This window comes from Shewanella sp. Isolate7 (assembly GCF_022398425.1).
Classification (GTDB): domain Bacteria; phylum Pseudomonadota; class Gammaproteobacteria; order Enterobacterales; family Shewanellaceae; genus Shewanella.
Genome location: NZ_JAKEVJ010000033.1, coordinates 1 through 57,671, shown reverse-complemented (window position 1 = coordinate 57,671; position 57,671 = coordinate 1). Strand labels below are relative to the sequence as shown.

The following is a 57,671-nucleotide window of genomic DNA, read 5'->3' as shown; positions in this document are numbered from 1 at the left end:
GCGAATACCAAACTCGGGCGCCAGCCACTCTGGACGCGCAGCATCATCACCGGCCTTCTCCAGCATGCCTTGTACATTGCCAAGGGCCCAACCTTGCGCAACCAGCTTAGTTTTCGCTTCGGCTGGCGTTGGTGATGCCTTAATCAGCTCGATGATAGGATCGATATTGGCCAGCGCTATCGCCAATGCTTCGAGGATATGCGCACGTTCGCGCGCCTTACGCAGTTCGAATACGGTACGGCGAGTCACCACTTCACGACGGTGAAGGATGAAGCACTCGAGCATCTCTTTAAGGTTAAACAACTTAGGCTGACCATTGGTCAAGGCCACCATGTTGATACCGAAAGAGGTCTGTAGCTGTGTCTGAGCGTATAGGTTGTTGAGGATCACCTCACCCACTTCGCCACGCTTCACCTCGATAACGATACGCATACCGTCTTTATCAGACTCGTCACGCAGGCCACTGATGCCTTCGATCTTCTTATCTTTTACCAGTTCGGCGATCTTCTCGATCAGGCGCGCCTTGTTTACCTGATAAGGGATCTCGGTAACGATAATGCGTTCACGACCGTTGTCTTCAGTCTCAACGGTAGCACGGGCGCGCATGACCGCCTTACCACGACCCGTCTTATAGGCATCTTCGATACCCTTACGGCCGTTGACGATCGCCGCCGTTGGGAAGTCCGGACCTGGAATATGTTCCATCAACTGCTCGATAGAGAGACTTGGCTCATCGATCAGCGCAAGACAGCCGGAGATCACTTCTGACAGGTTATGAGGTGGAATGTTGGTCGCCATACCCACGGCGATACCCGACGAACCGTTGACCAGCAAAGCAGGAATACGGGTCGGCAGCACTGCCGGGATCTGTTCGGTACCGTCGTAGTTAGGGACGTAATCGACGGTTTCTTTCTCTAGGTCGGCCAGCAGTTGGTGCGCCAGCTTGTCCATACGAATTTCGGTATAACGCATGGCCGCCGCGGCGTCACCATCGACTGAACCAAAGTTACCCTGACCATCGACCAAGGTGTAGCGCATAGAAAACGGCTGCGCCATACGAACGATAGTATCGTAAACGGCCGAGTCACCGTGCGGGTGATATTTACCGATCACATCACCGACGACACGCGCCGACTTTTTATAAGGTTTGTTCCAATCGTTCTTCAACTCGTTCATCGCGAATAATACGCGGCGATGAACCGGCTTTAGACCGTCACGCACATCGGGTAACGCACGGCCAACGATCACGCTCATGGCGTAATCCAAATATGAATTCTTTAATTCGTCTTCAATATTAATTGGTGTTATAGATGAAGCCAGATCAGTCATAAACTGCTCGATCCCTTGAAATTTAGCCAACAAAATACTGCTTAAAAACCAGGCAATATTTTATCAAGCCTGAAAACGTGATTTGGCATTCTAACACAGATATTTAAAGGCGCTAGACCCTATTGAAATTTCACCTCAAATATCTGTTTACGGCGTAAAACCTAAGTCGGTTTTAGGCTGAATGAACGCTTTAACAGCAATCTGATGACTAAGCAGACATTTTCGCTGGCTTCTCCTTTGTTTATCTAAGGCGATGGGTATAATAGCAACATCATTTATCCCCTTGTGAGGACTGTCCGTGTCTAACCTTTCTGCGACTAACAATGCCAATGTCGATCCGCAAGAAATTGCCAAGTTTGAGAAGATGGCTGCCACTTGGTGGGATCCCGAAGGGGAATTTAAACCTATTCATAAGCTCAATCCCCTGAGACTCAACTATATCGATCAAGCCGTCGGTGGCCTGTTTGGCAAGCGTGTGCTGGATGTCGGCTGCGGCGGCGGTATTCTCTCAGAGAGCATGGCGCGTCTGGGAGCTAAGGTAGATGGATTGGATATGGGCGCCGAGCCTCTCGATGTCGCTAAACTTCACGCCTTAGAGATGGGCGTTGAGATTAACTACATCCAGGACACGGCAGAGCACCACAGAGATAGCCATAAGGGTCAGTATGATGTAGTCACCTGCATGGAGATGCTCGAACACGTGCCCGACCCAGCCTCTGTGATCATGGCCTGTAGCGACATGGTCAAGCCTGGCGGCTATGTGTTCTTTTCGACCATCAACCGCAACCTGAGGGCCTATGTTGAGACAGTGCTTGGCGCCGAGTATCTACTTAAGATGTTGCCTGTGGGCACCCACGATCATAAGAAGTACATCAAGCCGTCCGAACTCATTGGTATGGCCGATGCAGTGGAGCTAGAGTGCGTCGACGCCACTGGCATCACCTATAACCCGCTGACCGATATCTTCCGTTACACCAAGTCATTAGACGTCAACTATATGATCGCCACGGTTAAGCAGGATGACTAAAGGGTTGGCGACAGATTCGATGTCTATCGATGCAATGCCTATCGATACAGTGGCTATAGATACAGTGCAGATAAAAGGCGTGCTGTTCGACCTCGATGGCACCTTAGTCGACACGGCGCCAGATCTCGTGCTGGCGCTAAACCTTGCGCTAAACGACTTCGGACTGCCCAGCCAACTGCTGGAAGATATTCGCTTTGCAGCGTCTCATGGCAGCCTGGCCTTGGTCGAAGCCGCTCAGCCCCATCTTAATGATGAAGAGAAAGCGGCCATCCAGCAGGCGCTACTTACTCATTATCACAGGGTCAATGGTCAGGCGGCCAAGCTGTTTGATGGCATGCAGCCCCTGCTGCAACACCTTAGTGACCAGCGCATCCCCTATGGGGTCGTCACCAATAAGGCGGCGCGTTTTGCCAGGCCCCTGCTACACAGGCTTGAATTAGCCAATAAAATGCCAGCCATCATCAGCGGCGATTCCACCACCCAGAGTAAACCCCATCCCGCACCGATGCGGCTGGCCGCATCGCAACTGGGTTTGCGCTGTGCGCATATTCTCTATCTTGGCGATGCCAAACGGGACCTCGAGGCGGCCCGCAATAGTGACATGCTCGGCGGCATCGCGCATTGGGGTTATATTGGAAACAATGACCACGCACACCTATGGCCGCACGACTTTGGCTTCGAGGCGCCATCTAAGGTACTTGAGCTGCTAAAACAGGGATAAGTGTCTGTTAAGGGATATGAATCACATGCTCTCGTGTGCGGGCGTGTGACGCATAAGTAAAAAGTTGTCATAACTGGGAGCGCGATCCTTTTTTAGCACAAAAAGATCCATAGGATCTGGCCAATATTTTAGCTTTCGTGATAGGCGTGATCGGTAGTCTAAAACTTGACCCGACTTTGCTATCGTAATTGAAAACAAGGGTTAAAGGTAAGCCATTACTAACCCTTTGGTTTACCCCCAAGATATCCACAACTTGTCCCCTAAAAACCCGCTTGCAATATCCCACCAACCTCACTATCTTGTATCCTACAAAAGAAAAAACACCATATCTTGTGTATGGGCGGCGGTCGAAGCCACTAGAACTGCAGTAATGCTCAGGTACTTTTTTAACATCTTCGATTGTTTTTACATGGAAACGTAGGGTGGAGCTTTTCACCCCTAGCGATATTTAATTCAAGGCTTATCTTCAATGAACAGCAATATGCAAGTCACGAAGCGCAGTGGCGAACGTGAAACTATCGATCTCGATAAGATCCACCGAGTGATCACTTGGGCGGCCAAAGGACTGAATAATGTCTCAGTATCGGAAGTCGAGTTACGTTCACACCTTCAGTTTTATGATGGAATTCCAACTGAAGCGATCCACGAAACCATTATTAAGGCCGCAGCCGACCTTATCTCGCCAGAATCACCAGACTATCAGTTCCTCTCTGCACGTCTGGCCATTTTCCACCTGCGCAAGAAAGCCTTCGGTCAGTTTGAGCCGCCTTCGCTATACGAGCATGTGGTGAAGCTGGTTGAGCTAGGCAAATATGACACGCATATTCTTAACGACTATAGCCGCGAGGAGTTAGACACACTCGACAGCTATATCGACCACTGGCGCGACATGAACTTCTCTTATGCCGCGGTTAAGCAGCTGGAAGGTAAGTACCTGGTTCAAAACCGTGTCACCCACGAAGTGTACGAGAGCGCGCAGTTCCTCTATATTCTGGTGGCGGCCTGTCTGTTTGCCAACTACCCGAAAGAGACGCGTCTTCAGTACGTTAAAGATTTCTATGATGCGACCTCGACCTTTAAGATCTCGCTACCGACACCTATCATGTCAGGCGTGCGTACGCCGACACGTCAGTTCAGCTCTTGCGTACTGATCGAGTGTGGCGACAGCCTGGACTCTATCAATGCGACCGCCTCTTCTATCGTGAAATATGTGTCGCAACGTGCTGGCATCGGGGTCAACGCTGGCCGTATCCGCGCGCTGGGCAGCCCAATCCGCGGCGGTGAGGCGTTCCACACAGGCTGCCTGCCTTTCTATAAGTATTTCCAGACGGCGGTTAAGTCTTGTTCGCAAGGCGGCGTTCGCGGCGGCGCGGCAACCCTGTTCTACCCGATGTGGCACCTTGAGGTTGAGTCTCTGCTGGTGCTGAAGAACAACCGCGGCGTAGAAGATAACCGTATTCGTCACCTGGACTACGGCGTGCAACTCAACAAGCTGATGTACCAGCGTCTTATTCAGGGCGGCATGATCACCCTGTTTAGCCCATCAGATGTACCAGGTCTATATGATGCCTTCTTCGAAGATCAGGCCGAGTTCGAGCGTCTGTATGTGAAATATGAGCAAGATGAGAGCATCCGTAAGAAGCAGATCAAGGCGGTAGAACTCTTCTCCTTGATGATGCAAGAGCGTGCCTCAACGGGTCGTATCTATATCCAGAACGTGGATCACTGTAATACTCACAGTCCGTTCGATGCTAAGGTTGCGCCGGTGCGTCAATCTAACCTGTGTCTTGAAATCGCATTGCCGACCAAGCCGCTAAACAACATCGACGATCCCGATGGTGAAATAGCCCTGTGTACCCTATCTGCATTGAACCTGGGTGCCATCAAGAAGTTGGACGAGCTCGAAAGCCTGGCAGATCTTGCCGTGCGTGCACTCGATAGCCTACTTGATTATCAAGACTACCCGATCGTTTCGGCGCACAAAGGCTCAATCAATCGTCGTACGCTCGGTATTGGTGTGATCAACTTTGCCAACTATCTGGCCAAAGAAGGTGTACGCTACTCAGACGGCAGCGCCAACGGCATCACGCACAAGACCTTCGAAGCGATCCAGTTCTATCTGCTGAAGGCCTCGATGAAGCTGGCAAAAGAGCAAGGCGCCTGCCCTGCCTTCCACGAGACCAACTACGCCAAGGGTATTCTGCCTATCGATACCTACAAGCGCGATCTCGATAAGATTTGTGACGAGCCACTGCACCTGGATTGGGAAACGCTACGTGAGGAGATCAAGACCCACGGCCTGCGTAACTCGACCCTGTCGGCCCTGATGCCATCTGAGACCTCATCGCAGATCTCAAACGCGACTAACGGTATCGAGCCTCCACGCGGTCTTATCAGCGTTAAAGCCAGCAAGGACGGTCAGCTCAAGCAAGTGGTACCGGACTTCGAGAAGTACCAGTACAGCTACGAGCTACTTTGGAACATGCCAGGCAACGAAGGTTACCTGCAGCTGGTAGGCTTGATGCAGAAGTTTGTTGACCAATCTATCTCGGCCAACACCAACTATGACCCAAGCCGCTTCCCAGGCGCCAAGGTGCCTATGCGGGTGCTGCTGAAAGACCTACTAACGGCATACAAATATGGTGTGAAGACACTTTACTATCACAACACACGTGACGGTGCGTCAGATAAATATGACGATATCACCTCCATTGAGAAAGAAGACGATAGCTGTGCAGGCGGCGCCTGTAAGATCTAACTCTACGTGTTTTAACCTTTTATCAGGGGGCCTAGCCCCCTTTATCGGAAGATAGAAAAATGGCCTATTCAACATTTTGTCAAACACCTAATAATGCCCTGCTGGAACCCATGTTTCTCGGTCAATCGGTTAACGTTGCCCGTTACGATCTGCAAAAATATGAAGTGTTCGAAAAGCTGATCGAGAAGCAACTCTCTTTCTTCTGGCGTCCTGAAGAAGTGGATGTCAGCAAAGATAAGATTGATTACGCGGCGCTGCCGGATCATGAGAAGCATATCTTTATCTCTAACCTCAAGTACCAGACCCTACTGGATTCTATTCAGGGACGCTCGCCAAACGTCGCCTTCCTGCCATTAGTGTCGCTGCCAGAGCTTGAGACCTGGATCGAGACCTGGTCTTTCTCCGAGACGATTCACTCTCGCTCATACACCCACATCATTCGTAACATCGTGAACGATCCTTCGGTAGTATTCGACGACATCGTCCAGAACGAAGAGATCCTCAAGCGTGCCAGCGATATTGCCGATTACTACGATAACCTGATTGAACTCAGCCAGATCTATCATCTGATGGGCGAAGGCACTCACGAGATCAACGGCAAGACCCTAGTGGTCACCACCCGTGAGATCAAGAAAGCCCTCTACCTGTGCATGATGTCGGTTAACGTACTTGAGGCGATCCGCTTCTACGTCAGCTTCGCCTGCTCATTCGCCTTCGCCGAGCGTAAGGTGATGGAAGGTAACGCCAAGATCATCCGCCTCATCGCCCGTGATGAAGCCCTTCACCTTAACAGCACTCAGCATATCCTTAAGCTGATGCAAGGCGGCAAGGACGATCCTGAGATGGCCGAGATCGCCAAAGAGTGCGAACAGCAGGCGATCGATATCTTCGTTAAGGCTGCCGAGCAAGAGAAAGAGTGGGCCAAGTACCTGTTTAAGGATGGCTCTATGATCGGCCTGAACGAGCAGATCCTCTGCCAGTACGTTGAGTACATCACCAACGAGCGTATGAAGTCTGTCAACCTGGCAAGCCCATATGCCGATCAGAGCAACCCTCTGCCGTGGATGAAGAACTGGTTGGAGAGTGATTCGGTACAGGTCGCGCCACAGGAAGTTGAGGTCTCCTCTTACCTAGTGGGTCAGATCGACGCCTCTGTCGACGAAAGTGAGTTTGCCGACTTTGATCTATAAGAAAGAGGCCTTTAACAAGGCGATCTTTAAGAAGGCTCCTATCGTGAGCCTTCAAGGGCAACCTGTCCTACTTTATACCAGCAACCACCAGAGCCTGTTGGCGGCGCTCGAGCAGAAGAAAGTCCGTATCTTCTCTGAGTGTCGCAACGGCTTTTGTGGTGCCTGTAAGACCAAGGTCAATCGCGGCAGTGTCGTCTACCATACCGAGCCGCTGGTAGAGCTGGAAGAGGATGAGTGCCTGCCCTGCTGCTGTCATCCCGATGGCGATCTGGATCTGGCGCTCTCGGCCCAGGGGGCAGAGGTCGTTACCGCACAAGTCTCTATCGAGTTAGCCTGCACCGCCGACTGACTCGCAGATACTCACTCAGCGCCCCTCTCTGCGCTCAAGTTAGCTTCCTACTTCGCGCCCAACTTAGCTCCCTACTTAGCTCCCCGCTAAGGCATAGCCTTATACAGAGCCTAAGCCAAAGCCTAATACAAAACCTTGTACAGAAATTTAGGCAAAGCCTTAAACAAAAACTTAGCCAAAGCCCACCTAGACAAACCATCAGAAAAGCATCAGATAAACCGAGAATAATGCTTTGGCAGTCTTCAGCTGTCTTACTTCACTGTCTGTTAGATCGCTTTTTTCGCTAGCTTATCGTGCAGCCGATTAACCTCCATCAGAGCGGCGCTGCCATACCAGGGATGCAGCTCCATCACCAGGCGACCGGCCTTAATGGCGGGGTCGGATTCGGTTAGTGCCTTAGCCTCCTCGACGCTAGTGACGTTGAAGATATAGATCCCCCTAAGCGAACCCTCTTCCAGGAAAGGGCCTGCAAGCACCAGTTTGCCTGCCTCGGCCAATCGAGTGATATTATCCAAGTGCGCCCGCTGCAGCCGCTCTGCCTCTTCTTCGGTTTGGTCGCGATTAGGGCCGCTCATGAGCATGGCCATCACGTAACGCTTCATGCCATATTCATCCTTGGCGGCCAACTCGGCGTCATAGGTCTCGGCCCTTAAGGGCCCGGCAAGCATCAGGGCCGTTACCAAGCACAACAGGCTGAGCAGTAATCCATGTGTTCTCGTCATACTGTTAGTTTTGATTTTAGATTGGGTATTGTTCCTGGTCACGATGTTGGCTTTCTTTGTTTTCATTGTTTTCATTATTTCATCCCCATATCTAAGGGTTATCTTAGCTGTTTTTACTGAGCACTCGCCGTACTCTCACCCTACTGTCACCGCATTCTTACTCAGCTCACATAAAGCATTCACTTAAGGTATGCCAAGGGTATAAAAAAAGCTAACCCATAAGGTTAGCTTTTACTTAATAAAACGTCGAAGTAGCAACGAACGTGCTGAATTCAGCTCCGCTCTTTGTACTCGATACTAGTTTAAGCCGGCCAGTTTAGATGCTTGCGGCCAGTTCGGCGCCTTGGCGAATCGCCCGTTTCGCGTCAAGTTCTGCCGCGACGTCCACTCCACCAATCAGATGCACCGGCAGTCCGCTGTTTTTCATCTCATCGACCAGACTGCGGTTGGACTCTTGCCCCGCGCACAAGACCACATTATCGACCTCGAGTACCTTGGCCTCTTCACCCACCTTGATATGCAGGCCTTGTTCGTCAAACTTCTCGTAGCTGACGCCGTTTAGCATCTCGACATCGTGATGTTTAGCCACGGCACGGTGGATCCAACCAGTAGTCTTGCCAAGTCCCTTACCCATCTTGCTGGTTTTACGTTGCAGCAAATAGATCTTACGGCTCGGATGTTCAGACTCAGGTGTAGTCAAACCGCCTCGCTCGCCATAGGACTTATCGATACCCCACTGCTTCAGCCAGGTATCGGGTTTAAGCGTGGTCGACTCCTGCTCTCCAAGATAGTGGGCCATATCGAAGCCTATGCCGCCGGCGCCGATAAGCGCTACCCGCTCGCCTACCTCAACCTCGCCATTGAGAACCTGTTGATAGTTCACCACCTTGGGACTCTTAAAGCCAGGTAAATCGAGCGCTCTTGGCACGACACCCGCGGCAATAACCACTTCGTCGAAGGGCTCGTCTCTAACCACTGAGGCGTCCAGTCGGGTGTTGAGCCTGAGTTCGACTTTGTGCAACTTCATCTGCTCGGTGAAGTAACGTATGGTCTCATCAAACTCTTCTTTGCCCGGGATCTTACGGGCCAGGTTAAATTGACCACCTACCTCGCCTTTGGCCTCAAACAGTACGACCTGATGGCCGCGGCTGGCGGCATAGATGGAAAATGCCATGCCGGCAGGTCCTGCGCCCATGACGGCTATGCGCTTCTTGTTGTTAGCTGGCGTGAAGTTAAGCTCAGTCTCATAACAGGCCCTGGGGTTAACCAGGCAGGTCGCGCGCTTCAGCGCAAAGGTATGATCCAAACAGGCCTGATTACAACCGATACAGGTGTTGATAAGCTTGCTCTCTCCAGCCGCCGCCTTATTGACGAACTCGGCATCGGCCAGGAATGGACGGGCCATTGAGACCATGTCGGCCTGACCCGATGCAATGATCTGCTCACCTATTTCAGGAGTATTGATGCGGTTGGTGGCGATAAGCGGCACACTCACCTCTTGCTTGAGGCGCTCGGTGACCCAAGCGAAGGCGCCGCGAGGCACGCTGGTGGCAATAGTCGGCACCCTGGCCTCATGCCAGCCTATTCCTGTGTTGATGATGGTCACGCCGGCGCTTTCCAACCATTTAGCCAGCTGCACCACCTCTTCCCAGGAAGAACCGTTATCCACCAGATCCAGCATAGAGAGACGAAACACGATAATAAAATCGCTACCGACCTTCTCGCGGATCCCCTTGACGATCTCCACCGGGAACCTGGCTCTTTGGCTAAATTCGCCACCCCATTCATCGCTGCGTTTATTGGTTCTGGCACAGATAAACTGATTAATGAGGTAGCCTTCAGATCCCATCACTTCGACGCCATCATAGCCCGCCTTCTTAGCCAGCGCCGCCGTGGTGGCGTAATCTTTAATGGTGCTTCTTACCTGACGTCCTGACATGGCCGACGGGGTAAAAGGCGTAATAGGCGACTTTATCTTGCTCGGCGCCTGTGAAAAAGGATGATAACCGTAACGTCCGGCATGCAGGATCTGCATACAGATCTTACCGCCTGCCTGGTGCACCGCCTGAGTGACGATTTTATGCTTGGCCACCTGCCAGGGAAAGCTAAGCTGACAGGCATTAGGCGCCAATCGGCCTCTGAGGTTCGGCGAGATCCCACCGGTGACAATTAAACCAACACCACCGGCAGCACGTTCTTGATAGAATTTTGCCAGTTTCTCAAAACCGCCCTTTTCTTCTTCGAGACCTGTGTGCATGGAGCCCATGAGCACACGATTCTTCAGTTGTGTGAAGCCAAGATCTAAGGGTTCTAATAAATGCGGAAACGACATTTAAACATCCTTTTTAAACAAGTGATTTAAATCAGCATACCCGCTGTTTCCATTTTGCTCAATACTCAATGCATGCCAAAGCTTAAGATTCATTTACAATTGTGTTTCGCCCCCGTGGTTATTTTCAGTTAGCATAGAGGGGTCAGAGTCATAAAGGAGTGGATAATGTCCGCTAAGCCCTCAATATTTAAACGGATCTTTTCCACCTTGTGGAAGGTGGTGAATACCACACGCAAGGTGATCTTAAATCTATTCTTCTTCGGTTTTATCGCCCTATTAGTTGTGATCCTCGCCGGCGAGGAGAGCCCGACCGTCGAAGAGGGATCAGCATTGGTGCTGGATCTCTCCGGTAGCGTGGTTGAGCAAAAGCGCCAGGTGGATCCCATCGAGGCCGCCATGAAGAGTGGCAAAGGGGGCCAGAGTGATGGCGAGATCCTGCTCGCCGATCTGCTAAATGCTATCGATAACGCCGCCAGCGACAAGCGTATCTCCGCCATAGTGCTCGACATTGGTCACCTGAGATGGACGGGGATCAGCAAGCTACAGAGCATAGGTGATGCACTAAGTCGCTTTAAAGACTCGGGTAAGCCAATTATTGCCATGGGCAACTGGTATGGACAAAACCAATACTTCCTGGCGAGCTTCGCCGATACCATCTACCTCAACCCCCAGGGTTCGGTAGAGATCGAAGGCCTGAGCCGCTATCGTCAATATTTCAAGTCGGCACTGGACAAGCTCAAGATCAAGGCGCACGTCTTCAGGGTGGGTACCTTTAAGTCTGCGGTCGAGCCCTTCATGCGCGACGACATGTCTGAGGCCGCCAAATCGGCCAACCGCGAACTGCTGCAAGATATCTGGGATAGCTACGAAGCCACGGTCAGTGAGAACCGCGGCATCAAGCAGCAAGACCTCATGCTCAGCGCCGAGCGTTACCTTAGCGAACTCGACAAGGCCAAAGGCCGCTCATCACAGATGGCGATGAACCTTGGCTGGGTCGATAAACTCGCCTCCGCCGAGCAGTTCCGTCTGGATATGGTAGAGCAAGTTGGTAAGGCCAAAGAGGGTCACAGTTTCAAGCAGATTAGCTTCTATGACTACCAGAGCGTTATTCAACAATTCCCGCCTGTGCTGATGCACGATGCCGTCGGCATCATAGTGGCCAAGGGTAACATTCTCAATGGTCACCAGGCAGCAGGCCAGATCGGCGGCGAGAGCACCTCTGCCCTGCTACGTAAGGCCAGATTCGACGACAAGGTAAAAGCGGTCGTACTGAGAGTCGACAGCCCTGGCGGCAGCGCGTTTGCCTCGGAGCAGATCCGCCAGGAAGTACTGGCCCTGAAGGAGGCCAATAAACCTGTGGTAGTGAGCATGGGCACCTACGCCGCCTCGGGTGGCTACTGGATCTCGGCGAGCGCCGATTACATCTTTGCCACACCGACGACACTTACGGGATCTATCGGCATCTTCGGTATGATGACCACCTTCGAAGATTCATTGGCTGAGATCGGGATCCACACAGACGGCGTATCGACCTCTGGCTGGACGGCGTTTTCCAGCACCCAAGGGATCAGCGATGAGCTTAAGGCGATCATCCAGCGTCATATCGAGCGCGGCTATCAGGACTTTATCTCTCTCGTCTCTGAAGAGCGTGGCATGAAGCCCGAAGAGGTGGATAAAATCGCTCAGGGCCGTGTCTGGTCAGGCAAGCGCGCCCTAGACCTTGGCCTGGTCGATGAACTCGGCGATCTGCAGCAAGCCGTCACCAAGGCGGCCGAGCTGGCTAAGCTTGAGAAGTTCGACACCAAATTGATCGAGCAGGAACTCTCTCCCCAAGAGCTGTTCATTCAAGAGATGTTTGCCCAGGCGGTTAGCTATATGCCACAGAGCCTGTCTCAGAGCAGCCTAGTCGAGCAGCTGCTTGGTCAGGTCAGCAGCGTCGCCGAAGAGTTTAACGCCTTTGACGATCCAAAGGGCCTCTATCTCTACTGCGACAGCTGTAACTATTAATCGCTATCGCGACTCAATCACAATAAAGCCCGCCGATGCGGGCTTTTTTATTGGCGTCATCCTAAGTATAATCGCGCCAATCCTGCATCAATAAAGCTATCACTATAATGAAAAAGCCCTCCATCTATGTCGCCTACACAGGCGGCACCATAGGCATGCAAAAGACAGACAATGGTTTCGCCCCGGTACCAGGGTTTCTTACCGACTGCGTAAAGGCCATGCCAGAGTTTTTTCACCAGGAGATGCCAGACTTTGTCATCCATGAATACTGTCCCCTGATCGACTCCTCCAACATGGCGCCGACAGACTGGCAGATGATCGCCGAGGATATCAAGGCGAACTATGACAAGTATGACGGCTTCGTGATCCTGCACGGCACAGATACCATGGCCTTTACCGCCTCGGCGCTTTCTTTCATGCTTCAGGGGCTCACCAAGCCCGTGATCGTCACCGGCTCACAAATCCCACTGGCCCAGCTGCGCTCCGACGGCCAGACCAATCTGCTCAACGCCCTCTATATCGCTGCCAACTATCCTGTAGCCGAGGTATGTCTATTCTTTAACAACAAGCTGTTTCGTGGCAATCGTACCACCAAGGCCCATGCGGACGGCTTCGATGCCTTTGCCTCGCCCAACTTCCCTATCCTGTTAGAGGCGGGCATTAAGATCCGCCTCAAGGCGGGACGCATCTCAGATAGCAAGGCCAATACCCTCACGGTCAACAAGATCAGTCCGCAGCCAATAGGCGTGGTCACCCTCTACCCGGGGATCACTACTGAGATCATCGACAACATACTGCAGCAGCCGGTCAAGGCGCTGATTTTGCTCACCTACGGCGTGGGTAACGCACCACAGAATCCTGAGCTGCTCGAGTGTCTGCGTAGAGCCAACGAGCGCGGCATCATATTGGTGAACCTCACCCAGTGTCTGCAGGGTAAGGTCAACATGGGTGGCTATGCCACGGGCAATGCGCTGGCCAAGGCCGGGGTGATCAGTGGTTTCGATATGACGACGGAAGCCGCACTCAGCAAACTGCATTACCTGCTGTCGACCGAGCTTTCGGTAAGCGATATTCGGGTGCAGATGCAGCAAGATCTCTGCGGCGAGCTGACCGAAGACTAGCGAGGCCTAAAGGCGATAAGCTAAACAGCTTATTAGCCAACAGACGATGAATTAAAAAGCCCCTTATTAAAGGGGCTTTTTGCGCTTAGAGGTCTTGCTCTTTGAAGGCGGCGATACTCTCGCCCTTAAACTGACGTTTCAGTTCGGCCTTCGACAGCTCGTTCAGCTCACCCTGATTATTGATGGTGAAGTGATCCTTCTGATCTAACCTGCGAGCCTGATACATCATCACAAGTTGCAGGGTCGAGTCTCTCTGCTCATCAGACAGCACAGTGCCGTCTTCCCACTTGCCGAGTTCGACGGCGCTGAGTAATCGCTCATATACCTCTTGGGGCATATCATCGATCACCTTATTGATATCACTCATATACTCTTCCGTTTATGTAACACGATGCGGATTCTGGCTATCAGATAACCGATAAAGCCAAAGACGAAGCAGATGCCAGCGATATTGGCTCTGAGTCCCTCGGCGGGTTCGCCGCCCCAAAACCAGAGCACTACACCGGCGATAAACAGCGTCATCGCCAGAAAACTCTGATTCATCAACTGATTGGTGCGCTTAATATGACTGATCCGATTAAGCGACTCATTATCTCCCGACAGGCCGGAAGAACAGTGCGGGCAGCTCTTAGCCAAACTCGATATGCGCTTATGACAGCTTGGGCATTCTACTAAGGCCATCTCCCCTCCTATCTCAGCTTATCGACCACGGCCAGCATCGCCAGCAGTGACGCCTCGCCAAGGTAGATACAACGCTCAGGTGACCAGCCAGACATAGGATCTGGCATGTTGGCATTATCTTTAAACGGCATCTCTAGGGTATTAGAGAGACAGCCAAAGGTTTGCGCCACCCAGTTTGAAGCCACGGTAAGATTCGCCTGACCCGGTTCATCCTTATCGTAGCCAAATTCATCTTGAAAATCGGCACTGGCCATCAGCAGGGCCTTAACAAAATCGGCTTGCAGATCGGCCATCTTCTGGTTGTAACCCGGTACACCTTCGCAGCCAGCGAGGAACACATAAGGCAGGCCTTCGTCGCCATGAACATCGTAATAGAGATCGACGCCGGTTTCTTTCATCCGATTGACCACATGGTACACCTCTGGGCTCTTCTCTAGCGATGGACTCTGCCATTCGCGGTTGAGGTTAACCCCCTTAGCGTTGGTTCTCAGGTGGCCACGTACGCCACCATCGGGATTCATGTTAGGCACGATATAGAAGTTAGCCTTGTCCAGCAGCGCCTTGGCCGTTGGGCAATCGCCATCGAGCAGGTTATTCAGCAAACCTTCCACCAGCCATTCGGCCATGGTTTCACCCGGGTGCTGGCGCGCGGTGAGCCAGATCTTGGCTTTCTCTTCATTTTCATCACCCACCTTAACCAGGGTCATGTCGCGATCGTCTAAGGTTTTACCCAGATGCTCGATAGAGACTAAGGGATGGACCTGTACGGCGCTGAGCAGGTCTTGATGACGCTCGTAGCTATAGGGGGCGAAGTAGGCAATCTGGATCATCTCACAATCCAACTCTACCTCTATGGTCAGTTTGCCATCTTGATAATGCGTCGGCAGGCGAAACCATTGCTGTCGGTCGTAGGTTGCCGCAGCTTGATAGTCTTCCCAACCTTTGGTGTAAGAAGCCTGACCCGCGTTGATGATATTCAGGGTATAGCGCTGGCCCACTTCACCTTGCAGGCGAAAGTTAAACCACTGAAAAAACTCGCCCCCTTCATCGGGTCTAATGGCCAGTTGCACATTATTGATATCATCTTGGTTGATGACCTCAATATTACCGCCGTCAAAATTGGCACTGATTAGCATATCCATTCCTTCATTGAGTTAAGGCAGACGTCTTGGGTCTGCTGATCCCCTAAGGATAAACTAATTTGCCCCATTTTCGCAGCGCTTGCGCCAAATAAAAGCCAGATTTTTTGCTGTCAAAATGACTAGGGAAGGTGCGAACAAGTCGTCGCACAGCTCTGGCTTTGATAGCAGCGACAGTTCAAGGCATTCAACTGAGGGCATGCCGAGGCCTGCTGAAGTTGAATAACGCCGAAATGGTGTTGCTATCAAAGCCCCGCAGGGCGAGGCTTACAGCGGTATTTGCTGCGTTACAGTTCTTGCGAAGGACTAGGGCCATTCGCTGCAAACTGTGCCTAGCATCTATCCACTTTAAGCACACGCAGAGCAAGCAGCACAGCTCTGGCTTTGATAGCAGCGACAGTTCAAGGCATTCAACTGAGGGCATGCCGAGGCCTGCTGAAGTTGAATAACGCCGAAATGGTGTTGCTATCAAAGCCCCGCAGGGCGAGGCTTACAGCGGTATTTGCTGCGTTACAGTTCTTGCGAAGGACTAGGGCCATTCGCTGCAAACTGTGCCTAGCATCTATCCACTTTAAGCACACGCAGAGCAAGCACGGGACTTATTCGCACCTTCCCTAGGGCCCGTTGATCTTTGCCGTTTGTTTTTCGGCAGTTTGAAGGTGATTTATACAAGGCAGAATCAAGGCGGTTTTTTGGCTGCAAAGCAACCCGAGATAACGCAGTCAAACAGCCGACAAATGCAGATAGCGGCGGCTAAGGGAACATCTATATGCGTCCAACCGATATATGCGTCTAACTGCTTATGGCTGGAGATAGACTAAGCCAGGACACTGCGAGTCCAAGACAAAGCTAGGCCGCTCTGCTCTATTGCTCCAATGCTCCAATGCTCCAATGCTCCAATGCTCCAATGCTCGACTCGAGCATAAAGCACTGTTACAAAAAACTATAGACACAAGGACAAGACGCCAACAGCTTTGGCTCTCCCCCAAGTTAACACACAAGTTAGACCCGAAAGCTAAACAGGCCCTAGCAAAGAAAGCTGTAGCCTTGGCCTCTTACCGTATTGATGATGGTTTTTGGCAGGCTGATCTTGGCCAGTTTGCGCCGGGTGTTACTGATGTGCATATCCAGATTACGATCAAACTGTCCGAGATCTTTCTTTAACACACTACGCTGCAGTTCCTGTTTAGTGATCACCTCGCCCTTGCGATCGAAAAGGTATTTGAGCAGCTTGAACTCCGTCTGGGTTAAGGCGACACGTCTTTCGGCTACCTCGATGCTAAAGTCATTCTGATTAAAGTAGATCGCCTTTATCGGCAACGGCAGAACCTCGGTCAACTGGGACTTAGTGATGTCCGCGCGGCGGCGTAGCGCATCGATACGAGCCACCAGCTCGCGTACACTGACCGGCTTAGAGATAAAATCATCGGCACCGAGGCGAAATCCTTTTATCCGCCTCTCCTCTTCATCGGTAGCCGAGATGAGGATCACCGGCAGATTATCGCTGCGAGCCTGCAGAAAGGCAAAGCCATCCAGATGAGGCATCTCAACATCTAAGATAATGAGATCTATCGCCATTTTACCTAAGATCAACAGCGCTTCCTGGCCATTACTGGCACAATGCACCTGATACCCGCTGGCCATTAAGCCAAGATAAAGGATTTCGCGCGCAAAGGGATCATCATCAACGAGTAGCACTCTTTCCATTTAACAACCTTAATGATAACAATTATCATTAAGGTTACATTAACTCATCGAGCCAATCCAGTCCTTTATCTCACCTGAGGATAAAACTATGACCGACATCTCACAGGTGCTGTGACGAAGGGACAAAAAAGGCCCCTTTAGGGGCCTTAATCACTTGTCTATCTTACTTGAGCATCAGCTGACGAATGTACTTCACCGGCGCACTACCATAACTTAAGAACTGTTCGTGGAAACCTTTAAGGTTAAAGTCTTCCCCCTGTTTAGCCTTAAGTTCTTCGCGGAAATCATAGATCTCGCGATAACCCGCATAGTAGCTCGTTAGCTGCACCTGACTCAGGGTCGCGCGGCGCCATTTGCCCTCTGCTTCCGCCTGTTGTTGGAACGCCTCCTGAGTCATCAGCGCAATCGCCTCCTCTTCGGTCATCCCCTTCACCTGAATGCTGTAATCCAGAATCGTGTTGGCAATGACCCTCAGGTTCCACTTGTAGTACATTAGCCACATCTCAGGCTCGAAGTTACCATAGCCCTCTTCGAGCATCATACGCTCGGCATAAACGGCCCAGCCCTCGACCATGGCGCCGTTGCCAAATAGGCTCTTCACCAGACTCGGCGACTCATTGGAGTAGACCAACTGGGTATAGTGGCCAGGAATCGCCTCGTGAATATTGAGCACCTGCAAGATCCAATGGTTGTATTCTCTCAAGTAACTCTCTGCAGAAGCGTCGCTCATGCCATCGAGTGGCGTGACGTTATAGTAAGTGTTGCCCGTCTTCTCATAGGGACCAGGCGCGCTAATCGAGGCACCGGCAAAACCGCGCATATATTCTGGGGTTTCACGCACAACCAGCGGCTTCTTAGGATCTAGGGTGACCAGCTGCTTGTCGTTGACAAACTTTACCAACTCGGGGATCTGAGCGCGCACCTCGGTCACGAAGTCTTCACGTTTAACATGACGCGACGACAACTTATCAATCAGCTGGCGGGTTGCCACCTTAGTGTCGCTTGGCATCTGGGTATTGAAATATTTGCTCCACAGCTGCTTGGTGATCTTAGCCATCTCACCTTGGACTCTGGCCTTATCGGCAAGGGCCTTCTCATACAGCTGCTTGGCAGACATGCCCGATTGAATGTCAAAGGCAAACTTCTGCTCGTAGAGCGCCTCGCCAATTCTAAAGCTACGGGCGCCCTCTCTGGTTAGCTTAGCCTCAAGGCTAGTCAACCAGTCGATATGCTGGTTGATGGCATCGACCACGAGTTTGAAACGAGAATTGAACAGCGCCTTCTCATCATCGCTAAGACCCGAGGCGGCGACCTGTTTTAGCAGATCGTCGGAAAACACGCTGAAGGCACCACGGTTTTGCATGATGGCCAATTGCGTATGTTCCAAGGTCGGCTTATCGATATTCTGCCTTGCCGCCACATAGTAGGCCGGCACATTTTCCATACGGGACAAGAATGAGCGCAGACGCACGTCAAGCGGCGCAAAATCTTCGTTGATCAGCTGTGCAAAACCGCCCGCAACATTGTAATTAGCTGGGTTCCACTGCCACGACTTAAAGGTCTCTATCTCCCAACGGTCTTGCTTCAATAGGTTCTCGATAAGCTTATAGTCGATCAGCTCGCTAGGCGTGAGCTTATTCATGTCGAACCCATTGAGCAGCTTAAGTTGGGCATCGACGAAGGCTAGGCTCTCTTTGCGGCTTTGAGCATTTGGCACCTTAAGCACACCATCGTACTTGTGATAGCCACTATAGAGCGCCCAGGTAGGCGACTGTTGCCACAAGGCATCGATAAATTGCGTTGAAAACTCGCTAAAACTTAATGCCTGTACCTCTAGTGCACTAGCCCCTTGAGAATTTACCGATTCTGCCTGGTGTGTCTGACAAGCGGTTAAACTACCTAGCCCCAGGACGATGGCGGCAGCGATGATGCTTTTTTTCATGATGCTTCTTCCCTTGATTCTTATTATTAACGGCTGAAAATTTCCTGATGAATGCTTAGCTTAAACGGATCGCTATACGGCCTGCTTAGCTGTTGCTGTCATTGGAGATACTTAGCCGATACATGAGCTTAGCCCAGTTGGCCCATAGTAAATCACGTTGCCAAGCAAATTGCAGCAGCCAGACCAGATTAGACAAGCTTTGTTACAAAGCCGTTTGCTATGCTCATGGCTGACAATGCGATTTACGTCTCACCTCGACTAACGCCCTCCCCAATTGCCCGCCCCCATTCCAACGTTAGCTGTACATGGCATAGGCGTTTTTTGACAGAGGGCCGGTGGACACTACACTGAGTTTAGAGGCCTAACGAGGTTCGCCATGGTTAACAAAGCCCAGTCCAAACGCTCTTTTCATCATCAAGCAAAGCTGAAAATATTTTGCTCGAGCCTGATTGTAATCGGCACTATTCTCTCTATTGCCTTTTATAGCAACGCCAAGAGCGATCAAAATAATTCATCACAAAAGGGCAAGCCTAAGCTGGTCACCATAACCACTCAGCAGTGGGCGCCTTATCATAGTCAGGAAAGAGATTCGCAGGGCGTTGCCCATGAGAGCGGTTACGGGTTAACGGCACTCGATTGTGTCATGGCAAAAATAGGACAACCCTATAGGGTGATCTTCCTTCCCTGGGGCCGGGCACAAAATAGCGTCAAACAGGGAAAATATGACGCCTTCTTCTCCGCCTCTCGCAACGAATGGCGCGATCAATTTGCCGTACTGAGTAATACCTTCATTCAGCAGGAGTGGAACTTTTACTACCACAAGAATTATCGGATTCCGGCGAGCATAAATGAGCAAAAATCCAATACAGTATTTGGCGCGCGTATCCATTCTAATAGCGCCCATTGGCTGGCCAAGAATAAGTTTAAGCGGGTGAAAACGTTTCCGACGATCACCGAACTGGTTAAGTTGCTGGATGCCAAGCGTATAGATGGCGTGATGGAAAATGCCCTGCTATTTGAAGCCCAGGTGCGCCAGTCGCAACTGTCACTGGACGCCTTTGTGAAAAGGCCCAATATGCGCATCGATCTAGGCGTCTATTTTGGCAAGACTTTCTTGGCCAAGCACCCAGGTTTCCTCGAGCGCTTCAATCGCCATACACAGGCCTGTCGCTTCGACTACCAGTGATACTCAAATGCTTAAATACTCATATAGAAACTAATGTAAGCACTTATCTAAACACTTATCTAAAACATTTGCCTAAAACACTGCTACGCATACAATCTTACCGAGCCTCGCCATAGAAGCTTTGGCGTTACCCATGACCGTTCTGATAAAAACACCCTAACCCAATTAACGTGTGTGCATCTGAAAAAGCTATTAGGGTTAGTCTTTATGAGAACAGCACTAATGGGCGCCAGGCTTTAACTTAAATTCGGCCCAGATGGGATTGTGATCCGACGCGCCACTGGTGAAGGACTCAGCCATCATCAGGTTTAGGCCTCGATAATAGAGATGATCCAGAGGCAGGCCAAATACCCGATGGCGCTTGTCCTCCTCATACACGGCTTCCTTCAGCCTGAGTTGATGTGCCAGTTGCTCAATATAGGCCATACGCTGTCCGCGCCAGGTATTAAAGTCGCCGCCTAATATCACGGGGCCTTGATGCAGATTGATTTTCTGAACGATCTGCTGCCACTGGGCGCGGTAACTCTTTAACTGCCAGTCAAAGTTGATCCCATGCAGATTGACGACTAAGAGTGTCTGGCCGTTGGATAAGGGGTAGCGTGAGATAAGAGTCGATTTAGCGAAACGGATCCAAGGCTCTACCGCATGGTAGGCGCAGGCATCGCGCGCCTGCTCCGTGGCGAGATTCATCACACCAACCGGGGATTTTAGTAGGGAAAAGGCCTTAGCCATCACCAGATGCAGGCTCGAACCGTCGAGGTATTGATGGAATCCAGCATTTAACTTGGCTTCCTGCAACAGCATCAGCTCACTGCGTCTGGCCAGCGCAGTCAGATCCTGCTGCCAGCCCTTCTTTTGCTGTTTATAGATGTTCCAGACCCCCACCCTGAGTCGCCCTTCACTATCGAGCACCCGGGTACTCGGGGCGGTAACACATTGGGAGACAAATACAGGTTCAATCTCACTCATCATCACCTCAGGCTCGCCGTTAAGATAGGTCGCCACAGCCACATAGACAGCCGCAGATAGGAGTAATAATAGTAATGATTTTAACCACAGGCGTGGCAATCGCGTCGACTTGGCTGGCTTTTGACTCACAGGGTTACTCTAATAATTGATATAAACTGCCTTAAGGAGACAGTTTAAAATAGTGCTTTGGTACCAGCAGCTTAGCCTATATGATAGCGATCACGCTATAGTTAGCTTCATCGTCATTATCGAATCGTACTCAGCGAGTGCGATCTAGGCTCATACTGACATTATGGAAAATGTACATCAAATTCTCGCCATCGCAGGCGTATTCATCTATTGGTTGCTGCTCGGCGCCATCGCGCTGCGCCTGGTGGTTAAACGCCGCACCATAGGAGTCTCCTTCTCCTGGATACTGGTGATCTACTTTCTTCCACTGGTGGGGATCATCGCCTACATTCTGTTTGGCGAATTACACCTGGGGCAAACCCGGGCCAGTCGCTCCAAGGCAATGTTTAAGCCCTATGGTCAATGGTTCGCCGCGCTGTATCAACATCCTCAGCACACGCCAGAGCGTCAAAGCGATCACGCCAGAGCCATAAGCCAGCTGTGCGATACTCAGCTGGGAATCCCCTCTCTGAGCGGCAATCATCTGTGTTTGCAGCATACGCCCTCGGGCATACTCAACTCGATCACCCAAGATATCGACGCGGCGCAAGAGAGTGTCGTCATGGCGTTTTACATCTGGCATCCAGGTGGCTTGGCCGATGACGTTGCCAGAGCGGTAATCAATGCCTCCAAGCGCGGCGTTGCAGTGAAGATCCTGCTGGACGCCGCCGGTAGTCGCACCTTTTTTAATTCTCCCTGGCCGACTCAGATGCGCGCCGCCGGCGTAGAGATCTCCCAGGCGCTGAGTGTCAGCCCCTTAAGGATGTTTTTTAGACGTCTGGATCTACGCCTGCATCGCAAGATAGTCGTTATCGATAATCAAATCGCTTATACAGGCTCGATGAACCTGGTGGATCCCAAGTACTTTAAGCAGAGCGAAGGCGTCGGCCAATGGATAGATGTCATGGTGCGCTTAATCGGCCCCGCCGTGCCCTTACTAAGCACAGTTGCCGCATGGGACTGGGAGGTGGAAACCAGCGAGCGATGCTTACCCGAGCCGCCAGCCCTTCCTCAAGCGCCCACACAGGCCTATTCCCTAGTACAAGATTCTCTGGTACAGGTGATCCCCTCTGGGCCGGGCATGCCCGAAGAGGTGATCCACCAGGTGCTGCTGCAGAGCCTCTACCAGGCTTGTCGTAAGATAGTGATCACCACGCCCTATTTTGTCCCCAGCGAAAACCTGCTGGATGCACTGATCACGGCGGCCGCACGCGGCGTCGATGTTAACATCATCATTCCACAGAAAAACGATTCCACTATGGTCAAGTGGGCCAGCCGCTCCTTCTTTGCGGAGCTGCTTAGGGCTGGCGTCAAGATCCACAGATTTAGGGGAGGTCTGCTGCATACTAAATCTGTGTTGATCGACGATGAGCATTGCCTTATCGGCACGGTCAACATGGACATGCGCAGCCTATGGCTCAACTTCGAACTGACCCTGGCGGTGGACGATAAGGTGTTTGCCGAATCCTTAAGGGAGCTGCAGCAGGGTTATATCGACAACGCCGAGCAACTAGAATACAAGCGTTGGCAGCGCAGGCCTTTGTACCAGAGGGTGATAGAACACCTCTTCTATCTCTTTAGCCCCTTACTCTAATGCGCTAAAGACAGCTGAAATGAACCATTCGAGGCAACAAACTAAGGTGGCAAGCGGTAAGCCATGAGGATCCTATAGGCCACTTTCCCTAAAAAAACAGCACCTACAAAGAACTGACTAGCCAGAGAGACAAAAAAAGACCTGCCAGAGGCAGGTCTTTCTATTAACGCATAGGTCCAAGTCTGAGACTGGAGCTAAGACTAAGACTAAGACTAAGACTAAGACTAAGACTAAGACTAAGACTAAGACTAAGAGGAAGTCTAATCCTTAGCTCTGCTTCTTCACGAACTTAGATTTCAGCATCATCTGGCCATGGCCATCAACCTTACAGTCGATATCGTGGTCGGCATCGACAAAACGGTTGATTACCGCCTTAGTGCCCACTTTCAGGGTCAATGAAGTGCCCTTCACCTTTAGATCTTTAATCAGGGTAACCTTGTCACCCTCTTCTAGCAGGTTACCTACCGCATCCTTAAGGATGATCGCATCGGGATCGACCGCTACTTCGTTAGGATTCCATTCATGAGCACATTCTGGACAGATCAACAATGAGCCATCTTCATAGGCATAAGGTGACTCACATTTTGGGCATGGTGGAATTGTATCGCTCATAACTCTTTCTCTTTCATTAAAAGGTAAGGATCAGTCTGGGTATCGGGTCGCTCACTCGCCACCAGTACGCTTAGCACTGCTCACAATGATAATCGCATTATAATAAAATTATCATATCCAGGCCAGCTAAGAATCGGCAAATCCGATTCGACACTCCCTTAGCTAGACTTTAACCTTAGGATTCTTGGTCGGTTCGGCCTGACCATAGCTCACGCCATGTTGTTCCAGATAGCCACGGATCAGCTGTCTCACCACCTGAGATGGAGTAAGATCCTGTGAGGCACAAAGTTGTTCAAACGCCTGTTTCTTACTGGGGTCGAGTAACACGGTGAAACGTGCCGTCTTATTTTCCATGGGCTAGTCCTCGCACTAAAAACATTATCATTTGATTATAATCTTTATCCCCTTGCCTGCCTATAGCCAGGCGCATCCCTTTCTTAAGGCTTTAATCGGAGCATTCATTTCATGCGACGGGTACTACAGACTGCTTACACAGCTTTTAATAGCTTGTTCGACTGCCTGTTTTTAACAGCAGGAAAATGAGGAAGATAGAGAACAGAGGTTTAAGACAGACATAAAAAAAGACGCCCTTAGGCGTCTTTCTTATTGAATGTGGCGGTGAGTGAGAGATTCGAACTCTCGATACGTTGCCGTATACACACTTTCCAGGCGTGCTCCTTCAGCCACTCGGACAACTCACCGAAGCGTTGTGCAATGTCCAACCGGAATCACATCAACGGAGCGGTACTTTACGCAAATCACTAAACAGGGTCAAGCTAAAAAACTGTCTGCTCAGGCATTTGCGTAATAGATCGCCAATTCGCTGCATATCCGCCCTATTTGAACTTGCTAACCAGCTCAGACATGGCGCTCACGTCATTAAGCAACGACTCATTCAACTCACTGAGACGATCGGAGACTTCATGGGTATTGCGGTAGATGTCGCTGATCTTCATCGCGTTTTGGTTTACCTCTTCCGACACCGCCGATTGCTCATGGGTCGCCGCCGCGATCTGCTCGTTCATGCTGTCTATCACGCTTACCTCACTGACGATGCGCACAAGCTCCTCACCGGCGCGCTTGGACTCGACCACACTGATCTCCGCCTTGCTGCGTCCACTCTCCATCGCCTTAACCGCTATCTTAGCGCCTCGCTCTAGCCGCTCTGTCATGCTGCGAATATCTTCGGTGGAGGTTTGCGCCCTTTGCGCCAGGCTACGCACCTCATCTGCGACCACGGCAAATCCACGTCCCATTTCGCCGGCGCGGGCAGCCTCGATGGCGGCATTGAGGGCGAGTAAATTCGTCTGCTCGGCGATACCACTGATCACCCCAAGCACATCGACGATCCCTTTGATATCTTCGTCGAGGTTGTTGATCGCCTGCGCCGCGTCGGCGATCTCCAGTGCCAACTCGTTGATCGATTCAGCGGTGCGTCCTACCTCTTTACTGCCCTCCTGGGCTTCCTTGTTCGCCTGGGCCGAGGCTTCTGATGCCTGTACCGCATTTTGCGCTATCTCTTGCACCGTTGCGCTCATCTCTGTCATTGCCGAGGCAACCTGGTCCACTTCACTATGGCCAAGTGCGACATCTTCACGCATGGTACGCGCGCAGCCTTCCATCTCCTGGGAGGCGGTGAGCAGTCCCTGAGTGTTAGTTCTCACCATGCTGATCACTTTCTCGAAGTCGGCCATCATATGATTAAAGGCCGAGCCGAGTTGACCTATCTCATCTTCACCCGAAAGCTCGACTCGTACACTGAGATCATAATGTTTCTGGGACTCTGTCACCTTGTGATACAGGTGTCTGAGGGAGCCATGCAGATAGCGGCCAATAAACACCGACAGGAAGATCACCATGACACCCGAAACCAACATCAAGACGATAACAGTCACCATGAGCGACTTGGCGTTGGCAAGCGCATCACGGGTGTCACCCAAAAGTTGTTGAGACAATTGGCGTTCAAACTGTCGCAGGGCATTTATGCGGGCAGTAGACTTAGCAAACCAATCTGTGGAGCTCTGAGCGCTTAGCGCCGCGGGCTCCTGGCTCATCGCCTTGTCGCGCAGTGCCGTGACCGCCATGAAGGCTGGCGATGACGCGACTTGTCCATAGTCCGCACTCACCTTATCGTTAGCCAAGGCTAAGAAACGCTCCTGATAGGTGTTCTGCTCTGAGACCAGATTGACAAACTTGAGGAACATACCGGGTTTAAAGGCGCTGTTACCGAAGGTTGAGCTGAGCACCGCCCGCTCGATACCGGCACGCTCCTTCATCTGCAAAAAGGCGGCAAAACTGGCCGAGGCGACCGCGATCTGACGGCTAGCCCCTTGTTGACTGGTCTGATCGACGATCGCCAAGAGTAACCCATTGAGTTTGGTATAATAGGCTACCTCTTCGGGCACTGAAATGGTTAAGCTATCTACCTTGCGGCGCATATCGCTGAGCTGGTTAAGCATTTGATTCACCTGGCTCATCTGCTGGGCAAATGACTTAGGTAGCTCATGACTACTTATAAAGGCTTTGAAGTTATTGAGCTGCTCATCACTCAGCTGTCGCTGCTTTGGCAATTTATCGCCAAAGTTCTTGCCCTTAGAGCCGAGAAATCCGGCGCTCATGCCCCGCTCTTTCTGCAGTTCATGAACAAAATCGCTGTTCACAACCGCCAACTCGGACAGGGTCTCTACCTGACTCAGGCCTTGATGCAGCTGATATTGACCATAGACCACAAACAGACCGAAGAAGGTTGCCCCTAAAATGGGCGGCACTATCACCAGCAAAAGTTTGTTTCTTATATTGAGATCACTGATCCATTGCATATTCATCTTGCGTTATCCCTAACCACGGCGGGTTGATAGAGTGGCATTGCGTCACTTTACAGATCCGGCACAGACAAAAGCCTTATCCATTACCGTATTAACACTAGCATAAAAATCTGACGTTAAAATAAAAGTCATCTAAAAACATGCACTAAAGGCACAAATAAGATGACACTTATCATTTTTTACCATGCCTTAAACGGCCTCACAATGCCCATAAAGTCTAGTATGATTAGCCAGTCACCAACCGATAGGCAGTAAAAAAGCGCCTTAAAGGCGCTTTTTTACATACGAAGGCGCGTTTAGGCTCACAGCCTAGGCGTTACCTTTCACCTGCATGTTCAGTGTCTTGGCAAAATCCAGCATGCGGTCCAGTGGTACCAGAGCTCTGTCTCTGAGCGACTCATCGACGAAGATCTCATGTTGTTCTGAGCCATCGTTAATCAGCGCGGCCTCAATGGCCTTAAGGCCATTCATCGCCATCCAAGGACAGTGGGCACAGCTACGACAGGTCGCGCCGTTACCGCCTGTGGGGGCTTCGATCAGGGTCTTATTGGGTGCAGCCTGCTGCATCTTGTAGAAGATCCCTTTGTCGGTTGCCACGATAAAGGTGTCGTTATCTAAAGTTTGCGCCGCCTTAATGAGCTGGCTGGTCGAGCCAACGGCGTCGGCCATCTCGACCACGCTGGCCGGCGATTCGGGATGCACCAGTACCGCGGCATCAGGGTACTGCGCCTTTAACTGAAGTAACGCCTTTGCCTTAAACTCATCGTGAACGATACACTCGCCCTGCCACATCAGCATGTCGGCGCCGGTCTGCTTGGCGATATAGCTGCCCAGGTGACGGTCTGGTCCCCAGATGATCTTCTTACCCTGGCTGTCGAGATGCTCGACGATCTCCAGGGCGATACTTGAGGTCACTACCCAGTCGGCGCGCGCCTTAACGGCGGCCGAGGTGTTGGCATATACCACAACCGTATGATCAGGGTGGGCATCACAGAAGGCGCTAAAGGTATCGATAGGACAGCCTACGTCTAGCGAGCAGGTGGCATCCAGCGTCGGCATCAGTACGGTTTTCTCCGGGCTTAAGATCTTAGAGGTCTCACCCATAAACTTAACACCGGCCACGATCAAGGTCTTGGCAGGATGATCACGACCAAAGCGGGCCATCTCCAGCGAATCTGAAACACAGCCGCCGGTCTCTTCGGCCAGCGCCTGGATCTCAGGGTCTGTGTAGTAGTGGGCCACCAAGACAGCCTCTTTCTCCTTCAATAGCTGCTTGATGCGCGCCTTATAGGCCTGCTTCTCGCTATTACTTAGGGGAACCGGCTTTGCTGGAAACGGATACTGAATATTTTCGATGCTTGGTGCTACTTGACTCATGCTCAAACCAAAGAGTGGGACTAATTAGCGGCATTATACTTAATCTCACGCCAAAGATTAACTCTGGCGAAAAAAAAGAGCGCCAAAAGGCGCCCTTGTTTAATACAAAATGCATAAATTAGTGCATCGCCAGCAACATCTCTTGTGGCGACTCGAGATACTGCTTCCACAGGTTACAGAAGCGCGCGATGGTACCGCCGTCTATCACCCTGTGATCGCCAGACCAGCTAACCTGCATGATCTTACGCGCCTCGACCTCACCCTTATCGTTGAAGCGTGGTAGCGTCTGCAACTTACCCAGGGCAACGATGGCTACCTCTGGCTTGTTGATGATAGGCGTCGCAACCGTACCACCCAAGGCGCCAATGTTAGAGATGGAGATGCTGCCGCCCTTCAGATCGCTCGGGCTGACGCGGCCGCTACGGGCGTCTTTGGTCAGGCGAGTGATCTCGGCTGCAACCTCAAGGATAGATTTTTGCTGTACATCCTTCACGTTGGGCACCAATAGACCGACTTTAGAGTCTACCGCCATGCCTATGTTGTGTGACGCCAGGAAGGTCTGCTCGCTGCAATCCTCGTTCACGCGGCTGTTGATGCCGGGGAACTGAGTCAGCGCCAGAGACATCGCCTTCATGAAAAATGGCATCATGGTCAGCTTAAGATCGTCGCTTGAATAACGCGCCTTCATCGACTCGCGCAGTGCAACCAGCTCGGTCAAGTCCAGCTCTTCACAGTAGGTGAAATGCGGAATGGTCGAGACAGATTCTGTCATCATCTTAGCCATTACCGCCTTGACGCCGCGGATTGGCTCGACGCGATCGCCGGCTGATGGTGCCACAGCAACCACAGTCTGTTCGCTCTGATCCTGCACTTTAGCCGCCTTCGCCTTCACGGCTTCACCGCTACGGAAGCGCTCGACATCTTCCTTATAGACACGGCCATGTTTGCCAGAGCCAGGCACTAGGCTGAGATCGATATCATAGCTGCGCGCCAAACGACGCACCGCAGGACTCGCCAACGCCTTACCATTGCCGGCCGGGGCATGCAGCTCAACATCTTGGCTCTCATCTGCAGCAGTTACCGTATCGGCAACCGGCGCGGCTAAAGCGCCCTCTTCGCCCTCTACCTCGATAGAGAAGAGCGGCGTGTGCACCTGAGCCAGTTGGCCTTTACGGTAATGCAGCTTAACTACCTTACCGCTCTTGATTGCCGGGATCTGCACCAAGGCCTTGTCGGTCATCACATCGGCGATAGGCTGGTCTTCGACCACCATGTCGCCTTCCTGTACCAACCACTCGACCAATTCGCACTCGACAATCCCTTCACCGATATCCGGCAGCAAGAACTCTTCGACGCGTTTTCCGCCAGCACCTTGCTGTGAATCAGATTGAACGACCTGTGTATCGGCTGCCGGTTCGGCCGCCACTTCATCTGCAACCTCACCGTCAATTTCCACCGAGTAGAGTGGCTCATGAACGATGGCAATGTCGCCCTTCTTGTAATGAAGTTTTTTGATGACACCGCCGTGCACGGCGGGGATCTGCACCAGTGCCTTGTCTGTCATCACATCGGCAATGGGTTGATCTTCTGTAACGGTATCGCCTTCGGCAACCAGCCACTCGACCAGCTCACATTCCACCACGCCCTCACCGATATCGGGCAAAATAAAATCTTTAATCATGCCTGGGGCTCCTAGTATTTCATCGATGCTTTGATCGCTTCAAAGGTCTTGAGCGCATCAGGCATATATTCTTTCTCGTGGATCAGTGGATAAGGCGTATCCAAACCACACACGCGGCTAATTGGCGATTCCAGATAGAGGAAACACTCCTGCTGAATGGTTGCGGCGATCTCGCCAGCAAAGCCACCCGTCAGTGGAGCCTCGTGGTTGATGACCAAACGACCTGTCTTCTTCACAGAGGCCGCTACCGTATCGACGTCCCAAGGCGCCAGGGTACGCAGATCGATCACCTCACAAGAGATCCCCTTCTTGGCCGCCATCTTAGCCGCCTCTTCGACGATCTCCATCTGAGCGCCCCAGGCCAGCACGGTAATGTCAGTGCCTTGCTGAACCACCTCGGCCTTGCCTAGCTCTATCTCATAGGCTTCATCTGGCACCTCGCCCACGCTGGCGCGGTAGAGACGCTTAGGCTCGAAGAAGACGACAGGGTTCTTGTCGCGAATCGAGGCAAGTAACAGGCCCTTTGCTTGATAGGCATTACGAGGAACCACCACCTTCAGACCAGGCGTCTGGGTGAAATAGGCCTCGGGCGACTGCGAGTGGTAGTGACCACCGGCGATGCCGCCGCCATAAGGAGTACGATAGGTAATACCGCCTACTTCAAACTCGTTACCACTGCGGTATCTGAACTTGGCTGACTCGTTCACTATCTGATCGAACGCCGGGAAGATATAGTCGGCAAACTGGATCTCGGCGATAGCCGTCATGCCATTTGATGCCAGACCATTGGCAAAACCCGCAATCCCCTGCTCGGTCAGCGGCGTGTTGAAACAACGGTCGCGGCCAAACTTATCCTGCAGGCCAGAGGTGGCGCGAAATACCCCACCAAAATGTCCCACGTCTTCGCCGAAGATCACCGCCTTGTCGTCGGTTTCCATCGCAATGGTCAAGGCATCGTTGATGGCTTGTAACATATTAATCTTGGCCACGATTTAATCTCTCCCTGCGCTGCGTGGATAGGAATCAGGATATTTCTTGATGTGCTGCTTAAGCTCGGTCAGTTGCTGCTTGAGTCTCGGCGTCGGTTCGTCAAAGACATCTTCGATGATCTCGTCGATCTTAGGTGCCGGTAACTTCTCGGCGACCTTCACCGCGGCCAATACCTCTTCACGGTACTTGTCATACAGGGCCGCATCATCGTTTTCGGCGAGCCATCCCTTATTGATCAGCCACAGCTTGAAGCGCTTAACCGGGTCGTGCTGCTGCCACTTGGCCTCTTCGTCTTTAGAACGGTAACCAGATGGATCATCTGAAGAAGAGTGAGCGCCGAGACGATAGGTCATGGCTTCAATAAGCACTGGCTTGTTGTGCTCAAGCGCATAGGCTCTTGCCTGCTGCGTGGCCGCCATCACGGCTAACATATCGTTACCATCCACACGAATGGTGTGCATGCCATAGCCCACACCACGACTGGCGATGCCGTTACCGGCAAACTGCTCGTTGGTCGGCGTAGAGATGGCGTAGCCATTATTACGACAGAAGAAGATGGTTGGCGAGTTCAGCACCGCCGCCATGTTCAGGCCGGCGTGGAAATCGCCTTCAGAGGCGGCGCCTTCACCGAAATAGCAGATGGCAACGTTACGTTTGCCCTGCATCTTAAGGCTATAGCCGACACCTGTGGCCTGTGGGATCTGCGTGGCCAGTGGCGATGAGATGGTCTGATAATTCAGCGCCTCACAGCCGTAGTGGATCGGCATCTGACGGCCTTTACCCAGATCTTTCTCGTTACTGAACATCTGATTCATGAATTGCTCAGTGGTGAAGCCACGATAGCGGATCGCCGCGTGCTCACGGTACTGGGCTAGAATCACATCGTCTTGGTCCAGGGCGGCGACACTGCCGACGACGGCGGCTTCCTCACCAGTACAGGTCATGTAGAAGCTGATCCGTCCCTGACGCTGAGCGGCTAACATGCGCTCGTCGAGTACTCGTGTGAACACACAAGTATCATAAATTTTGGCAGCCAAATCCTGATCGATCACGGGTAACACAGCATTTTCAAAGGTGGTACCGTCGGCTTGAAGGATCTTCAGGATCGGGATCGATAATGAATCCTTATCGAGAAAACTGACGCGATGGACAGTCTCTGTATTGCTCGTTGCGTTGCTCATACTATTCTCTTATCAGCTGAGTTTTCTTGTTATCTGACTGCGAACATCCTAAGTTGTTCACTATTCTCTATTATGATGCGGCCTTAAAGTTACGTTAACGTAAACTACCTAGCAAGCTATCGCGGGGCGCGGCCGACAACTAGCTGTCCCCGCCCATGTATCGCTAGCTTTACAAGCCAGATACTAGACCACGCGATAATCTTTGGCAGGCACTAAACACAGCACGCTGCGCTGCCCAACCGGCACATTGGCATTGGGAAATACGATAGACTCAGATTCGGCCTCGACCTTAATCTCAGTCCCGCCATCCTTAGCCAATATATAACCCTTTGGAAACGCAGTAAAATTCTCTACGTCATCGGCAAAGGTGAAGCTAAAGTCGTCAAACTGCTTGTTGATGGAACGATTTACCTGATACAGGTTCACCTGACTGGCATCAAACTCGTCAAGTTCAAGATCTCTGCCGCTCACCAGACGAGTCAACATCTCCTTAACCGCGATAAAGCGGGTCATATCGTTCTGCCCCATAGGCATCACCTTGCCCAGCTCTATGGTAAAGGCGTGGGCCTGATAACCGTGGGCCGAGAAGTAACTAAAGGTGGTCGTAGGTTCGTGGTGGAACAGCACTGTCTTGATGCCGCAGGCGGCTAGGAACATGATCTGCTCACCGCTATAGGGCTCGCCATGAGGATAAGGGTAGATGGCAAACTTCTCATGCTTGGAGGCGCGAATCGCGGTATGCAGGTCGTAATGGAAGCGCTCGCCCCCTTGAGGCGCGGCGTTAAAGAAGCGATCCACATACTGCTCCAGCTTCTGGGCACGTAGACGCTCGGCGTTGATCAGGCCTTCGCCTCGAGAGTGAGCGCCGCTGAACAGACGATTGAGGTTTTCCTCGACGAAACGGGTGCCATTGAGGATGGCCGGCGGGTTACCGATTAAAAACAGCACGCGATGGGCCGCGATAAGGGTCTCGGACAACAGCGCAGTGATCAGCTGGTTGCATAACTCGATGGGTGCAGTCTCGTTACCGTGCACCGCAGAGGAGAGCACTATGCTCTTGGTTTGAGCATCTGTCTTAGACAAAGGCTCAAAGGCGATCACGCCGGTATCCCACACGGAAACCTGAGTGTGCTGCCCTAGGGTAAATTCGAACGGCGCCGCAAGGCTAACAGGATTGTCTAAGGTCAATTGCAAAAAGTCTTTCGACAACATCAGGGTGTCTTGCACAGAAAACTCCTTCATTCCATCGCCAAACCGGCGCACTTGCCTAGGCAAGCTTGCGGGGCGACTCCTTGGATTTATTAGCATTATTATCAATTGGCCAGCATAGTATCATTTAAGCGAACCCACGGCCACGCGGGCCAGTCATTCGGCGCATAATTTCCCTGTTGCATTCGTTAATCAGATAATACAGAATAGAGCCATCTGGCCGTCTAAACATCCAAATGAGATTTCACGGACAGGAATAATTAACAAAAAGCAATAAACATTGATAGGCTCAATCGATACGAGGTCAACCATGGCATTAGCAACATTTGGCGCAGGCTGTTTCTGGGGTGTAGAGTATTTTTTCAAGCAGATAGACGGTGTGATCTCTGCCACCTGCGGCTATATGGGCGGCGATGACAAGGCGACCAGCTATAAAGAGGTCAAAACGGGCACGACCGGCCATGCCGAGGTGGTTCAAGTTGAGTATGACGAGTCTAAGGTGAGTTTCGAGGATCTGCTGGCGGTGTTCTGGGGCAACCACAACCCGACTATGCTCAACATGCAGGGAGGCGATATCGGCAGTCAGTATCGCAGCGCCATCTTCTTCCACGATAAGCAGCAAAAATCCGAGGCCGAGGCATCAAAATTGGCCCTTGCCCGTAGCGGTAAGTGGGGAATAAGACCCATAGTGACCGAGATAGTGCCAGTGCTGACCTTCCATAAGGCGGAAGAGTATCATCAAAACTATCTGGAAAAGAACAACTTGCCTAGCTGTCACCTCACCTACTAGCGCTTGGTTATTCCCAGCAGTTCGATGCAAGTTACGCCCACAAAAAAAAGCCAGTGAATCACTGGCTTTTTTGATCTGTACTAAGAATTAAGATTCCATGGAGTAAGCGACTAAGGTTTATCCAAGAGCCTGTTAGTCTAACGAACTAGATCAACGAACTAGGTCAACAAATTAAGCCAACAGCCGCTCTATCATCTGCTGCGCCGCCTCAAGCACCTGCTCAAGATGCGCCTCGCTGACAAAACTCTCACCATAGAGCTTAAATAGCGCCTCAGTACCCGATGGCCGCGCCGCAAACCAGGCTTTTTCGGTCACTACCTTGATGCCACCGATAGCCGCGCCATTGCCCGGGGCATGGGTGAGCACCTCGAGGATGGCATCTCCAGCCATGGCTTCACAGCCAAGATCGCTGACATTCAGGGGCTCGCTCACCAACTGATTAAACTTAGCCTTACGCTTAGGATTAACCGGCGAGTCGATGCGTTTATAGAAGCTTTCGCCGTGACGCTCAACCATCTCGGCATAGAGCTTGGCCGGGGTCTTGCCGGTAACCGCCAGGATCTCTGCGGCCAGCAGCGCCAGGATAAAACCGTCTTTGTCGGTACACCAGCTACCGCCATCACGGCGCAGGAAGGCCGCGCCGGCACTCTCTTCACCGCCGAAGGCAAAGCTGGCATCGGCCAGGCCGTCGACAAACCATTTAAAGCCCACCGGCACCTCACACAGGGTGCGGCCCTGCTCGTGACAAACCTTGTCTATCATGGCACTGGAGACCAGGGTCTTGCCTATCTTGAGCGCGGCTGACCACTGCGGGCGATGAGACAGCAGATATTCGATGGCAACTGCCAGGTAATGGTTTGGGTTCATCAGGCCTGTGCCCGGACAGACGATGCCATGTCTGTCATAATCGGGATCGTTGCCGGCACAGATATCAAATGCATCCTGGTGCGCCAGCAGCCCCGCCATGGCATAGGGGGATGAGCAATCCATACGGATCTTGCCATCCTTATCCAGCGGCATAAAGCTAAAGGCGGGATCGATGCGATCGTTCACCAGTGTGATATCCAGCCCGTATTGCTCGGCTATCTTGGCCCAATAGTGGATCCCTGAACCACCGAGGGGGTCGACTCCGATGCGAATGCCGGCATGCTTGATAGCCTGCATGTCGATCACCTGCTCGAGATCGCCGACATACTCAGCCATCAGATCCCGCTCGACGATCAGCCCTGTTTTTAGTGCTACCGAGTAATTGAGGCGTTTCACCCCTTCGAGCTGCTTGGCCAGATAATCGTTTGCACGCTGCTCGACCCAGGCCGTAATACCGCCTTCGGCGGGACCACCATGGGGAGGATTATATTTAATGCCACCATCTTGGGGCGAATTATGGGACGGCGTGATGATCAGGCCGTCGGTGAGCGGTGCGCCCTGGCCGCGATTAGCGGCTATGATGGCATGTGACACCACTGGGGTCGGCGTATATTCATCAGCTTTAGCGACGATCACCTGAACGCCGTTGGCGGTTAACACCTCAAGCGCCGTGACATAAGCCGCCTGCGACAGTGCATGGGTATCTATGCCCACTATCATGGGGCCTTTTATCCCCGCCTCAATGCGGTGATCCACTACAGCCTGCACGATAGTCAGGATATGTTTCTCGTTGAAACTCTTGTTAAAGGCACAGCCTCTGTGACCCGAGGTGCCGAAGGTAACCTTCTGCGCATCTTTGGTCACATCCGGTGAGAGCCGATAATAGTGGCTCATCAGTTTAGGAATATTAACCAAGTCCCTTTGTTGTGCAGCTAAACCTGCTCGCTCGTGTAGCGCCAAAATGTACTCCTAAGTGATGGGTAGATTGAACCTCAGTATGCCGACTAAATATGACCGATTATGGATTCAATCTGTTTTTCTTGTACACCAAACTGCCCCAACACCTCGCTTAGGATGGTGCGCTTCTTGGCCGTATTGTTGTTGGTGGTCACCCAGAAGCCGCTATTACCTATCTCTTTCGGATTGGCCGACTTACTGGCCTTGAGCAATGACTCTTTTGAGGTGGCGAAATAGAGACGATCGCGCCCCTGGATCTGTAACACCTGATCGAATTGATTTGGTGTGGCCTTATAGATAGCCTCTAAGGTAAACAGGAAGCGACCGACGGCGCCCTTTTGCTGTGCCAGTGCCGCCTTGTCGATCAGAGTGTCGGCATCGAGACTCGCCACCTGCTGAGATTGTGCTACCTCTTTATCCAGGCCAGGCTGGCTGATCTGCGCAGGCTGCACCATGGCAACCGTCTCTACGTCTAAGCCGAGTAATCGTCGCAGGATCTCTGAAGCACTCTCTCCTATGCGCTCTGTCTTGCTGGCAATATGGCGATATAGCTCTTCATCAATCTCAATATATTTCATGACTAGAATCTTCCTTAGGCGGTAAAGGTAAATAGGTTATTGTTATTGCGAATGCGATCCGCAGCAACGGATGCCAGATCCGTTCAAGTGTATGCTATCTTTCCCACCGGAATAAAGAGCGATCGCATTAAAAACCCACAACTTGGTTACAAGATCAATAAATTAGCTCTCAAGTGCGCAAAAACCCGCCAGAGAATGCTTAGCTGGCCGTTAATGCTGTCTTTTAAGCCGATTTACAGGCACAATTTGGCCAATTCTCTCAACCTAAACTTTCCATGAGCAGCTTGAACTACACCCTATCCGGACAAGGTAGCCCGGTGATTTTGATCCACGGCCTATTTGGCAACTTGGATAACTTAAAGACCCTAGGCAATGCACTCGATGATCATCAGGTGATCCGTATCGACGTGCCTAACCATGGCCTGAGCCCACACTGGCCCAACATGGATTATGCCATGCTGGCAGACGCGGTTATTGAACTCATGGATGAACTCGAGCTGGACTCGGCTCACCTGGTAGGCCACTCCATGGGCGGTAAGATCGCCATGGCCACGGCGCTACTCTATGGCGATCGCGTCAAGAGCCTGGTCGCGGCAGATATCGCCCCCGTAGCCTATCAGCCAAGGCATCAGAAGGTATTTGCCGGTCTCGGTAACCTGGACCTTAGCGCACTGACAAACCGGGCAGATGCGCAGAAGCAACTGCTCGGTGCCGGTATCGACGAAGGTACGGCGATGTTTCTTTTGAAAAATCTCACCAAAGATGAACAGGGTTTCGCCTGGAAGATGAACCTTGCCGGGCTAAAGTCCAGCTATGAGCATCTTATTGGCTGGCCGCTGGCAGACAAACAATACACTGGCCCAAGCCTGTGCATCCGCGGCGCCGATTCAGACTATGTGACGGCGGCCCATCGCGGAGCCTTTGTGTCTCAGTTTCCAAAGATCCAGGCCAAGTCACTGGCAGGTACAGGTCATTGGTTACACGCACAAAAACCGGCGATTTTCAATCGCATCGTCGCCGAGTTTATCGCGCAAAATGACTGAATCTTGTCTGTAAAGCGTGTAGCAGATAACGCTTAACTATGGTATATTCGCGCCTCTTTTTTTAGCCTGAGGGAACGCAGCATGTTATCTCAGTACATGGAACAGATAGAGGCGGTCGGCTTAAACCTGTTCTTTGCAGCGATATTTTTCTTTATTGGTATGGCAATACATGACGTGCTCAAGCAGGGAAATGTCCCTAAATTTGGCCGCTATATTGTTTGGTTAGTATTATTTCTCGGCTGTGCCGGGTTTATAGCTAAGGGCTTGATCCAACTCTCCTGGGAGAGCTCTGGCATAGGTTAAATGAACATTCGATGGCAAAAGAATCTTCAGACAGAACAACGATAGACCTGTTTGCAACGGAGAAGCGCCGAGGACGTCCTCGCAGCAATCCCCTTCCCCGGGAGCAACAATTAAAGGTCAACAAGCGAAATCAGATCCAGCGCGACAGAGCCGCAGGATTAAAACGAATAGAGTTAAAGGTGTCACAAGATTTATACGACGCCTTGAATGAAAAGGCTTTGGCCAGTAACATCAGCCGCAGCCAATTAATCGAATCGATATTGCTTAAGCAGGTAAGACCCTGATCTTAAGTGGTGTTGAAACAAATGTCAGTGAACTAGATAAAGGAAAGACAATGGCAACTGTAGGTCTTTTTTTCGGCAGTGATACAGGTAATACCGAAGCCGTCGCCAAGATGATCCAGAAGAAACTGGGCAAGAAGATGGTCGACGTCAAGGATATCGCCAAGAGTACCAAAGAACAGATTGCAGAATATGATCTGCTGCTATTCGGTATCCCTACCTGGTATTACGGTGAAGCCCAATGTGATTGGGACGATTTCTTCCCTGAATTAGAACAGATCGATTTCGACGGTAAGCTGGTCGCTATCTTTGGTTGTGGTGATCAGGAAGATTACGCCGAGTATTTCCTCGATGCCATGGGCATGGTTAACGAGATCGTTGAAGCCCGCGGCGCAGTGGTTATCGGTCACTGGCCAACCGACGGCTATGACTTCGAGGCTTCTAAAGGCATGGCCGATGATAAACACTTCGTGGGTCTGGGTATCGACGAAGATCGTCAACCAGAGCTGACCGAAGAGCGTGTCGATGCCTGGGTAAAACAGATCTACGAAGAGATGTGCCTGGCAGAGCTGGAAGACTAACCTCCCGGCCACATCAGCATAAAAAGCGGCAAACAGCCGCTTTTTTTAGCCCTGAAGCCGATACCTTGAATCACCCACACAGAGACAGTTCAACCTAATCTTCCCCCATGCACAGTCATACTCACACGCCTCACTGGGACATCTTCTGCGCCGTCGTCGATAACTATGGCGATATCGGCGTCACCTGGCGCCTCGCCAAACAGCTGGCAAAGGAATATGGGCTAGCGGTCAATCTCTGGGTCGACGATCTAGCAAGCTTTGGCCATATCCTGCCAGCGCTGGATCCCAAATGCCCGAGTCAGACCTTCGAAGGCGTCTGCATCAAGCACTGGGATCTGCCCCTCAGCCAGGACTATCTACCCGGAGAGGTGCTTATCGAGGCCTTCGCCTGTGAACTGCCGCCAGAAGTGCTAGGCAAGATAACCAAGGCACATCAAGCCGGTGACAAGGTGCCGGTATGGCTAAACCTTGAGTATCTCAGCGCAGAAGATTGGGTCGAGGGCTGCCACGGCCTGCCCTCCCTGCAGCGCAGCGGCCTGAAGAAGCAGTTTTATTTCCCGGGCTTTACCAACAAGACAGGCGGCCTCATCTGCGAATCGGACCTGCTGGCGACAAGGCAACATTGGCAAGAGACACAGCAGCGACTTAACTATTTTACCAAGCTTGGCCTCAGTGGCATTGCAGCCGACGATACTGTGATCAGCCTGTTTAGCTATGAAACCGCGAGCCTAGAGGCACTTTGCCAGCATTGGAGCCAAGGCAAACAGCAGGTACATCTGCTGGTTCCCATTGGCCGCAGCCTAAATAGTCTTGCCGCCTTCATAGACCCGCAACAGGACTTAGCGCCGGGTCAGCGTTTTTGCCATGGCAAGCTGGCCATTCATCTTCTGCCGATGACAGATCAGCAAGGGTACGACAGGCTACTTTGGAGCTGTGATGTTAATATAGTGCGCGGTGAAGACTCCTTCCTGCGCGCCCAATGGGCGGCCAAACCCTTTATCTGGCACATCTATCCTCAGGAAGAGGACTATCACTTGATAAAATTAGAAGCCTTTATGGCACTTTATTGTCATAATCTGGCGCCAGAAGTTGCCGACGCCTGGAAAGCACTCAATATTGGCTTCAATCAAGGTAGCCAGGAAGCCCTGCTTCCCCTGTGGCAACAAGTCATTACCGCACATGCGGCCCTGACGCAACACGCGCAAAAATGGCCGGATGAAGCAATAAATGATGCAGATCTTGCAACACGACTAGTTCAATTCGTTAAAAATAGCTAAGATACTGCGTTGAAATAGAAACACCCTAAAATATAGGAAATAGAGAAATGAAAACTGCTCATGAAATCCGTCCTGGTAACGTGATCATGTTAGATGGCAGCCCATGGGTTGTTCAAAAGACTGAAACAACTCGCTCTGGCCGTAACGCGGCTATCGTTAAGATGAAGCTGAAGAACCTACTTCAAGACTCATCGACTGAAACCACCTTCAAGGGTGAAGACAAGATGGAAGATATCATTCTAGACCGTCTTGATTGTACCTATTCTTACTTTGCCGATCCTATGTATGTCTTCATGGATGCAGAGTACAACCAGTATGACGTTGAAGCCGACAACCTGGGCGACGCAGCTGCCTATATCGTTGACGGCATGGAAGAGCAGTGCCAGGTAACCTTCTATGAAGGCAAGGCAATCTCTGTTGAACTACCAACAACTGTTGTACGTGAAGTGACCTACACAGAGCCTTCAGCACGTGGCGACACCTCTGGTAAGGTAATGAAGCCAGCAACTATCGCTGGTGGCGCAACTCTTAGCGTTGCAGACTTCGTGAAAACTGGCGACATGATCGAGATCGATACTCGCACACACGAGTTCAAGAAGCGCGCGTAAACAAGCCGTTTACCCAATGATGAAAGCCAGCGTTTTTCGCTGGCTTTTTTGTAGCTACAGCCAACCAATCCAGTTTAACTGTCTACATCTGACCGCCACGTTAGCATTTATCACTAATTTTATTTTTAACAAATAAGTCTTTCAGCATTTTCCTCTGAAAATAATTGCCAAATTGCGGCAAAGCCCCTTTTAAACAATACTTTTTTTCGTTATTGTTCGATAACTTACGAGCTTTAACACAAGCAGCTTTTTTCTCTACTGGCTATCACGAGGTTTCGATGCGCCCTATCATTAAGTCCAATAAACTCGACACCGTCTGTTACGACATCCGCGGGCCTGTTCATAAGGAAGCCAGACGCCTGGAAGACGAAGGCCATCGCATCCTTAAGCTTAATATCGGTAACCCTGCCCCCTTTGGTTTCGAGGCCCCGGAAGAGATAGTACGCGACGTGATCCTTAATCTGCCCAGCGCACAGGGCTACAGCGAGTCCAAGGGCCTGTTCTCGGCGCGCAAGGCGATTGTGCAGCACTACCAGAGCCTGGGGCTGTTTGGCGTCGATATCGAAGATATCTACATAGGCAATGGTGTATCTGAACTCATCGTCATGGCGATGCAGGGCCTGCTTAACAGTGACGACGAGGTGCTGGTGCCCTCTCCCGATTATCCCCTGTGGACAGCTGCCGTGCACCTCTCCGGCGGTAAGGCGCAGCACTATCGCTGCGACGAGGAGTCCGACTGGTTTCCCGATCTAGATGACATCAAAGCCAAGATAAACAGCCGTACCCGCGGCATAGTGCTGATTAACCCCAACAACCCGACGGGCGCCGTCTACTCCCGCGAGTTACTGCTGGAGATCATCGAGCTGTGCCGTCAGCACGACATCATCTTGTTTGCCGATGAGATCTACGACAAGATCCTCTACGATGGCGCCGTGCATATTCCGGCGGCGACCCTATCGGACGACATTCTCACCGTCACCTTCAACGGTCTCTCCAAGTCATACCGCGCCGCTGGCTTTCGTGTCGGCTGGATGATGCTCTCGGGTAACCTTAAGGCCGCCAAAAGTTATATCGAAGGCCTGGATATGCTGGCCTCCATGCGCCTGTGCTCAAACGTGCCCAATCAGCACGCCATTCAGACGGCGCTGGGCGGCTATCAAAGCATCAACGAATTGGTGGCGCCCGAAGGCCGGCTTACGGTGCAGCGTGACACCTGCTATGAACTGCTCAACCAGATCCCCGGGGTGAGCTGTAAGAAACCTAAGGGCGCCCTGTACGCCTTTCCGAAACTGGACGCCAAGAAGTTTAACCTGAGAGACGACGAGCGCCTGGTGCTTGATCTACTCAAAGAGAAGAAAATTCTCCTGGTACAAGGCACCGCCTTTAACTGGCCAGAGCCGGATCACCTCAGGGTCGTCTTCCTACCCCACAAGGAGGACCTGAATAAGGCGCTGGTGGAATTTGGCGACTTCCTGTCAACTTACAGCCAGTAAGTTCATTCAAGCCAACAGAAAAGCGATCTCAGGATCGCTTTTTTATAATTAATACCAATCACAATAAATCAGTGAGCAGATATAGCGCAGGAAAAACACCTGAGAACAAGGCAGGATTTTTAGATAAGTAGTTATTCCAGAGTTAGTAATTCCAGGATTAAAAATCCTAACGCAGTTATCAAGCGTTTTAACAAGCTAGAATGATCAGGTTTTTATTACGATTGGTATAAGACACTGTTTCTATTCACTTGCCCTGTGTTACTGTTAAACCAACTTAGCTCAACAGGGAAAGCAGTATGAGTCATTTGTTCGCCCACCTGGCCAGGATGAAGTTGATCCAACGCTGGCCGCTCATGTATAACGTCCGCCCGGAAAATGTGCAAGAACACTCGCTTCAGGTCGCCATGGTGGCCCACGCCTTGGCCATTATTGCCAATAAAAAGTTCAACAGACAGCTCAGCCCAGAGCGCGCCGCCACCCTGGCCATTTTTCATGATGCCAGCGAGATCCTCACCGGTGACCTGCCGACCCCGGTTAAGTATTTCAATAAGGAGATCGAGGCCGAGTACAAGAAGATAGAGGCTATCGCCGAGCGCAGGCTACTTGAGATGGTGCCAGAGGAGTTTCAGGAAGATTACCAAGATCTCTTGATAAGCGATCAGGCCGATGAAGAGTACAAACAACTGGTCAAATCGGCAGACACCCTCTGCGCCTACCTCAAATGCCTGGAGGAGCAGACCGCCGGCAATCATGAATTCAACACCGCCAAGCGCCGCCTCACCGAATCTTTAAGCAAGAATCCGGATCCGGCAGTAAAATATTTTATTGACACCTTTATACCCAGCTTCGAGCTCAATCTCGATGAGATCAATCGCCTGCTATAGCGGCTAAGGCTGCCAAAGAGGAAAGCATATGACATCGGCTATCTGGCATGAAAGACGCTTGGGCGAAGAGAAGCTCAGGCGCAACGACCACCGCAGCCCCTATCAGCGCGATCGCGCCCGCATTCTCCACTCGGCCGCCTTCAGGCGCCTGCAGGCTAAGACCCAGGTGCTGGGGGTGGGGATGAACGATTTCTACCGCACCCGCCTCACTCACTCGCTAGAGGTATCACAGATAGGCACAGGGATCTGCGCCCAGCTGAAACAGAAATACCCGGACCTGCATCACCTGCTCGACTCCATGAGCCTGATAGAATCCCTCTGCCTGGCCCACGACATCGGCCACCCTCCCTTCGGCCATGGCGGCGAGGTCGCGCTTAACTATATGATGCGCAGCGACGGAGGCTTTGAGGGCAACGGCCAGACCTTCAGGATCCTCACGGCGCTAGAGCCCTATACCGAGCATTTCGGCATGAACCTCACCCGGCGCACATTGTTGGGGATCCTCAAGTATCCTGCGAGCCACGCCGAGCTGTATCAGTCCCAAACTAGGCCCGAAGTCGACAGCTACCGCCAGCTCAAGCCCAGCCAATGGCGCCCGGTTAAAGGGATCTTCGACGAAGACAAGGTAGTGCTCGACTGGGTACTTAAGCCGCTGTCAGAGAGCGACAGAGCCTTATTCGTCTCGGCCGAGGCCTCAGCAACAGATCAACACAAGCGTACACGGCATAAATCCCTGGACTGCTCCATCATGGAGCTGGCCGACGATACCGCCTACGCAATCCATGATCTCGAAGATGCCATCGTCATGGGTATAGTCACCCAGGTCATGTGGCAACAGGATGTGGCCAGTGTGCTGAGTCAGAGTGAAGATAACTGGATAGCGAAAGAGTTTGCCAATATCGGCGACAAGTTGTTTGCGCTGGAAAATCATCTGCGCAAGGATGCCATAGGCACCTTAGTGAACGGCTTTGTCACCGCTATCCTTATCGATGAAAACCCGGAATTTAACGAGCCCCTGCTAAGATACAATGCCCGCCTAGAAGCACCCTTTGCCGAGGCACTGCATGTACTCAAGCAGTTTGTTTACAAAAGGGTGATCCGTAAGCCAGAGATCCAGATGCTGGAATACAAGGGGCAACAGATCGTCATGGAGCTGTTTGAGGCCTTCGCCTCGGATCCCGAGCGCCTACTATCGCTCAATACCCAGGAACGCTGGCAGCAGATGGCGGCGCTAGAGGGTAACTGCAACCGGGTGATCGCCGACTATATCTCGGGGATGACAGATGAGTTTGCCGCCCGCCTGCACCAACATCTCTTTAGCGCCCGCGCAGGCTCCCTGATCGATCTACAGTAGAGAATCCAACACCTAGGGCCTGTTTATCTTTCGCGTTCATTTTTGCAGCATTCTGTATCGCTGTTATACAAGGCAGAGCGATTGCAATGTAGTGCACTACATCAATGAGCGATAACGCAGTAGAAAAATGATACAGACGCTGCCCACAGGGTTCGTCTTGAGCACGTTCAACTCTTTGTTATTCGGCTTTTATATAGAATAACTATACTTCAAGCCTCATGCCGCGATTTGAACGTGCTCAATTAGAACAAAAATCGTTCTCAAAAGGTCAACAGGCCCTAGGCATAAAAAAACGCGCTCTAGGCGCGTTTTTTTATCAGCTGTGACATCTGCTAGCGATTAGCCGCCTATCAAACTTGGGAATAAGCCCTTAAACCCGGCCGCCATCACCTCGATACCGATGGAGAGCATTAATAGCCCCATGAGACGGGTGATCACGTTAATGCCCGTCTTGCCCAGCAACTTGAAGATCACCGGCGCCATACGGAACAGGGTAAAGCTGGTGAGGCCAAAGATCACCACAGTGATCGACATACCGATAAGATCGCTGAAGGTGTTGTGCTGAGCCGCCGACACTATGACAGAACTGATCGCGCCGGGGCCGGCCATCAGTGGCAAAGCCAGGGGCACTACGGCAACCGACTCCATGCCTGACGCCTCCCTGTCTTCTTCCTGGTTGCGTTTCACCTCGCCCAGCTTACCTTGTAGCATGGACATGGCGATGATCGCGATCAGGGTACCACCGGCAATTCTAAACGCCGACAGCGAGATACTAAACATGTTGAGGATATGCTGGCCGGCAATGATGGTGACCAGGAGGATCACGACCACCGCAAAGTTAGCGACCTTGCCCGTATGGTTACGCTCCGCTTCCGTCTGGTGACTGGTCAGACTCACAAACACGGGCAGCAAACCTATGGGGTTAATTATGGCTACCAAACCAAGAAAAAATTTAACATAGAGTGTTAAATCCAATGTCATCTCCTCAAGTGACGTTATAGTCGGTTAAAAAGCAGTATGGTTGAAAAACGCATACTGTACAGTATTGCTCACGCCTGGAAAAACGAGATTTTCTATCACATTTCACAACTTTGACTTAAATATTCTATTTTTACCCGACTAGAATTATGCCAGTGAGAACCTTCACATTGTACTCACAATGTCATTTTATTACATTAACAGGAGGTTTTGCGGCGTCGATCACGGTTATCACCCCGCCAAGAGTGTAATTTTGTTTCATCAAGAGAATTTAGCCAAAACCGATTTTCGCTAAATTTTTTTTAAAGGATCTTATTATGACTGTTAGCAACCAACAGGAACTCGACCAACTGGTCGAACGGGTCGCCAAGGCCCAGGCACAATTTGCCAACTTTAGTCAGGAGCAGGTCGACAAGATCTTCCGCGCCGCCGCCCTCGCCGCGGCCGATGCCCGTATCTCGCTTGCCAAGATGGCAGCAAACGAAACCGGCATGGGCGTGCTGGAAGATAAGGTGATCAAGAACCACTTCGCCTCCGAATACATCTACAACAAGTATAAGGATGACAAGACCTGCGGCATCCTAGAGGAAGATCCCACCTTCGGCACCATCACCATTGCCGAGCCAGTGGGCCTCATCTGCGGTATTGTGCCTACCACCAACCCGACTTCTACTGCCATCTTCAAGGCTCTGATCAGCCTTAAGACACGTAACGGCATCATCTTCTCGCCGCACCCAAGAGCCAAAGTATCGACTACAACAGCCGCCCGCCTGGTACTGGAAGCCGCGGTTGAAGCCGGCGCACCGAAAGATATTATCGGCTGGATCGACGAGCCCAGCGTTGCCCTGTCTAATCAGCTGATGACCCATGAGAAGATCAACCTGATTCTGGCCACAGGTGGCCCTGGCATGGTTAAGGCCGCCTACTCTTCAGGTAAGCCTGCGATCGGTGTTGGCGCCGGTAACACCCCGATTGTTATCGACGAAACCGCCGACATTAAACGCGCGGTCAGTTCTATCCTGATGTCCAAGACCTTCGATAACGGCGTAGTGTGCGCGTCAGAACAAGCCGTCGTCGTGGTCGATGCCGTCTATGACGCGGTTAAAGAGCGTTTTGCCAGCCACGGTGGCTATATCCTCTCGGCCAAAGAAGCCAAGGCGATGCAGAAGGTGATCCTGAAAAATGGTGCCCTCAACGCCGACATCGTTGGTCAGAGTGCGGCGACCATAGCGGCCATGGCCAACATCAAGGTACCAAGCACCACTAAGGTGTTAATCGGTCAGGCTACCGAAGTCAGCGAAGCCGAGGCCTTCGCCCACGAGAAGCTCTCTCCGCTACTGGCCATGTACCGTGCCAGCGACTTCGAAGACGCACTCAACAAGGCAGAAGCCTTAGTCACACTGGGCGGCATTGGCCACACCTCTGGCCTGTATACCGACCAGGATACCCAAACAGAGCGGGTGAAAACTTTCGGCTATCGCATGAAGACGGCTCGTATTCTGATCAACACCCCGGCATCTCAGGGCGGCATCGGCGATCTCTACAACTTTAAGTTAGCGCCTTCGCTTACTCTGGGCTGTGGCTCATGGGGCGGTAACTCTATCTCAGAAAACGTTGGCCCTAGCCACCTTATCAACAAGAAAACTGTCGCCAAGCGAGCCGAAAATATGTTGTGGCATAAACTCCCCTCCTCTATCTATTTCCGCCGCGGCAGCTTGCCTATCGCCCTCGAAGAGTTAACCGATAAGAAACGCGCGCTGATCGTGACAGACAAGTATCTGTTTAATAACGGCTACTGCGATGAGACCATCAAGATATTGAAGTCTCAGGGCCTAGAAACCGAAGTCTTCTATGAGGTTGAGGCCGACCCAACCCTTGCCATCGTTAATCAAGGTGCCAGCGTGGCCAAGAGCTTCCAACCCGATGTGATCGTCGCCCTGGGCGGTGGTTCACCTATGGATGCGGCCAAGATCATCTGGGTCATGTACGAACACCCTGATGTCGACTTTGCCGACCTGGCGCTGCGCTTCATGGATATTCGTAAGCGTATCTACAAGTTCCCTAAACTGGGCAAGAAGGCCAAGATGGTCGCTATCCCGACTACCTCGGGTACAGGTTCAGAGGTCACGCCATTTGCCGTGGTCACCGACGAGCAAACCGGCATGAAATACCCGATCGCCGACTATGAGCTGACACCTAACATGGCGATCGTCGATCCTAACCTGGTCATGGACATGCCAAAGTCGCTCACCGCCTTCGGTGGTATCGATGCGATCACCCACGCGCTGGAAGCCTATGTCAGCGTGATGGCCAACGAATACAGTGACGGTCAGGCACTGCAAGCGCTGGATCTGTTAGTTAAATACCTACCAGACTCCTACGCACTGGGGGCTCAGGCTCCGGTTGCTCGTGAGAAGGTCCATAACGGCGCAACCATTGCCGGTATCGCCTTCGCCAACGCCTTCTTGGGTATCTGTCACTCCATGGCCCACAAGCTAGGCGCAGAGTTCCACCTAGCCCACGGCCTGGCAAACGCGCTGCTTATCAGTAACGTGATCCGCTTTAACGCGACCGATCTGCCGACCAAGCAGGCCGCTTTCAGCCAGTACGATCGACCCAAGGCCCTTTGTCGTTACGCAAAGATAGCTGAACATCTTAAACTTAAAGGCGCGACAGGCGAAGGCATTAGCGATGAAGAAAAAGTGGAAGCGTTGCTCGAAAAAATCGATGAACTCAAGAAGACGATTGGCATTCCGGCTTCGATCCAAGAAGCAGGCGTCAACGAAGCCGACTTCTTCGCCAAGCTTGATGAGTTGGCCGAAGACGCCTTCGACGACCAGTGTACCGGTGCCAACCCAAGATACCCATTGATCGCCGAGCTAAAAGCGATTCTGACCGCCAGCTTCTACGGTAAGAAGTATCAAGATCCGGTTTAAGGCGCGATGGCGTTAGCTAAGCTTAAAAGGTGCCCATGTGGCACCTTTTTTTATGTCATAGTTAGTCCAAATAGAAATATAGCTATTTGTTATTATTAGATAAAAACAAAATAAAAAGCTTTTTATCCTAACCACAAAAATTATTAGTTAGCCAGGCTCAGCGCTTAGGACTATAAGGCTTCACCGCCTCAATAAAAACCTAAGCCATTGACCGCAAAATTAGAATTAACATCCGATCCTGCACTCGACGATATGCTGTTTGCCGACATATGCGACCAGCTTGCCACCCATGGCTATGCGGTGCTGCATAATGTCTTCACACCTAGCATGTTGCAGCAGCTACTCGATGGGATCACAGAGCTTGCCGAGAAAGACTTTAAGGCCGCGGCAATCGGCCGCGCCCAAGACCAACAGGTTGTCGAGACCATACGCCGTGACAAGATCTGCTGGCTCAACGAGTCGATGGACTTTACCCTGGACTATTTCACCTGGTCAGAGCAACTGCGCCTGGCGGTGAACCGTTATCTCTATCTGGGCCTGTTCGATCAAGAAGCCATGCTGGCCTACTACGCCCCAGGCGCCTTCTATAAGCGACACCTGGACGCCTTTCGGGGTCAAACCAACCGCAAGCTCACCAGCATTCTCTACCTCAACCCCGACTGGCAACCCAGCCATGGCGGTGAACTGCTGATGTACCAAGGTGACGAAACGGCCCCCTTTCAGACGATCGAGCCCAGATCCGGCACCATGGTGATCTTCTTAAGCGAGCTGTTTCCCCATGAGGTGTCACTGTCCCATCACGACAGATACAGCCTCACCTCCTGGTATCGCATCAACGACGGCATGCCGGGGCACTAAGGCCCTTAATACGAGACAAGGACCTTGGCGTCCCGCCCACAAAAAAGCCAGAACTGAGTTCTGGCTTTTTAATTTCTATGATCGGGTGACTAAAATATCACCCATATCTTATACCAATCGTAATAAACAATTGATCATTCTAGCTTGTGAAAACGCTCGATAACTGTATTAGTATTTTTAATTGTAGAATAACTACTTATCTAAAAATCCTGCTTTGTTCTCAAGCGTTTTTCCTGCGCTATTTCTGATCACATGTTTACTGTGATTGGTATTACGAGTCATTAACTGTGCTTACTTCTTGGTCCAGCGATCCATCCAACCGAGCACGTTGGCGTACCACTGCTCTAGGTTATCTGGGTTAAGGATCCAGTGGTTCTCATCTGGGTAGATAAGCAGTTCAGATGGAATGCCCTTACGCTGCATGAAGCTAAACGCGGCGAGTCCCTGACCATAAGGTACACGGAAGTCTTTCTCACCGTGGATCACCAGCATAGGCGTCTGCCAGTTATCGACATAGTTAACCGGGTTAAACTTCTCGAACAGCGCCTTGTTATCCTGATAGGTGCCACCGAATTCATACTCTGGGAACCATAGCTCTTCGGTCACATAGTACATAGAGCGCATGTCGAACAGACCCGCGTGGTTAACCAGACACTTGAAGCCGTCGTTCCAGTTGCCTTGGATCCAGTTCATCATGTAGCCGCCGTAAGACCCGCCCAGGGCACAGGCGCGATCGCCATCGAGCCACTTCTGCTGCGCGGTCACCGCTGCCAGACCCTTCTGTAGATCTTCAAGCGGCTTACCGCCCCAGTCCTTCGAGATAGAGTCGGTAAAGGCCTGACCATAACCGGTAGAGCCGTGGAAATCGATCATCACCACGCCGTAACCTGCGCCCGCCCATAGCTGCGCATTCCAGCGGCTGCTGAAAGAGTTACCGAAAGAGCCTTGTGGGCCACCGTGTACCAGGAAGGCAACAGGATACTTCTTGCCTTGCTTGTAGTTAGCAGGCTTGATCCAGTAACCGTAGACCTCTTCGTTGTTCCAGCCCTTGAAGCTGAACTGCTCAAACTCACCAAACTTAATCTTGGCCAGGTTGTCTTTGTTCACCTCGGTCAGACGATTTACATTTTGACCGTCCAGCGACATGGTGTAGAGATCGCCCGGCTCAACCAGACTCTTATGGTTAAAGACAATCTTATCGCCGGTCACACCGAGAATGCTGTTGCTGCCGTCGTTGTGCAGCGTCTTCACGTCACCAAACTGGGTGTTGACCTCGAAGATGCTGACCTGACCCAGATCCTGCGCCGTCACATACAGAGTGCGGTTATCGGCGCCGAAGGCCAGTGAGCTTGGGCTGCGATCCCACAGCGGAGCCACTTCTTTCTCTTGGCCCGTCACAGTGTCACGCAACATGACGCGGTAGCGATCCGCCTCGAAGCCAGGCTTGCTCATGGCCAGATAAGCCAGGTAACGACCATCGGCAGAGAAAGTTGGCTGGGCATCCCAGGCCTTGTTGCTCTCAGTCAGGTTTTTCGCCTCACCGCCCAGCACAGAGACCTGCCATAGGTCATAGTTGGTTTCCCATGCCTGTGACTTGCTCGGTGCCTTGGCGCTGTACACCACATACTTGCCATCAGGGGTAAAGGTCACCTCTTCCATGCCAGAAAACGGCAGTGGCGGCGTTTCGGTATCCAGCCCTTTAGTGACATCGACGGCATTGTCGATCAGCTTGCCGTCAAGCTTGGCCACAAACAGGTGGCTGCGGCTGTGATCGCCCCAGGTATCCCAGTGACGCACCATCAGCTGCTTGTATTCGCGGCCAGTCGACTTGCGCTCGGCCTCCTGCTCACGCTTGTCAGCTGTGCACTGCAAGGTGTCACACTCGGGGTAGACACGCATGTTCATCACGACTTGTTTGCCATCTAGCGACAACTTAAAGCCTTCTACATCCAGCGGCAGGTTAGAGATCTTCACCGCTTCGCCGCCGTCCAGCGCCAGCTCATAAAGCTGCGAGCTGCCATCGCGGGCCGCCAGGAAGTAGATCTTCTTGTCGTCTGCGCTAAAGGCGACGCTGTGCTCTGTGCCTTTGGCCGAGGTCAGGCGCTTTACCTGGCCTTCGCCGGTCAGAGACTGAAGATAAAGGTCAGATTGCGCCTCACCTTTATCATCAAATTTTTTAACTGCATAAACGATTTTAGTGCCGTCATTCGACAGTGCACTGGAATGCAGCTTATTCATTTTAACGAGATGTTGTACCTTGAAAGGCTCTGGTGATGCGGCATGAACGCCAGAAACCAGACCGGCAGTCGCCAAGGCAAGTATGATTGCAGTTTTTTTCATTGTTATTGTCATCTTTATGGTTGAACGGCAAGGCGACAATGCTTAATGCTAAGAAATGGCGCCTAAAGCCAAAAAGTCGTGCAAAATATCGCAACAGACACTAAACAAAATTGCGGGTTTAAGCAAGTCGCCTGACTCACCTAAAACCCGCCCAATTCGTTATCTGTTAAGCGCTATTAGGCAAGCTTCACGCGCCAGGTCGCAGGACCGGTTTCGTGAGCGTTTACCCCTTCGCTGTCAACGGCAACGGTAACCGGCATATCGGTCACGTCGAACTCATAGATGGCTTCCATACCTAAGTCTTCGAAGGCCACCACGCGAGACTTCTTGATCGCCTTAGAAACCAAATAAGCTGCGCCGCCCACGGCCATCAGGTAAACCGCCTTGTGCTTCTTGATAGACTCGACGGTGGCCGGGCCGCGCTCGGCCTTACCTATCATGCCCATCAGACCTGTCTTGTCCAGCATAAGGTCGGTGAACTTATCCATACGGGTTGCCGTAGTCGGGCCTGCTGGGCCAACCACTTCATCGCCCACTGGATCGACGGGGCCAACGTAGTAAATGAACTTACCGGTGAAATCGACGCCCTCAGGCAGGCCTTCACCGCTCTCGATAAGGGTTTGGATGCGCTTATGGGCCGCATCGCGACCTGTGAGCATCTTGCCGTTTAACAGCAGTACATCACCGCTCTTCCACTGCTCGATATCGGCCTGAGTCACAGTGTTTAGGTCGACACGACGTACGCCTTCGCCCGCTTCGCGGGTGATCTCTGGCCAATCTTCCAGCTTAGGTGTCTCGAGTTCGGCAGGGCCGGTTCCATCGAGGTGGAAGTGTACGTGGCGGGTCGCGGCGCAGTTAGGGATCATCACCACTGGCTTAGAGGCCGCATGGGTAGGCGCAGACTTGATCTTGATATCCAGCACTGTGGTCAGGCCGCCAAGGCCCTGGGCACCAATACCCAGCTTGTTGGCACGCTCGAAGATATCCAGACGCAGCTTCTCCTCGGCGGTTTCGGCGCCCTTGGCCTGCAGTTCGTGGATATCGACAGGATCCATCAGGGCTTCTTTGGCCATCACGGCCGCCTTCTCGGCGGTGCCGCCGATGCCTATACCCAGCATGCCTGGCGGACACCAGCCCGCGCCCATGGTGGGCAGGGTCTTCTCAACCCACTCGGCGATATCGTCAGATGGGTTTAGCATCACCATCTTAGATTTATTTTCCGATCCACCACCCTTGGCGGCAATGGCTACTTCGACATGGTTACCCGGCACCATCTCGACATGTACCACAGACGGGGTGTTGTCTTTGGTGTTCTTACGGCCACCGGCAGGGTCGGCAACGATAGAGGCGCGTAGCGGGTTGTCGGGGTTGGTGTAGGCGCGTCTAACTCCTTCATCCACCATCTGCTGCACCGTCATGTCTGTCTTATCCCACTTGACGCCCATGCCGATCTTAACGAAACAGGTCACGATACCCGTGTCCTGACACAGCGGACGCTTGCCTTCGGCAGACATGCGCGAGTTGATCAAGATCTGCGCGATAGCGTCTTTAGCCGCCGCACTCTCTTCACGCTCATAGGCCTCGGCCATGGCGTCAACGAAATCTTTAGGGTGGTAATAAGAGATATATTGTAGCGCGTCGGCGACACTCTCGATGAGGTCCGCTTGCTTGATGATGGGCTGTTCTATAGTCACAGACATTTCCTTACTCACAGTTTGGTTATTCACCGCCCTTTTGCAGGGTCGCGTATTTTTTTTGAATCCATTCACAATATGATACTCTTTCGCGACTTTTAGGGAAACATCACATTTTAGATAAGGGTTATCGATGGATTTTTCGTCGACTCAAGGCGTTAGGGTACAAAAGTTAGACTGGCAACTCTCCACCACAGAGGTATTTGGCTGCTTTGCTCACCTACCCAGGGCCATACTGCTTGACTCTGCTGGTAGCGATCATTGTGACGCAAAGTACGACATCATCAGCTTCGATCCCTTAGCCACCATCACCAGTCAAGAGGGTGTGACCCAGACAAGGCATCTGCGCCCTGCTGGGGATAACCAAACCCCAGCAACTGACTATCCCCAAGAGACGAGCAGCAAGACAGATCCCTTTTCGATATTACAGGCGGCGATAGCGGCTTATTTCCCGGTGCAGCATAGATGCGAGCTTCCCTTCAGTGGCGGCGCTCTGGGCACCTTTAGCTATGACCTGGGTCGGCGCATCGAGAAGCTACCCGCCACCGCCGCCAAGGATATCAGCCTGCCCGAGATGAATGTCGGCCTCTATGACTGGGCGCTGCTATTTTGCTACCAGAGCCAGACATGGTCTCTGGTGCACTATCACGGCGAGGCGGCACTAAAATCGCGCCTGGCGGACATCGAGTCGCGACTAGGCGCCCATAGACAAGGCGACAAAGCAGTTAACAAAGCAACATTTTCACTGAGCCGTGACTGGCAGGCGCAGATCACCAAAGATGAGTACCGAGACAAATTTGATCGCGTGCAGGAGTACCTGCACAGCGGCGACTGTTACCAGATCAACCTGACCCAGCGCTTCGAGGCCGAGTATCGCGGCGACGAGTGGCAGGCCTATCTGAAACTCAGGGCCAGCAACAAGGCGCCCTTCTCTGCCTTTATCCGTCTGGAGCAACACGCCATTCTCTCCATCTCCCCGGAGCGCTTTATCAAGTTAAACGGCGACGCGATAGAGACCAAACCCATCAAGGGCACCATGGCCAGAGCGAGCGATATCGAGGCAGATAAAGCAGCGGCCGCAATGCTGGCCGCCTCAGAGAAAGATCGCGCCGAGAACCTGATGATAGTGGATCTGCTGCGCAACGATATAGGCAAGGTGGCCAGCCCAGGCAGCGTGCGCGTGCCCCATCTGTTTGCTATCGAGAGCTTCCCGGCGGTGCACCACCTGGTGAGCACGGTAACCGCAACACTGGCGGCACCCAACACCCCCTGCGATCTGCTCAGGGCAGCGTTTCCCGGTGGCTCTATCACGGGCGCGCCTAAGATCCGCGCCATGGAGATCATCGAAGAACTGGAACCATCGCGTCGCAGCCTCTACTGTGGCTCCATCGGCTACATCAGCCAGGACAGACAGATGGACACCAGCATCACCATACGTACCCTGGTGGCCGAGCCCCCTCACCTCTACTGCTGGGCGGGCGGCGGCATAGTGGCTGACTCTCGGGTCGATGCCGAATATCAGGAAAGTTATGATAAGGTGAGTAAGATCCTCCCCATACTGAGTAACTGACAAGTAATTAGGCAATTATGACACTGGACGAGTTCAAACGGCGCTACGCTCTGCACCAACTGCCCACAGACACAGGGCCGCAGATCCATCGCACCCTGCGACAGGCCGCCGTACTCGTCCCCCTGATTGTACAAAGCGGGCAGCTTGAGCTGCTACTAACGCGCAGGCCCACTCATCTCAGAGCCCACCCTGGGCAGATTAGCTTTCCCGGCGGCAAGGTTGAGGAGAGTGATGAGAGTTACGCCGATACCGCGCTGCGTGAGGCGTTCGAGGAGATCGCCCTACCGCGCGACAATGTCGAAATCCTTGGCCAATATCCCATGTTTAACACCCTCACCGGCTTTGCCATCGCACCGATCATCGGCGTGGTGAGAGAAGCCTTTGAGCCTGTGCTCGATCCTGGCGAGGTAGATGAGCTGTTTAGCGTACCCCTAAGCTTCCTTCTAGATCCCGCCAATCGTATTCAGAAACAGTTCTCCCGCCGCGGCGTACATTATCCCGTCTACTTCATTCCCTACGGCGACTATTTCATCTGGGGCGCCACCGCCGCCATGATAGACAGACTCTGTCGCCAGATAGGTGACCCGCGCTAAAACCATAAGTCTTCAAGCGACCAGTCTAGAATGACTTTTCCTCTTTAAACCTAAGGAAGGTGCGAATAAGTCCCGTGCTTGCTCTGCGAGTGCTTAAAGTGGATAGATGCAAGGCACAGTTTGCAGCGAATGGCCCTAGTCCTTCGCAAGAACTGTAACGCACCTTCCCTAAGCCAAGCTCAATCAAACCCTCTCCGGATTTATAACTCAAAGTGGAGTCTGGCAGGCTAAAGCGCTAAACAAAAAACTTAAGGTAGAGCCCCGCGGCGGTCGAGGTTAACAGCAGAAGTGGGATATTAAACCAGTAGCCCATGCGGCTGTGATGAGCCACATAAAAGTTAAAGGCCAGGTTAATCAGGCTGATGGCGGCGCAGCTCCAGATCACATACTCTAGCCTCAGGGTGATGGTGGGATCCCAGGTGAGACGCACGCTCGCCCCCTTACTGAGAAAGTAACCCACGGCGCGATCCGGCCTGGCCTTTCCAAACAGCAATAATGCATACACGGCCAGGGACCAACCTAAGATCGACAAGGTGCCTAAAAACATCTGGAAAATTTTGACTTTTTTCATTTAGCCCACTGAATTAACTGGCCATATTTTAAGCATAACAAGCTTTCCAGCCTAACACCATCAGCGGATAAGCAGCAGATTAAGGCCGCTTTTTTATGGCGCTTAAGCCTGCCTTGGCTGAAATGCCCATTTTATTTGCCTTTAGGCCAATCTATCTGCTGTTTTTCCCTTGAGAAAAGCCACCAGCAAGGTAATATAAACCTCCAAAATTTTTAATAAAACGTTTCGTTGGAGAACTAAGCAACAATGAGCATTGCATCTGTCGCTTCTGTATTTAAAGGTGATTTTGCGGTTGGTTCGCAAGTTACCGTACGCGGTTGGGTAAGAACTCGCCGAGATTCCAAGGCCGGCATCTCTTTTCTTGCCGTATATGATGGTTCCTGTTTTGATCCCATTCAGGGCGTTGTGCCAAATAGCTTAGACAATTATAACGACGAAATCCTACGCCTCACGGCCGGTTGTTCTGTCGTGATGACGGGTGAACTGGTTGAAAGCCCAGGTAAAGGCCAGGCATTTGAGATGCAGGTGACTAAGGTTGAAGTCACAGGCTGGGTTGAAGATCCTGATACCTATCCTATGGCGGCCAAGCGTCACTCTATCGAGTATCTACGCGAACTGGCTCACCTGCGTCCTCGTACTAACATCATCGGCGCGGTCGCTCGCATACGTAACTGTCTGTCTCACGCGATCCACAACTTCTACAACGAAGAAGGCTTCATCTGGGTGTCTACCCCACTGATCACGGCTTCTGACTGTGAAGGTGCCGGTGAGATGTTCCGCGTGTCGACACTGGATCTGGAAAACCTGCCACGTACCGACGAGGGTAAGGTCGATTTCAGCGAAGACTTCTTCGGTAAGGAATCTTTCCTGACGGTATCGGGTCAGCTAAACGGCGAGACCTACGCCTGTGCGCTATCTAAGATCTACACCTTTGGCCCGACCTTCCGCGCCGAAAACTCAAACACCAGTCGCCACCTGGCAGAATTCTGGATGGTTGAGCCGGAAGTGGCCTTCGCCGATCTGAACGATGTTGCCGGTCTTGCCGAGCGTATGCTGAAGTACTGTTTCCGCGCCGTGCTTAACGAGCGTCGTGACGATCTAGAGTTCTTCGCCCAGCGCGTCGACAAGACGGTTATCGAGCGTCTTGAAAACTTCGTTAACAGCGATTTCGCTCAGGTGGATTACACTGACGCCATTGAGATCCTCAAGGCCTGTGGCAAGAAGTTCGAATTTGACGTCGAATGGGGTATCGATCTGCAATCTGAGCATGAGCGCTACCTGGCGGAAGAGCACTTCAAGGCACCTGTGGTCGTGAAGAACTATCCAAAAGATATCAAAGCCTTCTACATGCGTCTCAACGAAGATGGCAAGACAGTAGCGGCCATGGACGTACTGGCTCCTGGCATCGGTGAGATCATCGGTGGTGCCCAGCGTGAAGAGCGTCTGGACGTGCTAGATACCCGTCTGGACGAGATGGGCCTGAACAAGGAAGATTACTGGTGGTATCGTGACCTGCGCCGTTACGGCACTGTGCCACACTCAGGCTTCGGCCTGGGCTTCGAGCGTCTGGTCTCTTACGTGACCGGCGTATCGAACATCCGCGACGTGATCCCATTCCCACGCGCGCCTAAATCAGCAAACTTCTAAAGCTGGCTAAGTGCTTAGCAAGTTCTGCAAAAAAAACGCCCTACGGGGCGTTTTTTTATGGGCGCAGATTTCAGTTAGCAATTTCTATGGGCTAACTCACTCAGATGTTGCGTAACCGTCCGGTGATCCCCACATTCAAAAACTGATGCTGCTACTGCATAGTGCTCCTTTTACTAAGGAGAATACCCATGCGGCATCAACGACGAGATGTAAATACCTGGCTGGATCTTTTCGACCGCCAGGAACAAAGCGGATTATCGGCGGTGGCGTTTTGCCGTCAGCATCAGATTAATATCCAAACATTTTACGCCAGACGCAGTGACATCAGGCTTCAGCGAACCAACAATAAATTTGTTCACGTTAAGCGCGAAGTCACCACCTTTGAGTCGCAAGTAGAAGATGTCACTCAGACATTCGTGCTGAAGCACGCATCTTCAGCATTGAGTGTACCAGCGGACGTTAATCTGCACTGGCTGGCTAGCCTGATGAAGGCGCTGAACGAATGAAGATGTTCGTTCAGCCTTCTGACATTTATCTTTATCTGGATAATGTCGACTTCCGTAAATCCATCAATGGCTTGATAGTCGTGGTCGAGCAACAGATGGAATTGAATCCGTTCCGGGATGCGCTGTTTATCTTCTGTAACAAAAA

At 51.9% G+C, this 57,671-nt stretch carries 48 protein-coding genes and 1 tRNA gene (1 of these 49 running past the window's edge); 25 read left to right on the top strand and 24 right to left on the bottom strand.

Annotation, left to right across the window (positions count from 1 at the left end):
• Positions 1 to 1,329, bottom strand: the 5' portion of a protein-coding gene (gene gyrA, locus L1D47_RS10355) for a DNA gyrase subunit A (RefSeq protein ID WP_239884626.1). Its footprint begins 1,311 nt before the window's first position; only the first 1,329 of its 2,640 coding nucleotides appear in the window; its start codon is at positions 1,327 to 1,329; its stop codon lies off the left edge, out of view.
• Between the two features lie 298 nt (positions 1,330 to 1,627).
• Between gyrA and ubiG the strand changes: the two genes are divergently transcribed.
• The 5 genes from ubiG (at position 1,628) to yfaE (ending at position 7,374) form a co-directional block, all read left to right on the top strand.
• Positions 1,628 to 2,356 carry a bifunctional 2-polyprenyl-6-hydroxyphenol methylase/3-demethylubiquinol 3-O-methyltransferase UbiG gene (gene ubiG / locus L1D47_RS10350; RefSeq protein WP_345778763.1) on the top strand — a complete coding sequence of 243 codons (729 nt, stop codon included), beginning with the start codon at positions 1,628 to 1,630 and terminating at the stop codon, positions 2,354 to 2,356.
• Positions 2,349 to 3,077: an HAD-IA family hydrolase gene (locus L1D47_RS10345; RefSeq protein ID WP_345778762.1), complete on the top strand. Its 729-nt coding sequence runs from the start codon at positions 2,349 to 2,351 to the stop codon at positions 3,075 to 3,077. The genes ubiG and L1D47_RS10345 overlap by 8 nt, the downstream gene beginning before the upstream one ends.
• A gap of 469 nt (positions 3,078 to 3,546) precedes the next feature.
• A complete protein-coding gene (gene nrdA, locus L1D47_RS10340) occupies positions 3,547 to 5,835 on the top strand; it encodes a class 1a ribonucleoside-diphosphate reductase subunit alpha (RefSeq protein ID WP_239884615.1) in 2,289 nt (762 codons plus the stop codon).
• A 59-nt stretch (positions 5,836 to 5,894) separates the two neighbouring features.
• Complete coding sequence (nrdB, locus tag L1D47_RS10335) at positions 5,895 to 7,025, top strand: class Ia ribonucleoside-diphosphate reductase subunit beta (protein WP_041511282.1); 1,131 nt, start codon at positions 5,895 to 5,897, stop codon at positions 7,023 to 7,025.
• On the top strand, positions 7,018 to 7,374 hold the full coding sequence (gene yfaE, locus L1D47_RS10330; RefSeq protein WP_041511415.1) for a class I ribonucleotide reductase maintenance protein YfaE: 357 nt from the start codon (positions 7,018 to 7,020) through the stop codon (positions 7,372 to 7,374). Before nrdB ends, yfaE begins: the two co-directional genes overlap by 8 nt.
• Before the next feature lie 266 nt (positions 7,375 to 7,640).
• Here yfaE and L1D47_RS10325 read toward each other — a convergent pair whose 3' ends face one another.
• The gene (locus L1D47_RS10325; protein WP_239884613.1) at positions 7,641 to 8,096 is read right to left on the bottom strand and encodes a YciI family protein; all 456 of its coding nucleotides are present in this window, start codon (positions 8,094 to 8,096) and stop codon (positions 7,641 to 7,643) included.
• Between the two features lie 316 nt (positions 8,097 to 8,412).
• Positions 8,413 to 10,428: an NADPH-dependent 2,4-dienoyl-CoA reductase gene (locus L1D47_RS10320; RefSeq protein ID WP_239884611.1), complete on the bottom strand. Its 2,016-nt coding sequence runs from the start codon at positions 10,426 to 10,428 to the stop codon at positions 8,413 to 8,415.
• Positions 10,429 to 10,593: 165 nt separating this feature from the next.
• Here L1D47_RS10320 and sppA point away from each other — a divergent pair, with 165 nt between their 5' ends.
• Positions 10,594 to 12,435: a signal peptide peptidase SppA gene (gene sppA, locus L1D47_RS10315; protein ID WP_239884609.1), complete on the top strand. Its 1,842-nt coding sequence runs from the start codon at positions 10,594 to 10,596 to the stop codon at positions 12,433 to 12,435.
• A gap of 107 nt (positions 12,436 to 12,542) precedes the next feature.
• Positions 12,543 to 13,556 carry an asparaginase gene (ansA, locus tag L1D47_RS10310; RefSeq protein WP_239884607.1) on the top strand — a complete coding sequence of 338 codons (1,014 nt, stop codon included), beginning with the start codon at positions 12,543 to 12,545 and terminating at the stop codon, positions 13,554 to 13,556.
• Between the two features lie 85 nt (positions 13,557 to 13,641).
• Here the strand turns inward: ansA and L1D47_RS10305 are convergent, their stop codons facing one another.
• From L1D47_RS10305 to L1D47_RS10285, 5 genes are all read right to left on the bottom strand, one after another.
• A complete protein-coding gene (locus L1D47_RS10305) occupies positions 13,642 to 13,923 on the bottom strand; it encodes a DUF1315 family protein (RefSeq protein ID WP_041511286.1) in 282 nt (93 codons plus the stop codon).
• The gene (locus L1D47_RS10300) at positions 13,920 to 14,237 is read right to left on the bottom strand and encodes a hypothetical protein (protein WP_041511287.1); all 318 of its coding nucleotides are present in this window, start codon (positions 14,235 to 14,237) and stop codon (positions 13,920 to 13,922) included. The genes L1D47_RS10305 and L1D47_RS10300 overlap by 4 nt, the downstream gene beginning before the upstream one ends.
• 8 nt (positions 14,238 to 14,245) lie before the next feature.
• Positions 14,246 to 15,373, bottom strand: coding sequence for a M14-type cytosolic carboxypeptidase (locus tag L1D47_RS10295; protein ID WP_239884605.1), 1,128 nt, complete (start codon positions 15,371 to 15,373; stop codon positions 14,246 to 14,248).
• 1,029 nt (positions 15,374 to 16,402) lie between these two features.
• The gene (locus L1D47_RS10290) at positions 16,403 to 17,083 is read right to left on the bottom strand and encodes a response regulator transcription factor (protein WP_041511289.1); all 681 of its coding nucleotides are present in this window, start codon (positions 17,081 to 17,083) and stop codon (positions 16,403 to 16,405) included.
• A 163-nt stretch (positions 17,084 to 17,246) separates the two neighbouring features.
• Positions 17,247 to 19,025 carry a DUF885 domain-containing protein gene (locus L1D47_RS10285; RefSeq protein ID WP_239884603.1) on the bottom strand — a complete coding sequence of 593 codons (1,779 nt, stop codon included), beginning with the start codon at positions 19,023 to 19,025 and terminating at the stop codon, positions 17,247 to 17,249.
• Positions 19,026 to 19,401: 376 nt separating this feature from the next.
• Between L1D47_RS10285 and L1D47_RS10280 the strand changes: the two genes are divergently transcribed.
• The gene (locus L1D47_RS10280) at positions 19,402 to 20,211 is read left to right on the top strand and encodes a transporter substrate-binding domain-containing protein (RefSeq protein WP_239884602.1); all 810 of its coding nucleotides are present in this window, start codon (positions 19,402 to 19,404) and stop codon (positions 20,209 to 20,211) included.
• Positions 20,212 to 20,430: 219 nt separating this feature from the next.
• Here the strand turns inward: L1D47_RS10280 and L1D47_RS10275 are convergent, their stop codons facing one another.
• On the bottom strand, positions 20,431 to 21,309 hold the full coding sequence (locus L1D47_RS10275; protein WP_239884600.1) for an endonuclease/exonuclease/phosphatase family protein: 879 nt from the start codon (positions 21,307 to 21,309) through the stop codon (positions 20,431 to 20,433).
• A 163-nt stretch (positions 21,310 to 21,472) separates the two neighbouring features.
• On the opposite strand from L1D47_RS10275, the gene cls reads away from it, so the two are divergent.
• The gene (cls, locus tag L1D47_RS10270; protein ID WP_239884597.1) at positions 21,473 to 22,942 is read left to right on the top strand and encodes a cardiolipin synthase; all 1,470 of its coding nucleotides are present in this window, start codon (positions 21,473 to 21,475) and stop codon (positions 22,940 to 22,942) included.
• A gap of 267 nt (positions 22,943 to 23,209) precedes the next feature.
• Here cls and L1D47_RS10265 read toward each other — a convergent pair whose 3' ends face one another.
• From L1D47_RS10265 to astE, 9 genes are all read right to left on the bottom strand, one after another.
• Positions 23,210 to 23,554 (bottom strand): zinc ribbon domain-containing protein YjdM, encoded by a 345-nt coding sequence (locus tag L1D47_RS10265; protein ID WP_011865729.1) that lies wholly within the window; start codon positions 23,552 to 23,554, stop codon positions 23,210 to 23,212.
• Positions 23,555 to 23,716: 162 nt separating this feature from the next.
• Positions 23,717 to 23,908, bottom strand: coding sequence for a ribbon-helix-helix domain-containing protein (locus L1D47_RS10260; protein WP_033540539.1), 192 nt, complete (start codon positions 23,906 to 23,908; stop codon positions 23,717 to 23,719).
• A 259-nt stretch (positions 23,909 to 24,167) separates the two neighbouring features.
• A tRNA-Ser gene (locus tag L1D47_RS10255) sits at positions 24,168 to 24,255 on the bottom strand.
• A 135-nt stretch (positions 24,256 to 24,390) separates the two neighbouring features.
• Entirely contained in the window at positions 24,391 to 26,379 is a 1,989-nt protein-coding gene (locus L1D47_RS10250) for a methyl-accepting chemotaxis protein (protein ID WP_239884595.1), read from the bottom strand.
• A 309-nt stretch (positions 26,380 to 26,688) separates the two neighbouring features.
• Positions 26,689 to 27,756, bottom strand: a complete 1,068-nt coding sequence (nadA, locus tag L1D47_RS10245) for a quinolinate synthase NadA (RefSeq protein WP_239884593.1) — start codon at positions 27,754 to 27,756, stop codon at positions 26,689 to 26,691.
• A 118-nt stretch (positions 27,757 to 27,874) separates the two neighbouring features.
• Positions 27,875 to 29,437, bottom strand: coding sequence for a dihydrolipoyllysine-residue acetyltransferase (locus L1D47_RS10240; RefSeq protein ID WP_239884591.1), 1,563 nt, complete (start codon positions 29,435 to 29,437; stop codon positions 27,875 to 27,877).
• Positions 29,438 to 29,448: 11 nt separating this feature from the next.
• On the bottom strand, positions 29,449 to 30,426 hold the full coding sequence (locus L1D47_RS10235) for a transketolase C-terminal domain-containing protein (RefSeq protein WP_041511297.1): 978 nt from the start codon (positions 30,424 to 30,426) through the stop codon (positions 29,449 to 29,451).
• A gap of 3 nt (positions 30,427 to 30,429) precedes the next feature.
• Positions 30,430 to 31,608, bottom strand: a complete 1,179-nt coding sequence (locus tag L1D47_RS10230) for a thiamine pyrophosphate-dependent dehydrogenase E1 component subunit alpha (RefSeq protein ID WP_041511298.1) — start codon at positions 31,606 to 31,608, stop codon at positions 30,430 to 30,432.
• A gap of 183 nt (positions 31,609 to 31,791) precedes the next feature.
• Positions 31,792 to 32,835 (bottom strand): succinylglutamate desuccinylase, encoded by a 1,044-nt coding sequence (gene astE / locus L1D47_RS10225; protein WP_239884619.1) that lies wholly within the window; start codon positions 32,833 to 32,835, stop codon positions 31,792 to 31,794.
• A 292-nt stretch (positions 32,836 to 33,127) separates the two neighbouring features.
• On the opposite strand from astE, the gene msrA reads away from it, so the two are divergent.
• Entirely contained in the window at positions 33,128 to 33,607 is a 480-nt protein-coding gene (gene msrA / locus L1D47_RS10220; RefSeq protein ID WP_239884588.1) for a peptide-methionine (S)-S-oxide reductase MsrA, read from the top strand.
• Between the two features lie 171 nt (positions 33,608 to 33,778).
• Here msrA and pgm read toward each other — a convergent pair whose 3' ends face one another.
• Positions 33,779 to 35,434, bottom strand: a complete 1,656-nt coding sequence (gene pgm / locus L1D47_RS10215) for a phosphoglucomutase (alpha-D-glucose-1,6-bisphosphate-dependent) (protein WP_239884586.1) — start codon at positions 35,432 to 35,434, stop codon at positions 33,779 to 33,781.
• Positions 35,435 to 35,478: 44 nt separating this feature from the next.
• Positions 35,479 to 36,009: a replication initiation negative regulator SeqA gene (gene seqA / locus L1D47_RS10210; protein WP_239884584.1), complete on the bottom strand. Its 531-nt coding sequence runs from the start codon at positions 36,007 to 36,009 to the stop codon at positions 35,479 to 35,481.
• Between the two features lie 275 nt (positions 36,010 to 36,284).
• Between seqA and L1D47_RS10205 the strand changes: the two genes are divergently transcribed.
• The 9 genes from L1D47_RS10205 (at position 36,285) to L1D47_RS10165 (ending at position 43,833) form a co-directional block, all read left to right on the top strand.
• On the top strand, positions 36,285 to 37,052 hold the full coding sequence (locus L1D47_RS10205; protein WP_239884582.1) for an alpha/beta fold hydrolase: 768 nt from the start codon (positions 36,285 to 36,287) through the stop codon (positions 37,050 to 37,052).
• 81 nt (positions 37,053 to 37,133) lie between these two features.
• Positions 37,134 to 37,355, top strand: a complete 222-nt coding sequence (locus tag L1D47_RS10200; RefSeq protein WP_011865717.1) for a DUF2788 domain-containing protein — start codon at positions 37,134 to 37,136, stop codon at positions 37,353 to 37,355.
• An 11-nt stretch (positions 37,356 to 37,366) separates the two neighbouring features.
• On the top strand, positions 37,367 to 37,639 hold the full coding sequence (gene ybfE / locus L1D47_RS10195; protein WP_041511303.1) for a LexA regulated protein: 273 nt from the start codon (positions 37,367 to 37,369) through the stop codon (positions 37,637 to 37,639).
• A 50-nt stretch (positions 37,640 to 37,689) separates the two neighbouring features.
• A complete protein-coding gene (gene fldA, locus L1D47_RS10190) occupies positions 37,690 to 38,217 on the top strand; it encodes a flavodoxin FldA (protein WP_011865715.1) in 528 nt (175 codons plus the stop codon).
• A 107-nt stretch (positions 38,218 to 38,324) separates the two neighbouring features.
• Positions 38,325 to 39,494 carry an elongation factor P maturation arginine rhamnosyltransferase EarP gene (gene earP, locus L1D47_RS10185; RefSeq protein ID WP_239884580.1) on the top strand — a complete coding sequence of 390 codons (1,170 nt, stop codon included), beginning with the start codon at positions 38,325 to 38,327 and terminating at the stop codon, positions 39,492 to 39,494.
• Between the two features lie 47 nt (positions 39,495 to 39,541).
• Positions 39,542 to 40,102, top strand: a complete 561-nt coding sequence (efp, locus tag L1D47_RS10180; protein WP_041511305.1) for an elongation factor P — start codon at positions 39,542 to 39,544, stop codon at positions 40,100 to 40,102.
• 278 nt (positions 40,103 to 40,380) lie between these two features.
• Entirely contained in the window at positions 40,381 to 41,595 is a 1,215-nt protein-coding gene (locus tag L1D47_RS10175; RefSeq protein ID WP_239884578.1) for a pyridoxal phosphate-dependent aminotransferase, read from the top strand.
• Positions 41,596 to 41,891: 296 nt separating this feature from the next.
• On the top strand, positions 41,892 to 42,479 hold the full coding sequence (gene yfbR, locus L1D47_RS10170; protein ID WP_239884576.1) for a 5'-deoxynucleotidase: 588 nt from the start codon (positions 41,892 to 41,894) through the stop codon (positions 42,477 to 42,479).
• A gap of 28 nt (positions 42,480 to 42,507) precedes the next feature.
• Positions 42,508 to 43,833 carry an anti-phage deoxyguanosine triphosphatase gene (locus L1D47_RS10165; protein WP_239884574.1) on the top strand — a complete coding sequence of 442 codons (1,326 nt, stop codon included), beginning with the start codon at positions 42,508 to 42,510 and terminating at the stop codon, positions 43,831 to 43,833.
• Between the two features lie 339 nt (positions 43,834 to 44,172).
• Here L1D47_RS10165 and L1D47_RS10160 read toward each other — a convergent pair whose 3' ends face one another.
• Positions 44,173 to 44,808, bottom strand: a complete 636-nt coding sequence (locus L1D47_RS10160) for a YchE family NAAT transporter (RefSeq protein ID WP_041511309.1) — start codon at positions 44,806 to 44,808, stop codon at positions 44,173 to 44,175.
• Positions 44,809 to 45,128: 320 nt separating this feature from the next.
• Here L1D47_RS10160 and adhE point away from each other — a divergent pair, with 320 nt between their 5' ends.
• Positions 45,129 to 47,747, top strand: a complete 2,619-nt coding sequence (gene adhE, locus L1D47_RS10155; protein WP_239884573.1) for a bifunctional acetaldehyde-CoA/alcohol dehydrogenase — start codon at positions 45,129 to 45,131, stop codon at positions 47,745 to 47,747.
• A 207-nt stretch (positions 47,748 to 47,954) separates the two neighbouring features.
• Positions 47,955 to 48,605 carry a 2OG-Fe(II) oxygenase gene (locus L1D47_RS10150; protein WP_239884572.1) on the top strand — a complete coding sequence of 217 codons (651 nt, stop codon included), beginning with the start codon at positions 47,955 to 47,957 and terminating at the stop codon, positions 48,603 to 48,605.
• 291 nt (positions 48,606 to 48,896) lie between these two features.
• Here the strand turns inward: L1D47_RS10150 and L1D47_RS10145 are convergent, their stop codons facing one another.
• Positions 48,897 to 50,945 (bottom strand): S9 family peptidase, encoded by a 2,049-nt coding sequence (locus L1D47_RS10145; RefSeq protein WP_239884570.1) that lies wholly within the window; start codon positions 50,943 to 50,945, stop codon positions 48,897 to 48,899.
• Between the two features lie 176 nt (positions 50,946 to 51,121).
• Complete coding sequence (locus L1D47_RS10140) at positions 51,122 to 52,645, bottom strand: fumarate hydratase (RefSeq protein ID WP_239884568.1); 1,524 nt, start codon at positions 52,643 to 52,645, stop codon at positions 51,122 to 51,124.
• A 127-nt stretch (positions 52,646 to 52,772) separates the two neighbouring features.
• Between L1D47_RS10140 and pabB the strand changes: the two genes are divergently transcribed.
• Together pabB and L1D47_RS10130 are read left to right on the top strand one after the other, a co-directional pair.
• Entirely contained in the window at positions 52,773 to 54,209 is a 1,437-nt protein-coding gene (gene pabB, locus L1D47_RS10135; protein WP_239884566.1) for an aminodeoxychorismate synthase component I, read from the top strand.
• 17 nt (positions 54,210 to 54,226) lie between these two features.
• Complete coding sequence (locus tag L1D47_RS10130) at positions 54,227 to 54,802, top strand: CoA pyrophosphatase (RefSeq protein ID WP_239884564.1); 576 nt, start codon at positions 54,227 to 54,229, stop codon at positions 54,800 to 54,802.
• Between the two features lie 235 nt (positions 54,803 to 55,037).
• Here the strand turns inward: L1D47_RS10130 and L1D47_RS10125 are convergent, their stop codons facing one another.
• A complete protein-coding gene (locus L1D47_RS10125; protein WP_239884562.1) occupies positions 55,038 to 55,373 on the bottom strand; it encodes a hypothetical protein in 336 nt (111 codons plus the stop codon).
• A 246-nt stretch (positions 55,374 to 55,619) separates the two neighbouring features.
• Between L1D47_RS10125 and asnS the strand changes: the two genes are divergently transcribed.
• Both asnS and L1D47_RS10115 read left to right on the top strand, forming a co-directional pair.
• Positions 55,620 to 57,020: an asparagine--tRNA ligase gene (gene asnS / locus L1D47_RS10120; protein ID WP_239884560.1), complete on the top strand. Its 1,401-nt coding sequence runs from the start codon at positions 55,620 to 55,622 to the stop codon at positions 57,018 to 57,020.
• A 188-nt stretch (positions 57,021 to 57,208) separates the two neighbouring features.
• Positions 57,209 to 57,526: an IS66 family insertion sequence element accessory protein TnpB gene (locus tag L1D47_RS10115; RefSeq protein ID WP_239884558.1), complete on the top strand. Its 318-nt coding sequence runs from the start codon at positions 57,209 to 57,211 to the stop codon at positions 57,524 to 57,526.
• Positions 57,527 to 57,671 lie beyond the last annotated feature (145 nt).

What these genes read in the sequence shown, in the direction of transcription:
- L1D47_RS10165 (WP_239884574.1), top strand. Translation starts at nt 42,508, where the DNA reads ATGACATCGGCTATCTGGCATGAAAGACGCTTGGGCGAAGAGAAGCTC.
- ybfE (WP_041511303.1), top strand. Translation starts at nt 37,367, where the DNA reads ATGGCAAAAGAATCTTCAGACAGAACAACGATAGACCTGTTTGCAACG.
- asnS (WP_239884560.1), top strand. Translation starts at nt 55,620, where the DNA reads ATGAGCATTGCATCTGTCGCTTCTGTATTTAAAGGTGATTTTGCGGTT.
- L1D47_RS10205 (WP_239884582.1), top strand. Translation starts at nt 36,285, where the DNA reads ATGAGCAGCTTGAACTACACCCTATCCGGACAAGGTAGCCCGGTGATT.
- L1D47_RS10285 (WP_239884603.1), bottom strand. Translation starts at nt 19,025, where the DNA reads ATGAAAAAAAGCATCATCGCTGCCGCCATCGTCCTGGGGCTAGGTAGT.
- L1D47_RS10325 (WP_239884613.1), bottom strand. Translation starts at nt 8,096, where the DNA reads ATGACGAGAACACATGGATTACTGCTCAGCCTGTTGTGCTTGGTAACG.
- L1D47_RS10130 (WP_239884564.1), top strand. Translation starts at nt 54,227, where the DNA reads ATGACACTGGACGAGTTCAAACGGCGCTACGCTCTGCACCAACTGCCC.
- L1D47_RS10300 (WP_041511287.1), bottom strand. Translation starts at nt 14,237, where the DNA reads ATGGCCTTAGTAGAATGCCCAAGCTGTCATAAGCGCATATCGAGTTTG.
- L1D47_RS10260 (WP_033540539.1), bottom strand. Translation starts at nt 23,908, where the DNA reads ATGGAAAATAAGACGGCACGTTTCACCGTGTTACTCGACCCCAGTAAG.
- L1D47_RS10240 (WP_239884591.1), bottom strand. Translation starts at nt 29,437, where the DNA reads ATGATTAAAGATTTTATTTTGCCCGATATCGGTGAGGGCGTGGTGGAA.
- L1D47_RS10345 (WP_345778762.1), top strand. Translation starts at nt 2,349, where the DNA reads ATGACTAAAGGGTTGGCGACAGATTCGATGTCTATCGATGCAATGCCT.
- cls (WP_239884597.1), top strand. Translation starts at nt 21,473, where the DNA reads ATGGAAAATGTACATCAAATTCTCGCCATCGCAGGCGTATTCATCTAT.
- earP (WP_239884580.1), top strand. Translation starts at nt 38,325, where the DNA reads ATGCACAGTCATACTCACACGCCTCACTGGGACATCTTCTGCGCCGTC.
- L1D47_RS10125 (WP_239884562.1), bottom strand. Translation starts at nt 55,373, where the DNA reads ATGAAAAAAGTCAAAATTTTCCAGATGTTTTTAGGCACCTTGTCGATC.
- nrdA (WP_239884615.1), top strand. Translation starts at nt 3,547, where the DNA reads ATGAACAGCAATATGCAAGTCACGAAGCGCAGTGGCGAACGTGAAACT.
- L1D47_RS10145 (WP_239884570.1), bottom strand. Translation starts at nt 50,945, where the DNA reads ATGAAAAAAACTGCAATCATACTTGCCTTGGCGACTGCCGGTCTGGTT.
- L1D47_RS10305 (WP_041511286.1), bottom strand. Translation starts at nt 13,923, where the DNA reads ATGAGTGATATCAATAAGGTGATCGATGATATGCCCCAAGAGGTATAT.
- adhE (WP_239884573.1), top strand. Translation starts at nt 45,129, where the DNA reads ATGACTGTTAGCAACCAACAGGAACTCGACCAACTGGTCGAACGGGTC.
- sppA (WP_239884609.1), top strand. Translation starts at nt 10,594, where the DNA reads ATGTCCGCTAAGCCCTCAATATTTAAACGGATCTTTTCCACCTTGTGG.
- L1D47_RS10290 (WP_041511289.1), bottom strand. Translation starts at nt 17,083, where the DNA reads ATGGAAAGAGTGCTACTCGTTGATGATGATCCCTTTGCGCGCGAAATC.
- L1D47_RS10295 (WP_239884605.1), bottom strand. Translation starts at nt 15,373, where the DNA reads ATGCTAATCAGTGCCAATTTTGACGGCGGTAATATTGAGGTCATCAAC.
- nadA (WP_239884593.1), bottom strand. Translation starts at nt 27,756, where the DNA reads ATGAGTCAAGTAGCACCAAGCATCGAAAATATTCAGTATCCGTTTCCA.
- fldA (WP_011865715.1), top strand. Translation starts at nt 37,690, where the DNA reads ATGGCAACTGTAGGTCTTTTTTTCGGCAGTGATACAGGTAATACCGAA.
- ansA (WP_239884607.1), top strand. Translation starts at nt 12,543, where the DNA reads ATGAAAAAGCCCTCCATCTATGTCGCCTACACAGGCGGCACCATAGGC.
- L1D47_RS10140 (WP_239884568.1), bottom strand. Translation starts at nt 52,645, where the DNA reads ATGTCTGTGACTATAGAACAGCCCATCATCAAGCAAGCGGACCTCATC.
- L1D47_RS10230 (WP_041511298.1), bottom strand. Translation starts at nt 31,608, where the DNA reads ATGAGCAACGCAACGAGCAATACAGAGACTGTCCATCGCGTCAGTTTT.
- msrA (WP_239884588.1), top strand. Translation starts at nt 33,128, where the DNA reads ATGGCATTAGCAACATTTGGCGCAGGCTGTTTCTGGGGTGTAGAGTAT.
- L1D47_RS10175 (WP_239884578.1), top strand. Translation starts at nt 40,381, where the DNA reads ATGCGCCCTATCATTAAGTCCAATAAACTCGACACCGTCTGTTACGAC.
- L1D47_RS10265 (WP_011865729.1), bottom strand. Translation starts at nt 23,554, where the DNA reads ATGAGCGATACAATTCCACCATGCCCAAAATGTGAGTCACCTTATGCC.
- pabB (WP_239884566.1), top strand. Translation starts at nt 52,773, where the DNA reads ATGGATTTTTCGTCGACTCAAGGCGTTAGGGTACAAAAGTTAGACTGG.
- L1D47_RS10250 (WP_239884595.1), bottom strand. Translation starts at nt 26,379, where the DNA reads ATGAATATGCAATGGATCAGTGATCTCAATATAAGAAACAAACTTTTG.
- L1D47_RS10280 (WP_239884602.1), top strand. Translation starts at nt 19,402, where the DNA reads ATGGTTAACAAAGCCCAGTCCAAACGCTCTTTTCATCATCAAGCAAAG.
- L1D47_RS10200 (WP_011865717.1), top strand. Translation starts at nt 37,134, where the DNA reads ATGTTATCTCAGTACATGGAACAGATAGAGGCGGTCGGCTTAAACCTG.
- nrdB (WP_041511282.1), top strand. Translation starts at nt 5,895, where the DNA reads ATGGCCTATTCAACATTTTGTCAAACACCTAATAATGCCCTGCTGGAA.
- yfbR (WP_239884576.1), top strand. Translation starts at nt 41,892, where the DNA reads ATGAGTCATTTGTTCGCCCACCTGGCCAGGATGAAGTTGATCCAACGC.
- efp (WP_041511305.1), top strand. Translation starts at nt 39,542, where the DNA reads ATGAAAACTGCTCATGAAATCCGTCCTGGTAACGTGATCATGTTAGAT.
- L1D47_RS10115 (WP_239884558.1), top strand. Translation starts at nt 57,209, where the DNA reads ATGCGGCATCAACGACGAGATGTAAATACCTGGCTGGATCTTTTCGAC.
- seqA (WP_239884584.1), bottom strand. Translation starts at nt 36,009, where the DNA reads ATGAAATATATTGAGATTGATGAAGAGCTATATCGCCATATTGCCAGC.
- L1D47_RS10320 (WP_239884611.1), bottom strand. Translation starts at nt 10,428, where the DNA reads ATGTCGTTTCCGCATTTATTAGAACCCTTAGATCTTGGCTTCACACAA.